Here is a 57,671-nt window from a genome sequence, read left to right as displayed (position 1 = left end):
GCGGTGGCTTTCGCCGTTTGCAATGCACCATTGGTGTTGTTTTTAACGCTATCCAATAGCAGAATGCTGCCATTCGCCACTTCGTTGTTATTCACCATTTTCGCCACCAACGGCTCGACACTGATAGCCCAATCGATAGATTGCACTTTCGGTGGCTGCGGCACGGTGTCTACCGGCGGAGGTGTCTCAACGACAGGGGGGGTTACCGGTTCAATGGTGACGGGCGGTGTCGTTGGTGCAACAGGCGTCCGGGACGGACAACCGGTCAGCACTAGCGCTGCTAAAACCACAAATAAATACCTTTTCATTGCCCTACTCCAATGGTGAAAATCAATCGGTTATAAAAATAAATGAAGGCGTGCACTGCGCGCATTAAAATTATTATTAACTGACTGAATAGTGACATCGTCCCCTGGTGCTATCATCATAAAACGCGGCGCTTCCAGCGGCGGCACATCTAAGCCCTGGGTATCATACCAATAAAAACGGTAGTTGATTCTTACCGGCTTATTCTGGCTATTCGTGATAACTGAACGCGCAACATTATTGCCAGAAGAGAGTGATACTGTGGGTTGAGAAGCCAAAATACCTGCCGTCAGAACCGACGAATCCATTACCACGGTTTGCTGTTTATTTACTGCAATCCCTTTCGGGTTGCTGCACCCCAATAATGTCGCGATACACGCCGACACCATCACCGGTAATAAAAACGCCTTAACACGGCGCATAGGCTTACCTCATTTAGACTCAATCATTATGCCGCTATTGATGCAGCATCATTATTTATGTGACAACAATGAACCCAGATAGCGACCACCAACCAGGTGCATATGAATATGATAGACCACTTGCCCGGCATGTTGGTTACAGTTGATGATCAGGCGATAACCCTCTTCGGCAATGCCTTCTTGTTGTGCAAGTTTAGCTGCCACGGTAATCATACGACCCAGTGTGGCTTCATGTTCTGCGGTGACATCATTCACAGTTGGAATAAGAATGTTGGGAATGATTAAGATATGGGTGGGTGCCTGTGGGGCAATATCACGAAACGCCGTCACCAACTCATCCTGGTAGACCACGTCGGCAGGAATTTCACGGCGGATAATTTTGCTAAAAATCGTTTCTTCGGCCATTACGCATTTCCTTTATCATTATAAAACGGAGAATGCGTAGTATGAGCGACAAATTCTATTGATTTCAACCTCAATAATCAGCCTCTGGCATAAGCCGCCGCTTTTTCAAACAAAGCGGGCTCTGGGCGAATCCCCGTATACAGCACAAATTGCTCAACCGCCTGAATAGCAAATACTTCTGCGCCAGTAATAACGGTTTTCTGCTGTGCTTTGGCGTAACGGATAAGTGGGGTGACTGCCGGCAGTGCCACCACATCAAAAATGATATCCGCACTATCTATTTCACCCTGAGTAAATGCCAAAGCATCAGCATCCTTCCCCCCCGACATCCCCACCGGCGTAGCATTAATCAACACATTAGCCCGAACATCCTGCATATCAGGGCGATAAATATAACCTGATTGATCCGCTAACTGCTTACCTGTCACTTCATTTGTCGCAATGATATAACCCTGCTTAAAACCTGCATTTTTTAATGCAAAAGCCACTGCTTTTGCCATGCCACCACTGCCACGTAAAGCAAAAACCTGCTTTGATGACACCTGATATGTCGCAAGCAACATGGCGATGGCGATATAGTCGGTGTTGTACGCCTTAAGGTAGCCTGCGGTATTGACCAGAGTATTTACTGAGTTAATGGCTTTAGCTGATGGGTCCATCTCATCCACCAGCGGAATCACCGTCTCTTTAAAGGGCATTGAGATGGCACAACCACGAAATCCCAGCGCCCGCACACCACCGATGGCGGCAACAAGATCAGTGGTGGTAAAAGCCTTATACAGATAATCGAGGTCTAAGGCATCGTACAAAAAGTTGTGAAAACGGGTACCAAAGTTACTGGGCCTGGCCGCCAGAGAAATACACACTTGGGTGTCTTTATTTAAATACCGGGTCATCTTCTCACCTTAAATAGTCATTACGCCCTGCCCGTACAAGCTTTTCATACCGAAGGACGGTGGGCGATAAGCCCTTGCTGTACTAAAAATTATCGGCTAAAAAGGTGATATTAAAAACTGCTGAGATTCATTCAATAGAGATCCTCTTTTATGGTCAGTCGACGTCTTGAGCAACAATATTTACGCTTATTGGGCGTGGTTGGAGTGCAACAGGTTACGATTACACTGCAAGAATTAGCCGACAAGCTTAGCTGCACTAAGCGCCATATGCGGACATTGCTGGTTAAAATGCAACAGGCTGGCTGGTTAATATGGCAGTCAGAAGCTGGCCGTGGTCGCCGTTCACATTTACAACTATTGCGGAACACTCATCAACTATTGATTGAAAAAGCGGAACAGTTATTGGATTCAGGCGATTTCAACGAGGCCATTGCGCTACTGGGAGAAGATAAGCAGCTTATTACCCCGTTGCTCCGAACCAAGTTGGGGTACCGGATACGTGATGACTATCAAGCCTTGCGAATTCCCTACTACCGCGCCATGGCTAACCTTTATCCTGGAACCCCACTGCGCCGATCTGAATTACATTTAGTTCGGCAGATCTTTAATGGCCTGACGCGGATAAATGAGGAAAACGGCTAAGTTGCCACCGATTTAGCCCATCAATGGCGCATGTTGGACCCATTACACTGGCGCTTTCACTTACGCCCTGGCGTACAGTTTCATGATGGTCGCGAGCTTTCCAGCCATGATGTGGTCAACTCATTGATGCGTTGTACTGACTTGCCGCTATTTTCACATATTCAATACGTCAGCGCATATGGGCCACTGAGTGTCATTATCGAACTGAATCAACCCGACCCGCATCTTGCGCTATTGCTGACTCACCACGCAGCACTGATTTTGCCGAGCGACCACGCCTCACGACCCGATTTTGCGTCTCATCCGGTAGGCACCGGCCCTTATCGGGTCGCCGAAAATGATGATTGGCATTTGCAGATAAAATCCTTTGACCACTATTTTGGTTTTCGTGGCCTGCTGGATGAAGTTGAAGTCCTTATCTTCCCTGATCTGGCCCGTCAGCATACGCAAACGCCAACTGTACTCGCTGAGCAACTGAGTATTGATCATATTCAGAGTGCAACGTGGCTAAGCTCCAGTATCAGTGATATTGATTATGTCGCTGGATTCGCTGCCAGCCTGACGGGTAAACCTTCAGATTCAACCCAAGAGATGTTTTTGGAACGGGGTGGATATTTTCTGTTATGTGACAGCCGCTCACCCCATTGGCACCACATAGAGCAACGCCGTTGGCTGCGAGAGGTACTCAATCCATATAACGTTACCCAACGGTTGATTGAGCCAATTCGCCCGTTCTGGGTACCCGCCAGCAGTGTTTTACCGACATGGTTCCACTCGATGCATTCAGGAGATAAAAGTTCTCCTTTCGCCGCGACGACAATGGCTGATGACAGCCCGGTGTTAACCTTGGCCTATCATGCCCAACACCCAGAATATACGATGCTGGTTACGGAAATGTCGCATATTTTGGCGGCACAGGGGATTAGGCTAGTGGTATCAGAGCTTGATTACACCACCTGGGCCAAGGGCGATGCCGATGTTGATTTGTGGCTGGGGACGGTGAATTTTGCAGTTCCAGAAGAGTGGAATATCGGGGCATGGTTACTGGGTATGCCGCTATTGCGCCAATCTATTGTAGGTGGTGATGAGATGCGTTTGCAGACATACCTGCACAACTGGCGTAACCAGTCCCTCAGTACCGAGCAATTAGTCAGAGAGGTTATAGCTGACGGCTGGTTACAGCCATTATTCCATCACTGGATGCGCCTGAAAGCCCCACCGCAGGCTCAGGGCGCACATCTGAATAACCTTGGTTGGTTTGATTTCCAGACGACATGGTTAGAACCACAGTAACGTTTTTCCAACAAAAAAAGGGAGGCTTTCGCCTCCCCTTTGCACTCCCCAAACCTGAATTAATGGTTACGAATATACTCGTCCATATCTGTTTTCAGGTTATCTGATTTAGTCCCGAAGATAGCCTGAACACCAGACCCTGCCACCACTACACCCGCAGCACCCAGTCGCTTCAGACCAGGTTGGTCAACCTTGGAGACATCCGCCACGCTGACACGCAGACGGGTAATACAAGCATCCAGGTTAGTGATGTTCTCTTTACCACCAAACGCATTTACCAGTGCCGCTGACATTTCTGTGCCGCCCTGGACAGTTTGCTCAGTGGTTGTCTCTTCACGACCCGGTGTTTTCAGGTCCAGTTTGGTAATCAGCACACGGAAGATGGTGTAGTACACCAGACCGTAGCAAATACCCACCAGAGGGAACAGCCAGATACGGCTACTGTTACCACTGAGAACAATGAAGTCAATCAAACCATGGGAGAAGCTGGTACCGTCACGCATTCCAAGCAGAATACAGATTGGGAACGCCAGACCAGCCAAAATTGCATGGATAACATACAAAATTGGTGCCACGAACATGAAGGAGAATTCAATTGGTTCGGTGATACCCGTCAGGAATGAGGTCAGTGCTGCGGAGATCATGATCCCGCCCACTTTAGCGCGGTTTTCCGGCTTGGCTGAATGCCAAATCGCAATCGCAGCGGCTGGCAGACCGTACATTTTGAACAGGAAGCCACCAGACAGTTTACCGGCAGTTGGGTCACCCGCCATGTAACGTGGAATGTCACCGTGGAACACCTGACCTGCTGCGTTGGTGTATTCACCAATTTGCATTTGGAATGGTACGTTCCAGATATGGTGCAGACCGAATGGTACCAGCGCACGTTCAACTACGCCGTAGATACCAAAAGCAACGACTGAGTTCTGGTAAGCCGCCCATTGGGAGAAGGTCTGGATCGCAGTACCGATAGGTGGCCATACGAAGGACAGGATCACACCAACGAAAATAGCGGTGAAACCAGAAATAATCGGAACAAAGCGTTTGCCCGCAAAGAAACCGAGATATTCAGGTAACTGAATACGGTAGAAGCGGTTGAACATGTAGGCGGCTATAGCACCTGCAATAATCCCGCCCAGTACCCCAGTATCGGCTAAATGTTTGGCCGCAATTTCTTCTGCTGGCAGATGCAAGACCAGAGGCGCTACCACAGCCATGGTTTTCACCATGATGCCGTAAGCAACAACTGCCGCCAACGCGGATACACCGTCGTTATTGGTAAAGCCGAGTGCAACGCCAATAGCAAAGATTAATGCCATGTTAGCAAAGACGGAACCGCCCGCTTCTGCCATTACGTGAGAGACTACTGTTGGTAGCCAGCTAAAATTCGCGGAACCGACACCCAGCAGAATACCTGCGATGGGTAAGACGGATACCGGTAGCATTAGCGATTTACCTACCTTTTGCAGGTTTGCAAATGCGTTCTTAAACATAGTTGAGTGTGCTCCTGAGTAATAGTGCTTTTCTGCTGTTTCTCGCGTTTATTGGCATTACAAAGGGGGGAGTAAGCCTTTGCGAATAAGGGTGTCTAAAGCACCCTTTTAATTTTTACGAAGAGTAAAATAAATAGCCTGCTTAATGTTTGATGGCAGTCACGTTTCTTTCAAGAAAGCGCTTAATTTGCATCAAATCGCGCATTTTTTGTAAAAAAACGTCAACAAGACCTGCCCTCACCCAATAAATCGGGTGAGAACATTACTCGTTCCGGGGATTAATTACGAGCTTAAAAAAAAGTATTATGAAGGAGGCTAACTATTTTCACTGGCGAGCCGGGAAGGGTCCAGATGAAATAACCGGCAGAAGTTGTCAGTCGTCGCCTGCGCCAGTGATTCAAGACTCACGCCTTTCAGCACTGCCATATACTCTGCAACATCACGGACATAGGCTGGTTGATTCTCTTTGCCACGGTGGGGAACCGGGGCCAGATAAGGTGAATCGGTTTCTACTAATATCCGATCCAGCGGAACATAACGGGCCACATCACGCAGTTGTTCCGCATTACGAAAAGTGAGAATCCCCGAGAATGAGATATAAAAACCGAGGTCTAATAGCGTTGCTGCCGTGGCTTTGTCTTCTGTAAAGCAATGTAAAACACCACCACACTCCTGCGCCTGCTCTTCCTGCAAAATTGCGAGTGTATCTTCACGCGCATCGCGGGTATGCACAATCACCGGTTTGTTTAATTCGCGACCAATACGAATATGTTCACGGAAAGAGGCTTGTTGCAGCGGGATATTATCTTGCTGATAAAAATAATCCAGCCCGGTCTCGCCCATCGCCACCACATTATCTGCCGCAGCCAGGCTTCTGAGTTGCTGGAAATCATAGCCACCATCGAGATTCAACGGATGAACACCACATGAAAATGCCACATTTTGGCGTTCGCCAATAAGGGATGTCATGGCAGAAAAGCCCGGTAACGTAGTGGCTACCGCCAGGACGAAACCGACATCTCGCGCATTTGCTTTGGCTAATACATCATCGACGCTGCTGTGCAACGTCTGGTAATCAAGGCTATCAAGATGGCAGTGTGAATCTACTAACAACATAATATTAAACTCTTCCATACTTTTCATAATTGAAGCCGCAGGGGCGCTCGCTATATTCGTTACTCGGCCCATCCTTCGGCCAGCCGCTGCAACGCCAATTACGTTGAGTGTACAATCAAGGTGAGGTGGAATAGGTGCCGGTGGATAACGCGGTTTCCCAGTTAAGTAACAACTCAGTGAGTAACAATTCACGGTTGACACCGACGACAGATAGTAATTGATGACGGCATTTTGCCAGTTGTTGCGTTGACTGAAGCAACACCAGTGTGGTGGCTACGCGTGCCAACTGTTGTACCAGCGACAATTGATCCTGATTAACAGCAAACTCGCCAGCACCTTGTTGCCATTTCAAAGCATCCAGCAGCAGCGAAGAGAGCCATTGGAGGCGTTCAGCTGCATCATCATGGTTCAACTGCACTAACAATGACAGTAGGTCCGAACTGTTCAATGCACTACTCAGCGCGCTACACAGCGCAGTTCGTAGAGTCCAGCGCTCCGGTTGCAACAACCGCTCGGCTGCCAAGGGTGCGCCCTCACTCAATTTAAGCGCGGCCAGCGCCGTCAACGGTTCTGCTTGAGTCTGGCGTTGCAGCCATTGCAAACTGAGTGCGGTATCTGGGCAGGCTAAATACCAGTAAAAACAGCGGCTACGCAGCGTAGCTAACAAACTGGCGGGTTGATGGCAGTCCAGCAGGAAATAGGTTTTCTCCGGTGGCTCTTCCAAGGTTTTCAATAAGGCATTTGCCGCCGCATCGGTCAACAGTTCGGCGTGTGGCAACCACACCACCTTAGCCCCACCTTGTTGTGCATGGGAATAGAGCTTATCTATCTGCTGACGCACCAATTCGACCCCAATACTGCTTTTACCTTTTTCCGGTGCCAGTACATACCAGTCCGGGTGGTTACCCGCCAGCATTAAACGGCAGCTATGGCATTCACCACAACTTTTCTCACCTTGCCGCTGCTGGCACATCAGCCAGCGACTGAGGCCATAAATCAACGCCTCTTCGCCATTACCGGGCAAGGAGTGGAGTAATAACGCGTGGTGCCCGCGCCCGGCAGTATGCTGCCCTATCAACTGGCGATAAGGGGCCGTAAGCCACGGATACCATTTCATTATGCGGTTTCCCGGCTGGCCAGCCATTGAGTCAGTACCCGGCTGATTGATGTGCTCACTTGCTCAAGAGATTGGGAGGCATCGATGGTTTTTATGCTGCTATCAGCGGCGGCCAGTTCGAGATAGCGTGCCCGCGTGCGTTCAAAAAAGGCCAGCGACTCTTGTTCAATACGATCCAACTCGCCACGGGCACGAGCGCGTGCTAAACCGACCACAGGCGGCAGATCAAGATACAGCGTTAGATCAGGGCGGAATTCACCCAATACGGTATCACGCAGTGACGTCATCAGTTGGCTATCAATGCCACGCCCTCCTCCCTGATACGCCTGAGATGAGAGATCATGGCGATCACCCACCACCCAACTGCCTCGAGCCAGCGCCGGTTTAATTACATTCTCAACTAATTGTACTCGCGCGGCATACAGCATCAGCACTTCGGCTTTATCTGTCAGGACTTCACCATCAATACCTTGTTTAATCAAATCACGCAGTTTTTCTGCCAATGGTGTCCCACCCGGCTCTCGGGTAAAAACAATATCGTTAATCCCTTGGGCGCGCAGCGTGGCAACCACGGTGTCTCTGGCGGTGGTTTTCCCTGCCCCTTCCAGCCCTTCAATAACGATAAATTTACTGTTCATTTTTATCCTTAAGCGATTGACGATAGACCCGTACCGCTTGGTTATGACTGGCTAAATTGGTGGTAAATGTATGCCCGCCCTTACCATCTGCCACAAAGTAGAGATAGGCGGTTTTGGCCGGATGCGCGGCAGCCGTCAGTGATGCCAGCCCCGGCATGGCTATTGGGGTGGGCGGCAAACCAGAAATCACATAGGTATTATAAGGTGTTGGTGTATCTAAGTCTTTACGACTAATGTTGCCATTATACTTGTCACCCATACCATAAATGACTGTAGGGTCAGTTTGCAGGCGCATACCAATCCGCAGACGGTTAATAAACACCGATGCGACTTTAGTGCGTTCTTCATTTACTGCGGTTTCTTTTTCGATGATAGATGCCATGGTGACCAGCTCACCCGGTGTCTTATAGGGTAAAGATTCCTCTCGCCCTTGCCAAATTTCATCAACCGTCTTTTCCATCTTCGCATGGGCACGTTTGAGTAAGGCCAGATCAGTCGTCCCGGCGGTATAGGAGTAGGTATCAGGATAGAGCCAACCCTCAGGGTGATCACTGTCTTTTAACCCCAGTAACACCGCAATCTCACTATCACTTTTGCCGGCCAAAACATGTTTTACGTATTTCGACTGCTGCAACTCATCCAGCCAGTCACGTAGCCGCTTGCCCTCAATAAAGCGCACGGTAAATTGTGCTTCTTTACCACTGGCGAGTAATTCCAGCATGCCGCGCACCGTCATGCCAGGGGTAAAACGGTAAGTCCCCGCCTTAAATTTTGCCAACTCAGGCTCTATACGTAACAGCCAGGGGAACAAACGGGTGTTTTTAATCACGTGGTCACGTTGCAGTAAATTCTCCAATGCGACCCGCCCCGTACCGGCGGGGAGTTTAAAGATGGTTTCTTGCTGGATAGCCAGCGGCTGGTCCGCAAAGTGTTGTATTTTCTGATAACCCAACAGCACTAATCCCAAACAGATAGCGGCAAAAAGGATTACAACTCGGGTGCTTTTTATTTTCATCGGGTGGCCATCTTCAAATTAAAGGTAGTCATCTACGCTATACATTAAAACCAACATGCTGCTGAGACCATCAGTTATGCATCGCAACAATACTGATTCAGGAAATCAAACAACTGACGCGAGTGATAAAGCCATTTATCGGCGCGGTTCACAGACAGTAGCGGCATCAGCGCGTTGCACACGATAATTTCATCCGCATCAGCCAGTGCCTCCAGTGGCTGCGCCACAATCGCTACCTGCTGCCCATGCCCGGCCAGACAGGTAATAATCATCTGGCGCATGATGCCATCAACACCCGACTGGCTTAAGTCCGGGGTAAATATTGCGCCACCTTTACGCCAGAATAAATTAGCCGCACAGCATTCCACCAGCAGGCCCGCAGTGTCAAGCACCAGTGCCTCATCAGCCTCTGTCTGCTCAAGATGCGCACGAATCAACACTTGTTCAAGGCGATTCAGGTGCTTAACACCCGCCAGCAATGGGCTGCGAGCTAATGTCACCGGGCTTAATGCCAATGAAATACCCCGCTCACGCCAACTATGATAATGCGCCGGATAATCACTAAGCGAAATAATGCGCGTAGGGTGCTGACAAGCAGTACCGCTGTAGCCGCGCCCACCGCTACCCCGGCTAATAATCACTTTCAGTACCCCATCTTCAGTATGGTTTGCCGCCTCGACCATTTCCTTAGTCAAGGCATTCCAGTTTACTGTCGGCATCAACAAGCGTTCGGTTGCCTGTTGCAGGCGCAGTATATGTTTATCAAGCCACACTACCCGACCATGAGATACCCTTGCCGTCGTAAAGCAGCCATCACCAAACTGCACTGAGCGGTCTGACGCTGAAATCAAATTTTGCTCTATACCATTAATCCAGAACATTCAGACTCTCTTTAAATGGGAGGGGTATTGTTTGCCATACATTCAGTTGCTAAATATACCTTGCCAGTAAATATATACTGTACATAAATAAAAATTGTACATGGCGACAGTAGCAGATTTAGTCAATGGCTGTTTTCAGATTTATCTCTTATTAAGACAGTGATTATGGCGGGATGTTATCTCTTTCTTACTTGGCACTGTGGCGCGACGTTAGCGGTGACAGCACTCACGTTGAGCCATTAAGTGATGCGGGGTTAACCTAATAAAAGACCCGGAAAACCGGGCCTTTTTAGCAGCAGAAGCTTAACAGCAGAAGTTAGACCTTGCGGAAAACTAAAGAACCGTTAGTGCCACCGAAGCCGAAGGAGTTACACAAGGTGTACTCCATATCTTTTACCTGACGGGCTTCATGCGGAACAAAATCCAAATCACAACCTTCATCCGGGTTATCCAGATTAATGGTTGGCGGAATAGCTTGATCACGCAACGCCAGCACAGTGAAGATAGACTCAACCGCACCGGCTGCACCTAACAAGTGCCCAGTCATGGATTTGGTGGAACTGACCATCACTTTGCGGGCATCTTCACCAAATACAGACTTAACTGCCTGCGTTTCGGCTTTGTCGCCAGCAGGAGTCGATGTGCCATGGGCATTGATATAGCCGATTTGAGATGGGGTCACACCCGCATCACGTAATGCATTCACCATTGCCAGCGCTGCTCCTGAACCGTCTTCCGGTGGAGAGGTCATGTGATAGGCATCGCTGCTCATCCCAAACCCAACAACTTCAGCATAGATTTTTGCACCACGTTTCTTCGCGTGCTCGTACTCTTCCAGCACCATCATGCCTGCGCCGTCACCCAGAACGAAACCATCACGGTCTTTATCCCACGGGCGGCTTGCGGCTTGCGGATTATCGTTACGAGTAGACAATGCACGAGCGGCACCAAAACCACCGACACCCAGTGGAGTACTGGCTTTTTCAGCGCCACCTGCCAGCATGACATCCGCATCATTGTAAGCAATGATACGTGCCGCTTGACCGATGTTATGCACACCAGAAGTACAGGCAGTCGCGATAGAAATACTTGGCCCACGCATACCACACATAATGGTCAGATGGCCGGCAATCATGTTAACAATGGTTGATGGCACGAAGAACGGGCTAATTTTACGTGGCCCACCATTCACCAGCGCGGTGTGGTTCTCTTCAATCAGACCCAACCCACCAATACCAGAACCAATAGCGGCACCGATACGAGGAGCATTGGCTTCGGTTATTTCAAGCCCTGAGTCTTGCATGGCTTGCATGCCAGCAACAATGCCGTACTGTATGAATGCATCCATTTTGCGTGCATCTTTACGCGAAATGAACTCTTCACAATTAAAATCTTTTACTAAGCCAGCAAATTTCGTTGCATAGGCACTAGTATCGAAATGGTCGATCAGGCTGATGCCACTCTGCCCGGCAAGAACAGCGTTCCATGTGGATTCTACTGTATTACCGACAGGAGACAACATGCCCAGTCCAGTCACAACAACTCGACGCTTAGACACGGTTGTCCTCCAAGGAGGGAAAATAACACTTAGGACAAAAAAAACTTAGGCGGTCGAGTGACCGCCTAACTATCTAAACTTAAAGCATGTTCGCTTACTGCTGGTTAGCGTTGATAAAATCAATAGCTGCCTGAACAGTAGTGATTTTCTCTGCTTCTTCGTCTGGAATCTCAGTATCAAATTCTTCTTCCAGAGCCATTACCAGCTCAACGGTGTCCAGAGAATCCGCGCCAAGATCTTCAACGAAAGAAGCACTGTTCTTCACTTCGTCTTCTTTAACACCCAGTTGTTCAACGATGATTTTCTTAACGCGTTCTTCGATAGTGCTCATACTCTTAAATTTCCTATCAAAACTCGCTTTCGCGATGGTTTTCGTAGTGTATAAAATGTTGAAAAAGATGCAACTAAATCTCGGCTGGTCAAACCACGATTTTACGCTATTTTGCGGTTTTCACCTCAAATAATGCAAATACTTTCGTGATTTTTAAATCATATACATGCCGCCATTGACATGTAACGTTTCACCAGAGATGTAGCTGGCCTCGTCAGAGGCTAAAAATGCAACAGCGCTGGCGATTTCTTTAGCTTGCCCAAGCCGGTTAGCTGGTACTTGGGCTAAAATGCCTGCGCGTTGTTCATCTGTCAACGCCGTCGTCATGTCCGTCTCAATAAAGCCAGGTGCCACAACGTTGACAGTAATGCCACGTGAAGCAACCTCACGCGCCAAAGACTTGCTAAAACCGATCAGACCCGCTTTAGCTGCCGCGTAGTTAACCTGCCCCGCATTGCCCATTGTCCCAACCACAGACCCGATGGTTATGATACGCCCAAACCGCTTTTTCATCATAGCGCGCATTACCGCTTTTGACAGGCGGAATACAGAAGTCAGATCGGTGTCAATAATATCTTGCCACTCTTCATCCTTCATACGCATCAGCAGGTTATCACGCGTAATACCTGCATTATTCACTAAAATATCAACTTCGCCAAATTCCGCACGAATCGCTGTCAAAACAGCATCGATTGACGCGGGTTCCACGACGTTCAACATATAGCCTTTGCCATTGCTACCCAGATAGGCACTAATCGCTTCTGCACCCTTCTCACTGGTCGCAGTGCCAATAACCCGGGCACCACGTTCGACCAATAATTCTGCAATCGCACGGCCAATCCCACGGCTCGCGCCGGTTACCAGCGCAATTTTTCCTTCGAAGCTCATGTTATCCTCTTTCTTAGTTTTCAAGCGCGCTGGTCAATGTAGCAACATCGTTTACCGGTGCTGCGGTTAAAGTATCCACGATACGCTTGGTCAAGCCAGTCAAGACTTTACCTGGCCCAACTTCTAACAGCAGCTCAATACCTTCTGCTGCCATAAATTCAACACTCTCAGTCCAACGTACCGGGTTGTAGAGTTGGCGCACCAGCGCACTACGGATAGCGTCTGGTGAAACTTCCGTTTTCACATCAACATTATTGACAACCGGGAACAATGGCGCCTGGAATTCAATGTTTTCCAGTGCTTCGGCTAACTTATCAGCCGCCGGCTTCATTAACGCACAATGAGATGGCACACTGACCGGTAAAGGCAAGGCGCGCTTGGCTCCGGCCGCTTTACAAGCAACCCCTGCGCGTTCTACTGCTTCTTTGTTGCCGGCAATCACGACCTGGCCTGGCGAGTTAAAATTGACAGGCGAAACAACCTGACCTTGTGCTGATTCTTCACAGGCTTTAGCAATGGATTCATTATCCAGACCTATGATGGCGTACATTGCGCCGGTGCCTGCTGGTACCGCTTCTTGCATCAGTTTGCCGCGCAATTCAACCAGAGTGATCGCCTGTTTGAAATCAATCACACCCGCGCAAACCAGCGCTGAGTATTCACCCAAGCTATGACCTGCCATCATTGTCGGCAGCTTGCCGCCTTGATGTTGCCAGACACGCCAAATTGCAACAGATGCCGCCAGCAATGCCGGTTGTGTCTGCCACGTTTTATTCAATTCGTCTGCCGGGCCTTGCTGCACTAGCTGCCAAAGGGAGTAACCCAGTACCGACGACGCTTCACTGAAAGTCGCTTCAACTATCGGAAATTGTGCCGCCAAATCGGCCAGCATGCCAAGGGATTGAGAACCCTGGCCTGGAAATACCATTGCAAATTTCGACATTCTGCTTTCCTGTTAAATCAAAAAAGGTACTGTTAAATCAAAAGCGAACCAGCGCAGAGCCCCAGGTAAAGCCACCGCCAAACGCTTCCAGCAGCACTAACTGCCCACGTTGAATACGCCCATCTCGCACCGCTTCATCCAGCGCCGCAGGGACAGATGCCGCAGAGGTGTTGCCATGACGATCAAGAGTTATCACCACTCTATCCATCCCCATGCCTAACTTCTTCGCCGTTGCGGTAATAATACGCAGGTTAGCCTGATGCGGCACTAACCAATCCAGCGCACTGCGCTCCAGATTGTTGGCCTGCAATGTCTCATCCACAATGTGGGCAAGCTCAGTCACCGCGACTTTAAATACTTCATTACCGGCCATGGTGACATAGGCTGGTTGCTCTTGTTTTTGGCGATCTTGGTACGGCAGTGCCAGCAACTGACCATAGCTGCCGTCGGCATGCAAATGGGTTGACAGTATGCCAGGCTGTTCAGATGCGCCTAATACCACAGCACCTGCACCATCACCAAACAGAATAATCGTACCGCGGTCTTCTGGGTCCAGTGCGCGCGATAACATATCGGAGCCAATCACGATGGCATGCTTAACCGCACCACTTTTCACATATTGGTCAGCCACACTCAGCGCATAGGTAAAGCCCGCACAGGCTGCTGCCAAATCGAAAGAGGCTGCATCTTTAATACCCAGCATTTGCTGTACCTGACAGGCCGAGCTTGGGAAAGCATGGCTTGAAGAGGTGGTAGCAACAATAATCAGCCCAATCTGGTCCTTACTAACGCCAGACATCTCCAGTGCTTTTTCAGCCGCATGGAAACCCATGGTTGCGACTGTTTCATCCAGGCCGGCAATACGCCGCTCACGAATACCTGTACGGGTGACAATCCACTCGTCCGAAGTATCCACCATTTTTTCTAAATCAGCATTGCTGCGCACTTGTACGGGCAGATAACTCCCCGTACCGAGAATCTTAGTATACATGTACGATCAGTCACTCTTGGGTAATACCGCTTCAAGGCGCGCGGCTATCCGTTGAGGGACTTGCCGCTGCACCGCCTGCACCGCCTGTTCGATTGCGACTGCGAATGCACGTTGATTCGCCGCGCCATGACTCTTGATTACAATGCCCCGCAATCCTAACAGACATGCACCATTATACTGGTCGGGGTTCAAATGACCGAACCGTTTTGCCACACGTTTTTGCAGCCAGCGCCCAATGAGTTTAAGCCACCAGGACTGTTTACTGCCTTCGCCCGATGATTTGAGCAGTGACAAGAACATTCTTATCACACCTTCCATGGTCTTTAGAGTGACGTTACCCACGAAGCCGTCACAAACCATCACATCGGTCTTACCCGTAAGCAAATCATTGCCTTCCAGATAACCAATATAGTTGATCGCCGGTGTATTTCTTAATACTGCGGCGGCTTCGCGGATATTATCTAACCCCTTGGTTTCTTCTTCGCCGATATTGAGCAAAGCAACACGCGGGTTGGTAATACCGACAACTTCTTCTGCCATCACCGAACCCATGACAGCAAACTGCACCAACATTGTACTATCACATTCAACGTTAGCCCCTAAATCCAGCACCACCGTCTTGCTGCGTTGCTGGTTTGGGATGACAGTCATTAACGCCGGGCGCTCTATTCCATCTAATGGCTTAATCATCATCTTCGCCAGCCCCATCAAGGCTCCTGTATTCCCTGCACTCACACAGGCTGCCGCGTCCCCGTTTTTGACCAACTCCAGCGCTATGCGCATCGAGGTACCACGACTGGCACGAATAGCTTGTGAGGGTTTAGCATCGCTGGCAATAACATGCTCAGCAGGGATGACCTGTAACCTCACCAGCAACAAAGGATCGGCATTAACAAGTAACGGAGTGATGGTGTCGGGATTCCCGACCAGCAGGAGTTTAAGCCGTGGATTAGAGGCCAGTGCCTGCAATGAAGCAGGCACTGTGACGTGGGGACCGAAATCCCCACCCATTGCATCTAACGCTAGGGTTAGACAAGTCAAGGTATCGCCTTGCTAAAGATTAGCAAGTACTACTCAGCCGATAACCTTGCGGCCACGGTAGAAACCGTCGGCTGTGATGTGGTGACGCAGGTGAGTTTCACCGGAAGTTTTGTCCACAGACAGAGTGGCAGTGGTCAGCGCATCGTGTGAACGGCGCATGCCACGTTTGGAACGAGTTGGTTTGTTCTGTTGTACGGCCATTGACCTTACTCCTTAATTACTTTCTTTAAACTGGCTAATACGGCAAATGGATTCGGTTTCTCCACCTCTTCAGGCAGTTTACCAAATACCATGTCCGCCTCGGACACTTCACAGTGTTCAGAATCATGTACCGGAACGACAGGCAGTGAAAGAATAATTTCGTCTTCAATCATAGCCAGCAGATCAACTTCGCCAAATTCGTCGACTTCGATCGGCTCGTACGCTTCCGGTAATGCTTCAGCCTGCTCATCATTGACGACCGGGCTAAAACAATACGTTGTATGAACATGTTGTGCAAACGTGTTACTACAGCGCTGACACATCAATGTTACATCGACGTCCGCGTGACCTGTAATAACCGCCAGGCGCTGATTATCGATATTAAACGATAATGAGGCCACGACATCGCTGTCCACACTTACCACTGAATCGGCTACACGTGTAACCTGCTCAGGAGAATAGATACCTGCGTAATCTAAACGTTTCTGAGCGGTACGAACCGCATCAATGGTCAGGGGTAATTTTACCTTTTGCATAGGGCGCGCATATTAACTTTGTAACGACATAGAGTCAAAGAAAAAGGCCTTTTTACTGCACCTTTCACCAATATTCGCTTCCGAAGCGGCAGACAGTTTAAAATGCCTGATTAAATTACGCTACGGTTTATGGAAAATATTATGCTGCAACTGGTTCTTGCTTCAACCTCATCATATCGTCGGACTTTGCTGGAAAAGCTGCAATTACCTTTTGTTACTGCGGCACCACAGACCGATGAAAGCCCACAGGCAGGTGAAGAAGCCAGCGCGCTAGTGCAGCGGTTGGCGAGTGCAAAAGCACAGGCACTGGCACTGGCGGGGAGTTTTCCACAACATCTGATAATCGGCTCTGATCAGGTCTGTGTCATTGACGGATTAATCGTCGGGAAACCCCACAATTATGCAAACGCAATGAAGCAATTGCAGCAGGCCAGTGGACAATGTGTCACTTTTTATACCGGTCTGGCCCTATTGAATACAGCAACCAACAGCATTAACTGCCTGTGCGAAACTTTTGACGTTTATTTCCGAACGCTAAGTGAAGCAGAAATAGACGGTTATTTGACGCGAGAGCAACCATGGGATTGTGCCGGCAGTTTTAAAAGTGAGGGATTGGGTATTACCCTATTTGATAGATTATCAGGCCGCGACCCAAATACACTTATCGGTCTGCCGTTAATCGCCCTCACCGAGATGCTGATTGAGCAAGGAGTAAATCCGCTCCTGTAAATACTGCATAACAAAACAGGGCGCAATTGATACTTGCACCCTGTTACTTCAATTATTTATTACGGCAATTTATTTTTCTGCTGCTTTCTTTCGTAATATCAACAAACAGTGGCGTAACTGATTATCCAGTGGCGCTTCAATGCGCATGGTTTCACCGCTATTGGGATGCTCAAAACGTAATGCCGCAGCATGCAAGAATAAACGATGCAGCCCGGTTCCTTGCAATTGTTGATCAAATTCACGGTCGCCATAGCGATCATCAAAAGCAATTGGGTGACCCGCATGGAGCGCATGTACGCGGATCTGGTGAGTACGACCAGTAATCGGGCTGGCCTTGACCAAGGTTGCATGCTCAAAGCGCTCTTCAACTTTAAAACGCGTTTCTGACGGTTTGCCCTCGCTGCTGACTTTCACCACTCGCTCGCCACTTTGTATAATATTCTTCAACAAAGGTGCCTGCACCGCTTTACAGTGAGATTGCCATTGACCACGAACCAATGCCAAATAGTCTTTCTGCATCCCTTTTAACCGCAGTTGCTCATGCAAAGAACGCAGCGCAGAGCGTTTTTTCGCTACCAATAAGACACCGGAGGTATCACGGTCAAGGCGATGAACCAATTCAAGGAAGCGGGCTTCGGGGCGCAATGCACGCAAGGCTTCAATAACACCAAAACTCAAACCACTGCCACCATGAACCGCCGTGCCAGAAGGCTTGTTCAACACCAACAGATAGTCATCTTCAAATAAAATACAGTCGGCCAACGCCGCAACTTTATCAAGTTTGGCAGAGACCTGAACCTCTTCGCGCTCAGCGACGCGCACTGGCGGTATCCGGACCACATCCCCGTCAACCAGTTTATATTCTGGCTTAATGCGCCCTTTATTAACGCGAACCTCACCTTTGCGCACGATGCGGTAGATCATACTCTTTGGCACACCTTTCAATTTAGTGAGCAAAAAGTTATCGATCCGCTGACCAGCTTCGTCGGCAGAAATGGTGATTAATTGTACTACTGGATTATTCGTTTTCATGGTGCGCGATTCTAAATACACCGAGGAATTAGCGCCACCCCTTTTTCTGTGCTTAACTGTCAGTCTGGCTATTTAAAGATAACGTTTGCGCGCATTTATTGTTTAATAAGACAACGATAGCCGCCAACGCTGTGAAAACAGTAAAAGAATCTTTACGTAGACAGGTAAAGTCATCTTGCTATATCAGTGTCAGCAATGGAATAATGTCACTAATTCTGCGTTGATTCTCGTTAGACCAAGAGACTTGTGGAATAATAAACTTTGCCTGATCACACAAAAACGCAGCAATGGCGTAAGACGTAATGTGAAATCAAGCAATTAGCGGGCTGCGGGTTGCAGCTTGGCCGGCAAGTGGGTCTGCTCTGTTGTCTTATATTCAGAAGCACCCCTTTATATAAAAGCGCTGTTTTTCAGAAAGAAACACAGGCTTACCGAAATAATGCGCCCCTATGCAGGCGACAACCGTGAGGTTGACGGCTTTGCTAGAAGACTCGGGGTCATCGGTTTACCCGGCCATAGAGGTTATTTTGCCCGCAGTTCTAACGCCAATGTAAAAATAACGAGTAAGTTAAAGATGAAAAGAATGTTGATTAACGCAACTCAGCAAGAAGAGTTGCGTGTTGCCCTTGTAGATGGACAGCGGCTGTATGATTTGGATATTGAAAGCCCAGGTCATGAACAGAAAAAAGCGAATATTTACAAAGGCAAAATCACCCGAATAGAACCCAGTCTGGAAGCCGCTTTTGTTGATTACGGCGCTGAACGTCATGGTTTCCTCCCACTAAAAGAAATTTCTCGCGAATATTTCCCTAGTAATTATTCCTCTCATGGCCGCCCAAACATCAAAGATGTGCTGCGCGAAGGCCAAGAAGTTATCGTTCAGGTTGATAAAGAAGAACGTGGCAATAAAGGTGCCGCACTAACAACTTTCATCAGCCTGGCTGGCAGTTATTTGGTTCTGATGCCGAACAACCCACGTGCCGGTGGTATCTCCCGTCGCATTGAGGGTGATGACCGCACCGAACTGAAAGAAGCCCTATCCTCCCTGCAATTGCCTGATGGCATGGGTCTGATTGTCCGTACTGCCGGTGTTGGCAAATCTGCTGATGCACTGCAATGGGACTTGTCATTCCGCCTCAAGCATTGGGATGCGATTAAAAAAGCCGCTGAAGGTCGCCCTGCGCCATTCTTAATCCATCAGGAAAGTAACGTAATTGTCCGCGCTTTCCGTGATTATTTGCGCCCGGATATCGGCGAGATCCTGATCGATAACCCTAAAGTTCTCGAACTGGCAAAAGAGCATATCGCCGCTCTGGGTCGCCCGGATTTCAGTAGCAAAATCAAATTGTATAGTGGTGAAATCCCCTTATTCAGCCACTACCAAATTGAGTCTCAGATTGAGTCAGCGTTCCAGCGTGAAGTACGTCTGCCTTCCGGCGGTTCTATCGTTATTGATACCACCGAAGCCCTGACGGCAATTGATATCAACTCCGCGCGTGCAACACGTGGTGGCGATATCGAAGAAACCGCGTTTAACACCAACCTTGAAGCCGCTGATGAAATTGCCCGCCAGTTACGTTTACGTGACCTCGGTGGCCTGATTGTTATCGACTTCATCGATATGACACCAGTGCGCCATCAGCGTGAAGTTGAAAACCGCCTGCGTGATGCCGTTCGCCAAGACCGTGCCCGCATCCAGATTGGCCGAATCTCTCGCTTCGGCTTGCTGGAGATGTCCCGTCAGCGTCTTAGCCCGTCACTGGGTGAGTCAAGCCACCACGTGTGCCCACGCTGTAGCGGTACCGGTACCGTTCGTGACAACGAATCACTGTCACTTTCTATTCTGCGTCTGATTGAAGAAGAAGCGCTGAAAGAAAATACCCATGAAGTTCACGCCATTGTACCGGTACAGATTGCGTCGTATCTGCTTAACGAAAAACGTGAATCCGTCAATGCCATTGAAAAACGTCAAGGTGGTGTACGTGCGGTGATCGTGCCAAACGATCAGATGCAAACACCGCACTACTCTGTTCTTCGGGTACGTAAAGGCGAAGAGGTTCCTTCTCTCAGCTACCTGCTACCACAACTGCATGAAGCAGAAATGGCGCAGCCGTTAGAAGAAGCAACAATTGAGCGTAAACGCCCAGAACAACCAGCGTTGGCGACTTTCTCTCTGCCAACCGAAGTACCACCGGAAGCTGCACCTGCTAGCGTCAGTGCTAAACCAAGCGTTGCGCCACAAGTAACCGCATCTGCTGCTACCTCAGAACAGCCTGGCTTCTTTAGCCGTTTGTTCAGTGGCCTAAAAGGTATATTCGGCACATCAGCAGAAGAAGTTAAACCGGTAGAGGTCGAGAAAACCGAAACCACCGAAAACCGCCGTAATGATCGTCGTAATCCTCGTCGCCAGAACAATGGCCGCAAAGAGAGAGGCGACCGTACACCACGTGAAGGCCGTGATAACAGCACACGTGACAACAGTGGCCGTGATAGCAATAGCCGTGACAACAGTGGTCGTGACAATGCGAACCGCGAAGGTCGTGAAGATCAGCGTCGCAACAAGCGTCCAGTGGCGCAAACTACTGCGCCGCAAGCACAAACTGACGTTGTTGAAACGGATAAAGCGCCACGTGACGAGCAGCAACCACAGCGTCGCGGTGATCGTCAGCGCCGTCGTCAGGAAGATAAACGTCAGGCACCACAGGAAGTCAAAGCAGAAGTAGAAGTGGCAGCAGTCAGTGTGGTCGAAGAGGTGCAACCTGAGCAAGAAGAACGTCAACAGGTTATGCAGCGTCGTCAACGCCGCCAATTGAATCAGAAAGTCCGTATTCAATCTGCCAATGATGAGCTGAATGTGCTGGAAAATGCAGCCCAGGAAAATCCTGTTAGTGCACCGCTAGCAAGCATTGCAGCGCCAGTTGTGCAGGAAGAAGTGAAATTACTGCCACAAACGACTGTTCAAGCGGATGATGAAGCTACTCACGATCGCAATGCCAATAATGAAAATGGTATGCCACGTCGTTCACGCCGCTCACCTCGTCATCTGCGCGTCAGTGGCCAGCGTCGTCGTCGCTATCGTGATGAGCGTTACCCGACACAATCTGCTATGCCACTGGCCGGCGCTTTCGCCTCACCAGAAATGGCTTCAGGCAAAGTGTGGGTCCGTTATCCAGTAGCTCAAACAGTTGAACCTGCTTTTGTAGAAAACCCGGTTGAACAACCATTGCCAATAGCAGTTGCAGCAGTAGAGACCCCGGTTAATATTCCGGCCGTGATTGTAGCAGCCCCAGTCGTTGCCGCACCTGTCGTCGTCGCCGTGACTGAAACTGTCACTCCGACACCTGCTGCGCAACATAAACCAGGTGGTTCTTCATCTTCAGCCGCAGCCGTTCCTGGCCGTGCTCCTGTTGTCGTGCCAGTGGTTGTAGAACCTGTTGCCGTTGAGCCAACTGCTGTAGAACCAACCGTTGAAGCTGTCGCTGAGGTGGTGCAAGCTGAAACTACCGCAGCGGTTGAAGCAGTATCCGACGTTGAAGAAACTGGCGTTGCGGAAGCTACCGCTGAACCTGTGGTTCAGGAAACGGTAATTGAGGATACAACTGCTGAAGAAGCGGTGGTGGAAGAAACCATTGTTGCTGAAACTGCTGTTGTTGAAACAACTATTGTTGAAACACCGGCGGAAGATGCGGTTGTAGCTGAAACTGTGGTGGAAGACGCTGTAGCTGAAGCACAGGCAGTGACCGAAGTCGTTGTTGAAACATCGACAATTGAAGAACCGCTAATTGAAGAAACCGCTGTCGAAGCCAGTGTCAGTGACACGGTTGTGGTTGAGGCTCCTGTTGCTGTTGTGCCACAACAGTCGACTATCGCTCACCCTGAAGGTGTGGTGTTCAAACATTACGCTTCAGCACCGATGACCAAAGCACCGGCACCGGATTACGCGCCAGAGTCACCGACTAAAGGTCAGTGGGAACGTCCAGCCTTTGATTTTGCAGGTAAAGGTTCTGCTGGTGGCCATGCGGCGGCAACTCAGGCAACCGCGCCGGCAACAAAACCGCAATCTGTCGAATAAATGTAATATTATTCCGACCAGACATTGCAAAGACAAAACCCGCCATCAGGCGGGTTTTTTTATATTGGTGATATCTTTAACCAGAGATCACTCTCAGGCTATCTGTTTCAGTTTCTTTATTTCGAGGTTTTCCAGTTTGCCTTCAATAGCTTTGACAAACGCTTTGAAGTGCTCGGTTTTATTATGTTTTTCCAATGCATCATCAGATGCCCAGCGTTCGAAAAACACAAAAGAACCTTTCTGGTCGCTTTCGGCATGGAGATCATATTGCAGATTCCCCTTCTCCTCACGACTCGGTTCTATTACCAAATGAACCGCTTCTTTTACTGCATCAATAAATTCAGGTTTTGCCACTAAACTGGCGATGACACGGACTTCCATAGTTATTCTCCCATGCTGTACATTCAATTAGCGTATTTTACTGCTAATCAATAGCTCACCCTAACGGGCAATTTTATCCCGAGCCCCTCTATAAGATGCCCTTTTTGCCTTGTTTTCAACTTAACCCTAACAATCAGATGCATCCTGCGCACTTTCCGCTTATCCTTAGACCCCGCCGGAAACAGTATAAAAACCCCAATATCTCATCATGACTGCGGAGCTAGTTGAATGACTGCACAACCCCAAACCCTGAAAATTCGCCGCCCGGATGACTGGCATATTCACTTACGTGATGACGAAATGCTCAGTACCGTGCTGCCCTATACCTCCGAGGTGTTCGCCCGGGCCATTGTCATGCCCAATCTGGCTCCACCAATTACGACTGTTGCCAGTGCTATCGCTTATCGGGAACGAATTTTAGCCGCAGTACCTGCCGGGCATAACTTCACGCCGTTGATGACCTGTTATCTGACCAATACACTTGATGTCAAAGAACTGACCACCGGCTTTGAACAAGGCGTATTTACTGCGGCAAAACTGTATCCAGCGAATGCTACGACCAACTCAAATCATGGTGTATCCGATATCCCGGCGATATACCCGTTGTTTGAGCAAATGCAAAAGATAGGTATGCCGCTGCTGATCCACGGTGAAGTAACAGAAGCTGCCGTTGATATTTTTGATCGCGAAGCGCGCTTTATTGAACAGATTCTGGAACCGATACGTCGCCAATTCCCTGAATTGAAAATTGTCTTCGAGCACATAACCACCAAAGATGCGGCCGATTACGTGCTGGCAGGCAATCGTTTCCTTGGTGCAACTATCACCCCGCAGCATCTGATGTTTAACCGCAATCACATGCTGGTCGGTGGTATTCGCCCCCACTTGTTCTGTCTGCCAATATTGAAACGCAGCACGCATCAAGAAGCATTGCGCCAGGCCGTTGCTAGTGGTTCAGACCGTTTCTTCCTCGGAACCGATTCCGCTCCCCATACCAAACATCGTAAGGAGTCATCCTGTGGCTGTGCTGGCGTGTTCAACGCACCATCAGCGCTGCCAGCTTATGCTACTGTGTTTGAAGAGATGAATGCGCTACAGCATCTTGAAGCATTCTGTTCATTAAATGGTCCACGCTTCTATGGCTTGCCGATTAACGAAGAGGTTGTTGAATTGGTTAAGGCCCCCTTCCAACAACCAGAAGAGATCCCATTAGGGGATGAATCTGTGATTCCTTTCCTGGCCGGTCAGACTATCAATTGGTCAGTTAAAAGCTGATAACCGCCGCTGTAGGGGCTAACCCTTTACAGCGACGATTTTTATATCAGTCACTTGCAACCTGAATATTTGTACTGTATAAATAACCAGTATAAATATTCGGAGGGCCAAATATGCGTGTTGAAGTGAGTATTGATAAAAAAAACCCGTTACCCGCAGGTGCTATCGAAGCACTAACCCATGAATTGAGTAAAAGACTCAACACCAAATTCCCGGACACCACCACCGCAGTACAAATACGTTATGCCGGAGCAAATAATCTTTCCGTTTTAGGTGGTGCCAAAACAGATAAAGATTTGATCTCTGAAATATTACAAGAAATATGGGAAAGCGCTGACGACTGGTTCGACGCGGAGTAACCCAATGTAATGCTGTTTTGCCGGGGAGTCGCTCCTCGGCTTTTTTATATAAGCGTCTAAACTTTCTTTACTCACCGACTTCTTTTAACCCATTTATTGTTGATTAAGAAATCATCATAAAATAAATAATTTGTAAAGATCTTGCGATAATCTCCAAATTTATCGGCGGTTGCGTATACTGAAAAAGCTCACTTGATAATGAGCCGCATTGATCCTCATTAGTCACTCCAGTCAGTAACTACTATATAAGGGGTCTTTATGGACAGAAATGATGAAGTTATTCAGACTCACCCGCTTGTAGGCTGGGATATCAGCACTGTAGATGTATACGACGCTATGATGATACGTCTTCATTACCTGTCTTCCATGGATCAACCGCCAGAAGATGCGCTGGTTGATAGAACGCTCTGGTTAACCACCGATGTTGCACGCCAATTAATAAATATCTTAGAAGCAGGCATTGCTAAAATTGAGTCATCGGAATATCAAGATCGCGATCACCGTAAACATTAATTTTTTTCCACCAGAAAACGAGTTTAATGTTCGCCAAAAAAGGCACGAGTGAATATCACTTAGTGCCTTTTTATTAACCATTCCCACCACTCTATGGCTAACAGCGCTTTTTCTCCTCTCAGTCCCGTGCTATTACTATCGTTTTAATTTTTATCAGCACTGTTGCTACCTTTAATTCAAATCGTTCGGGTTATTGCCGCGATAAATACACATTGCTAGCACAAACCCTATTGAAAAAGCCAGGTGGCGATATTCCCCGGGATGCAAAATATGGATTATGATCTAATTGTCATTGGTAGCGGTTCGGTCGGCTCTGCCGCAGGCTACTATGCGTCACAAGCTGGTTTAAACGTACTGATGATTGACAGTGCCATGCCGCCTCATCAAGCAGGCAGTCACCATGGTGATACACGGATCATTCGCCATGCCTATGGCGAAGGTGAGAAATATGTTCCCTTAGTTTTGCGTGCCCAAACATTGTGGGACCAGTTATCAGCTCAAACAGGTGAATCATTATTTCAGGCCAGTGGCGTGCTTAATCTTGGGCCAGATGACTCTATTTTCCTGCAAAATGCGCAGCACAGCGCTCAACAATATAACTTGCCGGTTGAAACCTTAAACGCGGCCCAGATCCGTGAAAAGTGGCCGGTATTTACCGTACCAGATAATTATATTGGTGTGTTCGAACCACAATCAGGTTATCTACGTTCTGAATTGGCGATTAAAACGCTGATTAAAGCCGTCACAGAAGCAGGCTGCGGTATTTTATTCAATTGTCCGGTTACCGCTATCGAACCGCTGGATGGTGGTGTAGATGTCGTGACTATAGATGGTACCTACAGTGCTAAGAAAGTGATTGTCACTGCCGGAACCTGGGTCAAAGAGCTGTTACCCGAATTACCGGTGACCGCCATACGTAAAGTGTTTTCATGGCACCATGCCGATGGCCGCTATAGCGAAGGAAATCATTTCCCGGCATTCACCGTCGAGACACCGGATAATATCCATTATTACGGCTTCCCCTCGCAAAATGACGAGTTAAAACTAGGCAAACATAATGGTGGTCAGCCTATTGAAACAGCGGCACAACGTAAGCCCTTTGGCAGTTATGCCGAGGATGGAACCGAAGTATTTGGTTTTTTACGTAACTTCTTACCGGGAGTGGGTGTCTGTCTGCACGGCGCGGCATGCAGTTATGACATGAGCCCTGATGAAGATTTTATCATCGATACATTACCCGATAACAAAAATATCATGGTGGTAACAGGCTTAAGCGGCCATGGATTTAAGTTTGCAACTGCATTGGGGGAAGTCGCTGCACTCTTCGCACAAGATAAACCCTCACCTATTGATATTTCAGCCTTTTCGCTATCCCGCTTCGCCAAATCGTAATGCTGTAACCCGCGAGTTCAGCACTTGATTGTTACCGATGACTGTTTCTTTTTATTTCAGTCATCGGTATATCTCGCTCTCATTTTCACCTCATTATTAATATAAAACGCCGCAAATTTAATAATTAGCAGAGTCTTATATTCGTAAAAGCCGCTAAAAACAATCGTGAATCCCGAATTGACGTTTTAGGCATCAGGGGATTACTTTATCCTTGTATGCGGCCAGGTATGGTTGCTGTTAGACAAGGATGTATGCCACATGAAAATATTAATTATCGATGAATGTTTTTATACCCGATCAGGGGTAAATACTTATTTAAATAACGCTTCATATCTCGATTTAATGGATGTTCCTACGGTGGAACAGGCTACATTAGCTGTTCATGAGTTTGATCCTGAGGTAATTATTGTTAACCTTACCCAATATTGTCGCTATGGTGGACATTGCCCGTTATTAGCACAATTTTTGAGTTGTTGCCTGCGGGCTAAAGTTTATATTTATCTGGATGCGTCATATCCGTTTAGTGAAACGCCGATACCCCTGACAGATTCTGTCTCTATTTTGGCTAAAAAACGCTTACCGGAGTTGTTACAAAGACTATCGGACTTTTCAAGTGAGGGTATCGGTAAGCCACATCCCCCCTGTCCAGCATCCCTATTCAGTCCACAAGAGCATAAAGTCATGTGCTACTGGATGATGGAGATGCCCAATTACCGCATTGCCAGGAAGTTAAATATCAGTGACAGTACAGTTTATTCGCATAAACGGCATATTACCGAAAAAATAAAAGTCAGAAACCGTTTGGAATTATGCTTTATTTACAATGTATTTAAATATTTATACTAAGGCGTTGGTGTATAGAGAGTCGCAATAAAGGGAGTATTCCCTTTCAGTAAATTTTCTGTATATGTGATTTTTGTTCTTAACAAATAATGTAACCGGATTAATATAGTGAGTTATCGCTTGCAGTTAAAGAATCGGTTACATTTCACTTAATATCACCAATACATATCAATCTTTTCCATTCGTACCACAATGCCCATATTATCCAAAGAAATGACTTATTTCATCATGCTGTAACTCAGGAATTTAGCCTGCCAGCTTATTGTTTATAAAAGTTAAAATCCTTATAATGGGCGATAATTCTAGCCTCAGGCACCCTGCATGTTAAATAAATTGCTATCGATGGTTATCAATAATGTACGGGAACATCTACTGCTCTATATCTGCTTGTGGCTGATTCTGTTAGCACTGGATATTTATTTCTTTTTCTATTAACGCGTTTTCTCTACCTTTTCTAGCCGGGCCACCAGATAGCTTCCCACCTGTGGCCCAGCAATAAATACGATATCCGCAGTTTGCACTACTCTACCTTGGCCGGTTTGCCATCACTCAATAACACGGCGATTTTATAACCGGCTGGTGTTAACTCTAATACTATTTTGGCAATAATGGTTAACGGAACGGAAAGCAGCATACCAATTGGCCCGAGTAGCCACCCCCAAAAAATCAAGGATAAGAACACCACCAAGGTTGATAGACCCAAACCACGCCCCATCATCCGTGGATCAATAATATTGCCACCAATCAGGTTAATCAAAATATACCCGCAGGTAACGGCAAAAGCATCAGCAAAACCATTAAACAACAGTGCCTGAACGATGGGTGGGATAGCCGCCAATACGGAGCCGATATTAGGAATGTAATTGAGGACGAAAGCCAGTAGCCCCCAAAGGAAAGCGAATCTGACTCCCATCGCTGCCAGGAATAACCAAATAACAATCCCCGTCGCAATGCTAATAATCGTCTTGATCACCAGATAATGAGTTACACCATTTAGTGCACGCTTGAGAATCGCATTCCCTTGCTCTGGGTTATCAAACATCAACTGCATTTTATAAGGCAGTCGTTCCACTTCAAACAACATAAAGACCACCGTCATCAGCAGCAAGAACATACTAGCCATGGCACCAGAAAGGTGGCTCAGTAGACGGGTCACAAAGTTCATCGCGGTGCTAGGATCGACATGCTTCATAATGTCATCCACCGAGAACTCAATATTAAAGCGCATTGCAAACTCTTGCAGGTCGCGCATTTTTTCCAGCATCATGCCACGATATTGCGGCAACGAGCGGGCAAACTCATTTAATGAAGAACCCAGGCGGCCAAAGAGCAATGCCATGAGTAAAATAATAATGCTAACCAATAAGACAATAGCTAAGGTGCGGGGAATTCTTATTTTCTCCAACAGTTTCACTAAAGGATTTAATACGATAGCAAGAAATATAGCCAACAAGAATGGAACCACGATCGGCGATGCCGCTTTAATTCCCGCCATAATCACCACCAGCATAGCCAGCATCGTGACTAACCGTAGCCCTTGGCTACTCACTCCAGGTATTGTCATTATCAATCCTTGTATTGGAATCGCCATTGCTCTAAAAATGGCATAAAAAAGACGCTATCGAATAAAATAACCGACAACGTCTAACTTTAATAGTACATCCAGTAGGTTAACCCTACGACTATTTTTTATCTGTGCTCTTTTCTGGTATCGGAATGTGCATGGTAGTTTGCAACAATCCTTTCGATTTATTAAAAATCTTGATGCCGTTTTCGCGCCCAGCACGCCGGGAGCGTTGCTCTTCCTGCGGCAACTTCAGCTCTTCCTGACAGATATCACTACAGCAACCAGCAAACTTTGCCGCACAGGTCGGACACTGAATAAATAGTAAGTGGCAGCCATCATTCTTACAGTTGGTATGCGTGTCGCAAGGTGTACCGCACTGATGGCAGTGGGCTATCACATCATCAGAGATCCGCTCCCCCATCCGCTCATCAAAAACAAAGTTTTTACCGATAAATTTCAGCGGCAACCCCTGTTCTTTTGCTTTACGGGCATATTCGATAATACCGCCCTCAACGTGATAAACGTTTTTGAAGCCATTGTGCAGCATATAGGCGCTGGCTTTCTCACAGCGAATCCCACCAGTGCAATACATAACAATATTTTTCTCTTTGTCATGTTGCAGCATATCAACCGCCATTGGCAATTGCTCACGGAAAGTATCAGAAGGGACTTCAATGGCATTTTCGAAATGGCCTACTTCGTACTCATAGTGATTGCGCATATCAACAAACAAAGTATCGGGATCATCAATCATCTGATTAACCTGATCGGCCTTCAGATAATGCCCTATATTACTGGGATCGAAACTCTCGTCATCAATACCGTCCGCCACAATGCGTTCGCGAACTTTCATGCGCAGCACCCAGAATGACTTCCCATCATCTTCATGAGCCACATTCAGCCGCACCTGATCTAGTGCAGAATGTGCGGCAAACAACACGGTTTTGAACTCATCATAACGATTAGCGGGCACACTGATTTGTGCATTGATCCCCTCTTTAGCCACATAAACCCGACCAAACACGCCGAGTTTAACAAATTGACTATAGAGGTCGTCACGGAAGGTTTTGGCATCTTCCAGAGTGAAATATTTATAAAAAGAAACTGTGGTGCGCGGTTCGGTTTCAGCCAACATGCGCGCTTTAAGTTCCTCATTAGAAATTCGGTTATGTAACACTGGCATGGTGTACGTTCCTGTCTTTCGAAGAGGTTACTGATAAAAATTTAATTATTGCTCAATGGGTTAGGTAATTCATTAGACGGCTAATCACGTTAATTCATTGTACAATAGAACTGATGTTTCACCACGGGACAGCCGTGCGGCGCATATAATACCTGAAACATTACTGCGGAACATCTTTAGCGGTAATCACTATCAGTAAAAGCGGAAAGAACGATCCCAGTGAGTAAGGCAATTCCGGCAGCAATCAGCAAAGAGAGGGTTTGCCAGTAAGCCCCCATATAACCCAATATGCCACCGACGACCAATAAACCCGCACTGAGTCTTGCTACTGCCATCGACGGCTCTCCGATAAGAATGAATGAAACTCATTTATACATCGGGAATATCATAACGTAGAAATAAAAATCCCTCTTCAATTGAGAGGGATTTAAGTCAAAATTGATAGCCTGCTAGCTAATCACTTCCAATCTGGCTGGTAGCCCTTGCCGAACCGCGGCACCACTGACCCAATCTAGCCAGGTATTGGGGACTTCTCGCGTTGGATCAGTAAACCCCAAGTCATTCAGATTGCTCCCCTGACCGATACGCGGGTCTGACGCCATGATCACACCATCCAACGAATGTGTTCTGGCACCCATCTCGCGATGTCCATAACCATGTTCAATAGCAACCACACCAGGCATAACACCATCCAATAAACTTACCTGTACCTTCATCTGACCACCGGGGGTCATCAGGCGTACACTGTCACCGTGCTGTATCCCGTAGCGCTGAGCATCGGTTGGATTAATCGCCACCAAATTGGTGGGTTTGACCGCGCGTAAGCGCTCAATCATCGCAGTAGAACTGCTCATGAGATGAGACTTGAAGGACATCAAGCGCAAAGGCCAGTCAGTTGCCGGATAATGGGTAAAGACATCGGAACCATCGGCCAGACGAGGTGGATACCAAGTCGGACAGCCGCTATAACGCTCGCCGGTTATCGCATGGTGATGTTGCGCGACATTTTCGTTCCAGATTTGCAGTGGCTTTTTCCACTGCGGCCCGGTGGCATCGCCATTCCAACTTTTCTCATAAGGCGCAAAACGCCCACCACGCGCCAACAGGTAAGCCACTCGGCGCTGCTCATCAATATGCAGACTGCGTTGTAAGTCGGGCCATAAGCGATCGACGCCGGTTAATTTCAGTTCTTCATCCGAGGCTGGTGGCAGTGGTTTTTCACCGCCATAAGCAATATTGGCCGCGGCCCGTAAATAGTAATCCTCGGCCCGCTCCAGCGACAAATTGTTTCCCTGGCTGTCCTGCATCGCATTGGCACCGAACCCCGGTAATTGCAATGCCTTGGCCACTGCAATCAGGAAGCTCTCCATGGCCACAGGCTCGCCTTGAGCCGTGCGGACAGTACGTGATGTCACCACGGGCCAGCGGGCAGTGCTGGCTTTGACCAGTACCCCGGCCCAGGGCGCACTGAATCCCCAACTCTCAAAATTATGGGTATCCGGTACGATATAATCCGCCAATGCGGTGGTTTCATTCATAAAAGCATCAATGGCAATAAACAGCGGCAATTGACGTGGATCTTGTAGTTTCGCCTCAATCAAGTTGCGCAGCCCCGCGACCCCGTACAGCGGATTAGTCATATGGCTAATCCATGCCTTAAGCGGATAGGGATAACCCGCCAATGCCGGTGCCAATTGTTCGGTCAATTGCCCACCGACAAAGGGATACCATGGGCCACGGGCCGGATAGCCAGGCTGACCCTGCTGAATCTTTTGCTGATACTCTTGCGATTGTTCATAGGGCTGCTTGCTGCGCGATAGCGGTAAGCCTTTTGGTTTTATCATTCCAGCGAAAGTAGCTAACTGATAGCGAGGACCATCAGCAAAACCATCAAACTTACCCCCCCCAACCGAAACTCCACCCTTAAGATTCAAATTACCAATCAGGGCATTGAGCATCATGACCGCCCAGGTGGTATAAAAACCGTTACCCCCCATCATGCCGCCATGGGAGATAACCGCAGCCTGACGCTGGTAAGCCGTAAACTCTTTCGCCAAACCAACCATCGTCTCTGCTGGGACGCCGCATTGCTGGCTGTATTCTTCCAGAGTAAAACGCTCTGCCGCTTGCCGCAAACACGCCATACCTGATTGCACCTGCACAATTTGACCATCATGTAAGGTGACATCGCGCGTGACAAACAATTGAGCGTGTAATGCTAATGCAGCAGGCTGCAATGTACCGTCAACCACTTGCACTAATACCGGACTCTCTTCAGCTTCGGCCACTGACTCACCACTTAGCTGGCTGGCACGTAGGAACTGGCCTGCCAAGGGATGGGTTTCAGTGGTTATCACCAGATGGCTGGCATTGGTCCAACTGCGCTCACCCGCCGCTTGCATGGCAACCTCACCAGGAACGGACAAATAAGCGTGGTTAAAACGATTCTGTTCGATAATCCAACGAATCATCCCCATTGCCAGTGCCGCATCCGTCCCCGGCAACACCGGAACCCAGCGGTTATGCTGATTAGCCAATGTGGTTGTCAGTGGCAGCGCGGGGGCGACCACCACATAATTGAAATCATCACGCTGGCGAGCATTGGCTAGCTGACGCCCTTGCCGCTTAAATGGGTTGCCAGATTGCGCAGGCGACGTCCCCAAAAATAGGGCAAAACGGACGTTATCCCAATCAGGCTTAACATGGGCATTTTTATCTAAATCCCCCATCAACGCACCTGAACCGGCACGATACGCCAAACCACAATATGCCCCGTGGCTACCGAGATTTTTAGTGCCGAACGCTTGATGAGCAAAACGTCGGATAAAAGCATCGCGCCCATCATCACCGGCGTTAGTCACTAGTAACTGATTGGCTTTCGGCCCCAATGAGGGCTGCTGAGTATCAATGGGGGTAATCAGATCACGGATAGCCCGCAACCCTTCAACCGGCCCCTCGCCAAAGAGATCACCGCCTTCGGTCACTTCCGCCACCAATTGCTCAAAGCTGATACGCTGCCATTTGCCACTGCCCCGTGGCCCGGTGCGCTTCATTGGCTCGGTAATACGATAAGGGCTATCGACCCCTTCTAATAGCGTCGCGCCGCGCGCGCAAGCCGTTGAACGCCCGGCCATGCCTGACTCTCCACCTAAACGTTGCAGCGCTTCACTTAGTGGTAACTGATACGGAAAATGGTGGTCATGAGACAACGGATGATAAGGGTTACCGGCGATGCGCAGGATTTTATTGTGCTGGGTATCGACTCGCACCCGTAAGCCACACAAGGTCCAACAACCAAAACATTGTGTCATTGAAACCGCTTGTTGCGGATTGGCCTGCCACTGCTGCCCAATACGTCCTTCTGGTGCTAATGCGTTGGCACTAACAGGATCGAGTGTAAGCTTTCCGGCACTACCATCAATCAGGCCAGCCAATGTTTTGCGTGCCACAGCATGATAACTGGCAGCAAATGCAACCACGCCCCCCAAGGCTAAACTGCCTTTTAACCATTGACGCCGTGTAGACTTAGCCATGATGCATTTCTCCTTTCACTGTTTTCTCGCCTGAAACTGTTTTTTCACTTGAGACTATTTTTTCACTTGAGAATTGTTGTTCAAGCCATCTGACACCTTCACGGATAGCAATAATCACCGCTATCCATAATCCGCATGTACCCACCACGGCCAGCAATCCTTCACTCCCCAGCGGCAACGAATAGGGATTGGTTAACACATTGTATTTAGGCAACGTTTGAGTATGCATCAGCAATAGCCAACGTACCGACCAACACAACGTCAGGGCTGCCAGTGCCTGAGCCACTACCATCCCGCTTGATAAGGTTTTTTTCCTGTTGAACAGCGCCATTGCCAAAAGCAATAGCCACAGCACCACAGGAAATGCTGCCAAAGTCTGGGCATGCATAGCCCAGTAGCGCAGAGCCTGTGCCGAGGCATTATCACCACTGGCCCACAGCACAGTAACCAACGCCAGCATCATTAAATTGATGGGTTGCCAGCGCGCCAATGACACCTGATAGTGCGGCTCACGCCATAGCCAGGTAGCCAGTAAAGGCGGGATCGTCTGCCAGGCAGTCAGGAAGATAAACAGTGGCAACCATAAACTAAACCACAGGGGTTGGGCGCGCAGGATTGACACCTCGCGGCCGGTATAGAGCAAAATAGTGATAGCAGAAAACGCACAGAGTCCGGCTAATCCTGTCAATAATCGCGCTAATGGTTTTGCCCGCAATCGGCTGTAGGTCAGCGCCAGAAAATAGGACAACACCAGCAGGGTAAACAAGGGTAAGAAAAGAGATCCCCATGACATCCACGACCACGGCGTAAAGTGGGCATAGAAGTGCCAGACGCGGGCCGGTTGATGTAGGTCCGCATTGAGCGCCAATGGCGCAACCACCACCGCAGTCACCGCCAACATCAGTGCAGCAAACTCCAATGGATTCTGCTGATGGCGAGAGAACATCCGTTGCCAGCAGGCAAACAACACGCCACTACAAGCCAGCCCGATAAAAAAGAAATACTGCACCGCCCAAGGCAACCAGGCGATATCTTGTGGGCGAGCTAAAATTTCACGGATCATGGGTGTACCTCCTGCCAGAGCGCGGGTTGGCCCTGCAATGGTCGGGTGAAAATGTCATTTAGCCCGAGGTAAAACACTTGAGGGTGAGTGCCTTGCTCCGGTTTCAGCACTTTAATGTCAGCGGCATGTTCTAGCAGCATTTGGCGCAATATACTGTTGCCATCGCGTAAATCACCGATAATCCGCGCCCCGCCGACACAAGACTCCACACAGGCAGGCAGCAATCCAACATCCAGACGATGAACACAAAAAGTACACTTGTCCGCAGTTTGGGTACTGTGATTGATAAAACGAGCTTCATACGGGCAGGCCTGAACACAGTATGCACAACCAACACAACGGGTATTATCGACCACCACAATGCCATCTTGACGCTGATAAGTGGCCTGTACCGGACAGACTGGCACGCAAGGCGGGTTATCGCAGTGGTTACACAGGCGGGGTAGCAATACATTGGTGACACTTTCTGCCCCAGACAGGGCAATTTGATACTGATTAACTGTGGTACGGAACTGGCCTTGTGGCAGTTGGTTTTCAATCGCGCAACTGACAGTACATGCCTGGCAACCAATACAGCGGCGCAAATCAATCAACATGGCGTAGCGCCGTTTGATATCACCTTGTTTGCGTGCCGGTTCCATCCGCCAGCCCGCATCCGCCAATGGTACCAATGCTGCGCCAGCAGTTAAGCCCCCGAGCCGCTGTAGAAATGCTCTTTTTCCTTGATCCATTTTTCTTCTCATCTGCTTAATAACAATGCTCTTAATTCAAGGATTGTAGAAATCGACGAGCAGAAGCCCTATTGTGGTTTTCCACATTCCCTTTAAGGACTTGATCCAGGACAATTGCGCACTGCGACGGGGATCATAAAAAGGAACATGCATGAGTTTCAGAGGGCTGGTGATAGTGCTGTTTTGGTGGTTTTCAACCGCCCATGCCAATGATTGGACCATTGGCGTGCTGGCATTACGCGGTGATGCTCAGGCGCAAGCACATTGGCAACCGTTGGCCGATCGCCTTAATCAGCACTTGCCTGGGCAGCACTTTCAGTTATTACCCTTGGATTTAAATGCGATGAAAAGTGCGGTGCAGCAGAACCGAGTTGATTTTCTGCTGACCAATCCAGCGCAATATGTGCAAATTGATAACCACTATCCTCTGCGTTGGTTGGTCTCTTTGCGCTCCAATCATGAGCCAGACAGCACCAGCCGCAATGTGATCGGTAGTGTTATTCTGGTACGCGCTGACAGTGATATCCATAATCCCCAAGGATTGATTGGCAAACGTGTTGGTGCCGTCTCTCCCGATGCCTTTGGCGGTTACTTGTTGGGATACAAAGTGCTACGCGATGCGGGGCTGCAACCAGAACGGGATTTTCAATTGCATTTTTCTGGCTTCCCGGTGGATGCGTTAATTTATCTACTGCGTGATCGCGCTATCTCCGCGGCTATTGTGCCCACCTGCCTGCTGGAAGATATGCAGGCAGAAGGATTAGCGCATACCGCTGACTTTAAGCCGCTATTGGCGAAGAGAACCGCCATTCCATGCCTGAGCAGCAGCGAGTTATACCCAAATTGGTCGTTTGCCGCGTTATCACAGGTACCGGATGAATTAGCCGATAATGTTACGCGGATTTTGCTCAGCCCCGATGGGGACAAAACACCACAATGGGGTGCCCCCTCCTCCACCAGTCAGGTCGAAAGTTTATTACGTTCAATTAATCAACATCCCCAACAGCCGCAGTTCTGGCAACAGACTCTTGATTGGGCACAACAACATCGGCTGTTGATCGTCGCCATCGCGGTGATTCTGTTATTGCTCGCGGCCAATCATATCTGGGTGGCGTTTCTGGTGCGTCGTCGCAGCCAGCAATTGGAGCAACTTCACCAGCAACTTAGGGCTAGGGAAAGTGCGTTGGAACAAGCTCAGCGCCTGAGTATTCTCGGTGAGATGGCCGCGGGATTTGCTCATGAACTAAATCAGCCGCTCAGCGCTATTCAGCATTACGCCGATGGCTGCGCTATTCGCCTGCAACGGGAACAGGCTGATCACTCATTACTGCCCATTTTGAGTCAAATCAGTCATCAGGCCCAACGCGGGGCTGATACCATTGCTAACTTACGGCTGTGGGCAGGAAAACAGCCGGCCATGAACAGCTCTGCCGCCTGCCAACCATTACCTGCCTTGGTTAATCACCTCTGGCAGTTACTGGCAGCCACCAATCCAGCGCCGTGTTGCACGTTGCACACTGATATCGAGGCATCATTAGCGCTGCATTTACCGCCCACGCTGCTCGATCAGGTCTTGTGTAATCTGATCACTAACAGTTTGCAGGCCGGTGCCCACCAGTTATGGTTCAGTGCTTATCAGCAAGCCGATGTGGCAATATTAATTTTGCAAGATGATGCCGGTGGCCTGACGGCCGAACAGCTCAACCAGCCTTTGACCCCATTCCGTTCCACCAAAAGTGATGGCCTCGGTCTCGGCCTGGTCATTTGCCAGCGATTAATCTGTCGCCAGGGCGGAAATCTGGCACTACTTAACCACATGGCCGCCAATGATAAGATTGGACTACGCGTTACCCTGACACTGCCACTTAACCCAAGCGAGGAGCTTACTCTTGTCACTGATTCATCTACTTGATGACGATATTGCCGTCACCGACGCTTGCCGTTTTTTGCTGGAAAGCTTGGATTACAAAGTGAAGGTATGGCATGACGGTGAGCGTTTCCTGGCCCAGGCTGATTTATATCAATCTGGTGTATTACTGCTCGATATTCGTATGCCGCTGCTAGATGGTACGCAAGTCTATAACCAGATGCGCCAGCGAGGCAGCACGCTGGCCGTCATATTCCTTACCGCCCATGGAGAAGTGCCGCAGGCGGTTGAGCAGATGAAACTGGGGGCGGTTGATTTCTTACAAAAACCAGTCGCGACTGCGCCGCTGATTACCGCCTTACAACAGGGCTTCCAGCACACAGAGCAGTTGACAGCCCGCCGACAGGTACAACTGCGTTATGCCTCGCTGACGCCACGGGAACAGATGATTGCGCAATGGGTTATGCAGGGTTTGATTAATCGGGATATCGCCGACAAAGCTTGTGTGTCTGTCAGAACCGTAGAAGTGCATCGGGCTAAAGTGATGGAAAAGATGGCAGTTAACAGTCTGGCTGAGTTAGTCAGCTTACTGAATCCGTTCAAATAGCCAAATTCAATCATGGTTATTTAACCATCAGATAGGTGATTTAATCGGCGGGAACTTCAACCGAAAGGCATAAAAATGGCTTTTTGGTGCGGTCTGTTTTCCTGTAAGCCACTAAAAATGTCACAATAGGCTACCTTAAATGACAGATGAATACGTTGGTATGGATGACCGGCAACTGCCTATTGAGGTTCGCTAAAGAACCACATATCCGCTATCAAGAGTAAATAGTTAACTGTCCGACTGAATTACAATAACGCAGAGAACAGATATGCAAGTTCCTTCTTTTGAACGCTCACTGCTACACCCTCGTTATTGGCTGACCTGGCTTGGCCTCGGTATCCTCTACCTATTGGTGTTGCTCCCCTACCCAGTTATCTATGTCCTGGGCACCTCCCTTGGCCGCTTTTCTATGCGTTTTCTCAAACGGCGTAAACGGATAACACAGCGTAATCTCGAGTTGTGCTTTCCTGATATGCCACAGGCTGAACGCGATGAACTGCTGGTTAAGAACTTTGAATCAGTAGGGATGGGGTTATTTGAAACAGGCATGGCTTGGTTTTGGCCGAACTGGCGCATTGAGCGCTGGTGTAGCGTTAGTGGTCTAGAACACATTCAACAAGCGCGAGAGGAAGGCAAAGGGGTTTTATTGATCGGCTTGCATTTTCTTACGCTGGAACTGGGTGCCCGCATCTTCGGTATCTACAATCCGGGCATCGGTGTCTATCGCCCGCATGATAATAAAGCCATGGACTGGATGCAGACTTGGGGCCGGATGCGTTCAAATAAAGCCATGTTAGACCGCAAAGATCTGAAAGGAATGATCCGCAGCCTAAAACAAGGCGAAATTATCTGGTATGCGCCGGATCATGATTACGGTCCGCGCAGCAGCGTATTTGTGCCCTTGTTCGCTGTCGATCAAGCGGCAACCACCACTGGGACTTACCTGCTGGTACGTATGGGTAAACCGGCAATTATTCCTTTCACGCCGCGTCGTTTACCTAATGGCAAAGGTTATCAACTGCTGTTGCAACCCGCGGTAGAGAACTTCCCGTTAGATAATGAAGTGGCGGCGGCCGCGTTTATGAATAAAGTGATCGAAAAAGAGATTGCCCAAGCCACAGACCAATATATGTGGCTACACCGGCGTTTTAAGACCCGGCCAGAAGGCGCGCCTTCATTGTATGAATAGCATGACTTATTCAGAAATAGAATATTGCTAATGGTAATGAGAATTAATTTATATCAATTTTTTTGATACACTTCGTCAGATTTATCCGCTAGGCAAATAAGATTTATCTGACGATACTGAGAGTAATTAATCTTAGTTATTATCCGGTTATTTTCTTTTTTAATAAGGATATATATGCTCGCAACACTTAATCTCTGGTTCACTCGATTAACAGACCATCCTAACGGCGGCAAACTATTATTACGCCTAACGTTCGGTGTCTTGATGTTATTTCATGGTGTCGCCAAAATTCAGCATGGCACAAGTTGGATAGCCGCGTCTTTACAGGCGCAAGGCATCCCCAGTTTTGTCGCCTATGGCGTTTACATCGGCGAAATTGTCACCCCGATCCTGATTATTCTTGGTCTGTTTACCCGCCCTGCGGCGTTCGTTTACGCCGTTAACCTGCTGGTTGCAGTATTAATGGTCGGTACGGGGAAATTCTTTACCCTGACCCAAGTCGGTGCTTGGGGTTTGGAAAACGAAGCTATGTATTTCCTCGGTGGTGTCGCTATCATGCTACTGGGTAGTGGCCGTTATTCCGTGACTAAAAATGAAGCTTACCGCTAATCACTGGCGCTAAATAACAAATATCAGACTAACCACTTCGCCTTTGGCGGGGTGGTTTTTCCTGTTTTCTGTGCCAGCTGTAACATCATGCTAATGCCACAACTTCTGTGTTATTACCAAATAGAATAAGCATATCCATCCATTTCAAACCACCTTTCCATTTTATAAAAACTAATATTTATCTCATTGATGTCGCTGCACTATGAGCGCATACTTATCAGGCTAAGTATCTGCTTCTCGTGCTTTGCCGCCCCTTCAAACGCCCTACTGACGAATAAAGAGACGCAAAGCAATCACTTGCTTAATCGGTAATTTATGACCTCGGCGCCACAACCTGTTAACTGGAAAAGAAACCTATTTGTCACCTGGTTAGGCTGTTTTCTAACCGGTGCTGCATTTAGTTTGATCATGCCATTCTTGCCATTGTATGTGGAGGAGTTAGGCGTGAGCGGTCACCAGTCATTGAATATGTGGTCCGGTCTGGTATTCAGTATTACTTTTCTGTTTTCTGCCATTGCCGCCCCCTTCTGGGGGAGCCTGGCTGATCGTAAAGGGCGGAAAATCATGCTATTACGCTCAGCGTTAGGCATGGGGATCGTGATGGTTTTAATGGGTATGGCACAGAATATCTGGCAGTTTCTGGCATTACGTGCACTGCTGGGACTACTGGGTGGTTTTATTCCAAATGCCAATGCACTGATCGCCACTCAAGTACCGCGCAACAAGAGTGGCTGGGCTTTGGGGACGCTCTCAACCGGTGGAGTGAGCGGTGCATTAATCGGGCCACTGATCGGCGGGTTGTTAGCGGATAACTATGGCCTGAGACCGGTATTCTTTATTACCGCGGCGGTGTTGTTGCTCTGTTTTACTCTAACCTGGCTGTATGTCAGGGAGCAGTTTGCACCGGTACTGAAAAAAGACATGCTTAACGGGCGGCAAGTATTTAACTCCCTGAAGAACCCGAAGTTAATCCTGAGCCTGTTTGTCACCACCATGATAATCCAGATTGCTACTGGCTCAATTGCGCCGATCTTGACGCTGTATGTGCGCGAACTGGCCGGTGATATTCATAATTTGGCTTTCGTCAGCGGCATGATTGCGTCAGTCCCAGGGGTTGCTGCATTGATGAGCGCGCCGAGATTAGGAAAACTGGGTGATAGAATCGGCCCAGAGCGCATTCTGATTGCCATGCTGGCTCTGTCAGTGCTTATCCTGATCCCGATGGCTTTCGTGCAGACTCCATTGCAATTGGGTATTTTGCGCTTCTTGCTGGGGGCAACGGATGGTGCATTGCTCCCTGCGGTACAGACGTTACTGATTTATAACTGCACCAATCAAGTGGCTGGCCGGATTTTCAGTTATAACCAATCGTTTCGTGATGTCGGTAATGTCAGCGGCCCGCTACTCGGGGCTGCGGTTTCTGCCAGCTATGGTTTCCGCGCTGTATTCTGTGTAACTGCCTTGGTGGTGCTATTTAACGCGATCTATTCTTACTGGTGTTTACAGCGCCAGCCCTTAAAAGCACGGCAGCGTGAGGTTCAACAACAGCAAGATAGCTAAAGATTAGAGGGGTAACCCAACCGCCGGATACCAGCATAAACCATCCTAAGTCCCTAAACAAAAGCACGTATATTCCTGCTCTTTTCTGCCCGAATCCTCCTGAGATGCACTGACAAAGACCCCATCAAACGTTAATCCCTCGCCAAGTTGCTGTTTATTGTGTTTTTATGCGAAAATTTTTTATTTCAGCACTCTCTCATGTCAAAATAGCCATAACCTATTGATTTAACTTATTGATAAATAATATTAATAATAAGATTAAATAATGAAACTTAGTCCCTATCTTTTGTAGTGAAATGCACTCAAAGTCAGAAAGATAACCCTGATAAATGCGATGTGTATCGACTTTTCATCTAAAAATACGATATAACCCCGATAGGCAGCAAAAAATGACGTTATTATTGCGTTAAATTCTACTGTAACGAGTGTTAACCCTGATAACTGGCCGTAGTGCCAAAGGGGTGAACATTCGATGATGGCTTATTCGCCCGACTTTAACGGCGATTCTATGGGAAGACTTTATGCAAACCTCTGTTAACTCCGAAGGTGGCCGCACGTTCTTTGGCCATCCTTATCCGCTCAGCGGCCTGTTTCTTTCTGAAATGTGGGAGCGTTTCTCGTTCTACGGCATCCGCCCACTGTTAATTCTGTTTATGGCCGCCACTGTATTTGACGGTGGTATGGGCCTGCCTCGTGAGCAAGCCTCCGCTATCGTCGGGATTTTTGCCGGTAGCATGTATCTGGCAGCATTACCCGGTGGCTGGCTGGCTGATAACTGGCTCGGCCAGCAACGTGCAGTCTGGTATGGTTCTATCCTGATTGCACTGGGTCATCTGTCGATTGCGCTATCAGCGTTCTTCGGCAATGACATGTTCTTTATCGGTTTAGTGTTTATCGTGCTGGGTACCGGTCTGTTCAAGACCTGTATCTCAGTCATGGTCGGCACCCTGTATAAGCCAGGTGATGCCCGCCGCGACGGTGGTTTCTCTCTGTTCTATATGGGTATCAATATGGGGTCATTTATCGCGCCGCTACTGTCAGGTTGGTTGCTGCGATCCCACGGCTGGCACTGGGGTTTTGGTATCGGCGGTATTGGTATGCTGGTCGCACTGGTTATTTTCCGTGGTTTTGCTATCCCAGCGATGAAACGCTATGACGCAGAGGTCGGGCTAGACTCAAGCTGGAATAAACCGACCAATCAGCGTCAAGGGGTTGGCAAGTGGGTTGCAGGTATTATGGTGCTAGTGGCGGTGCTGATTACCCTGATATCACAAGGGGTTATCCCGATAAACCCAGTATTGATTGCCAGCTTATTGGTCTATGTTATTGCGGCCTCAGTAACACTCTATTTCGTTTATCTGTTTGCCTTTGCCAATATGAGCCGTAAAGATCGCGCTCGCCTATTGGTGTGCTTCATTCTGTTAGTGTCTGCGGCGTTCTTCTGGTCAGCCTTCGAGCAGAAACCAACCTCATTCAATCTGTTTGCCAATGATTACACTAACCGTATGGTTATGGGCTTTGAGATCCCAACAGTCTGGTTCCAATCAATCAATGCGCTGTTTATTATTCTGTTGGCACCGGTATTCAGTTGGGCTTGGCCTGCCCTGGCGAAGAAGAAAATTCAGCCCAGCAGTATCACCAAATTTGTCATTGGTATCTTATGCGCGGCGGCTGGTTTCGCCGTGATGATGTATGCCGCGCAGCATGTGCTTAGCAGTGGTGGTGCCGGTGTTTCGCCGCTGTGGCTGGTGATGAGTATCTTACTGCTGACGTTGGGTGAACTGTGCCTTAGCCCGATCGGTTTGGCCACCATGACCCTACTGGCACCAGACAGAATGCGCGGCCAGGTGATGGGCTTGTGGTTCTGCGCCAGTTCTCTGGGTAATCTGGCAGCAGGCCTGATTGGCGGACATGTTAAAGCTGACCAGCTTGATATGCTGCCGACACTGTTCGCCCGTTGCTCAATTGCATTGGTTATCTGTGCGGCAGTGTTAATATTGCTTATCGTACCGATTCGTCGGCTGATGAATAATACTCAGGGCCAACAAGCGGCCTGATGCATATACTGCAACCACTGTTCACGCAAACCCGCCCTTGTGGCGGGTTTTGTTTTACAACTGCCATTCCTGTTGCTGTAACACCACACGATAACCATCGCTATCTTCGAACGTTTTGCCGCTGACATCCCAATAAGGATTATAAGACGTGACCTCGCGAAAACCTGCCGCCGCCATCTGCTGGCACTGCACAACCCATTGCGCTTGATCCGGTATATAAAATACTAATAAGTTGTCCTGCGTCGGTGCCGCCCCTACCCGAACACCGCGATGATGAGTAAACTCTAAATGGTAAGTGTGATGTGGATGTCCGAGAATAACACCATCAAATCCCTGATGATCAGCAAAATGGCCCAGTTGGCTAAAGCCTAGCCCACGGCAGTACATCTCACTGATTAATTTAAGATTATCTGTGGGTCTGGCAACACGCATTATCGAGGTTTTCGGTAATACTGACGGCGGTTTACTTACGTGGGTATCGGGTAACCTCACTGCTTTTGATGGCATCGACTCTCTCCTGATAACACATTTGAACCTAGAGATTAAACATGAAAATAAGACCTGCGCAACCTGCAGACTACCTGACTATATTAGAGTTGCAGCGACAAAACACCCCAGAAAACTTAAGTCCAGAGCAGCGAAAGCAGGGTTTTATTGTGTCACAAATGGATGAAAAGCAACTGGATTCGATTAATCAGGATTTGGGGGTTCTGGTTGCAGTTGATGATGGGCTAGTCGCCGGCTTTGTCTGTTTGGCCCACACGCATAAACAACCACGACCACCGGTGGTTGATGCCATGCTGGAAGCCATAAGCCATAAGCCATCAACAGTATCAAGGCCAACCATTAGCACAATTGCGGGTATTTCTTTACGGGCCGGTGTGTATCGATAGCCGCTGGCGCGGCAAAGGGGTGCTTAAACAGCTGTTTAGCGCCGTTAAAAACCATACCTGTCATCAATTTGATGTAGGGGCCGCGTTTGTTAACAACAATAATCCACACTCATTGGCAGCCCATGTCAAAGGGTTACATATGACACCGATCAGTGAATTCGTTTGTCAGCAACAACACTACCAACTGCTGATTTTTGCTACCAACGAATGATGTTACTCATAAGGACCATGACGAGCATCGATTGGCAGCATAAAAGTATCAACTATCATTGACAGCGGAACGTCTATCACCGTGACATATTTCCATGGTCCCTCACGCATATCCCATTGCACGCCAGGATAGTATTGATGCCCATGGCCCTGCCCCGGCACCGTGCGGCTGATAATGCTGCCACAGCCGGACAACAACATAATACCGATCACCAGCATAACAATGCGGGCCATGCTGGTAGGGCAATGGGTCAGTTTAACGATGGGATTCACACAGTTACTCTTCAGGTTTAGCGCGATACACAGCTTATCATAGCGCCATGTAAACAACGGTTAAGACTCAATCTGGCTAATGTAAAACATAGAAAGTGTTAAAGCGTTAGTCCGTATTCACTAATACGCTATCACCGCTCAGACCGAATTATCACTAATAAAAAAACGGGCTATACATAATGTACGCCCGTTTTTACTCAATATTACCGTTACTTCATATCAGCGTTACTTCGCTGCTGGAAACGCCTTTATATTATGCGCGAGTTGGCGATAATACCCGTTCCAAATCTGATACTGCTCCGGCTGCTGCCAGACTTGCTGGTGCAAACGCGAAATCAATACCGGGTCACTGAGTAATTCCAGACGCTGTAATTTAGCCAATTTATCCGGCCCAGCCTCCAGCGCGAGTGTCAGCCGCTCGCCACGCACCTGCTCGATAATCGCACGGGTATGGTGGCGAGCTGTCGCCATCGCACTGGCCAGCGCGTTATACGATGGGTTCATCACCGCATGCAAGAAACCATTACTGAGCGCCCGCTGATGGTTAAGCTTCAGGTACTCTTCCGTCGCCAGCAATTCTCGTGGTGGATTATACTCTTCCGGGATCAAAAATAATTTAGCCCGTTTACTGGCCATCCCCAATGTCCGACGGCTGGAAACCACAGAGACTAGCGGTGACAGAATCAACGAAAATACAATCGGCGATAACCACCACAAGAAGCGCAGATCCAGCCAGGCCACGCCACCGGCCCAAACCAGACCCAGTAACAATTGCGAGCCGTGACGAACCATAGCTTCACTCCACGGCGTGGCATCATCATCACGTTGTGGTGAGTTCCATTGCACTGACCAACCGAGGAAGGCGCTGACCACAAACACGGTATGGAACAGCATCCGCACAGGGGCCAGTAACACGGAGAACAACATTTCAGCCAGCATCGACAGCAATAGACGCAGCGCCCCACCGTACTCTTTCGCCCCTTTTGCCCAGATCAAAATGATGCTGAGTAATTTTGGCAAGAACAGTAATACCAAAGTGGTGGAGAACAAGCCAATTGCCAGCTCGGGCCGCCACTGGGGCCAGACTGGGAACAGTTGACGCGGTTGCAGGAAATACTGCGGTTCCATCAAGGTATGCACCGCTTGCAAAGCAGTACACAGCACCAGGAACATAAACCACAACGGCGCAGACAGATATGACATCACACCGGTGAGGAACACAGCCCGGTGAACCGGATGCATGCCCTTAACCAGGAACAACCTGAAATTCATCAGATTACCGTGGCACCAACGGCGGTCTCGTTTTAGTTCATCAAGCAAATTAGGTGGCAGTTCTTCATAGCTACCCGGCAAATCATAAGCAATCCACACTCCCCAGCCGGCACGACGCATTAATGCCGCTTCCACAAAGTCATGCGACAAAATGGAACCTGCGAACGAACCTTCACCCGGCAATGGTGCCAGTGCACAATGCTCGATAAAAGGCTTAACCCGAATAATGGCATTGTGGCCCCAGTAATGGGATTCGCCTAACTGCCAGTAATGTAAACCAGCCGTAAACAGCGGACCATAGACTCGCGTGGCAAATTGCTGGATACGGGCATACAGCGTGTCCATACCTGAGGCTTTCGGCGCAGATTGGATAATCCCGGCATTTGGATTGGCTTCCATCAGCCGCACCAGCCCGGTCAAACACTCACCGCTCATCACGCTATCGGCATCCAGAATCACCATATAGCTGTACTGACTGCCCCAACGGCGGCAGAAGTCATCGATATTACCGCTTTTGCGTTTAACCCGACGGCGGCGGCGGCGGTAGAAAATGCGCCCATGCCCATCGACATCACGACACAGCTCCAGCCAGGCTTTCTGCTCTGCCACACAGATATCGGGGTCATAACTGTCACTCAGCACATAAATATCGAAGTGCTCAAGCTGACCCGTGGCGGCGACTGACTCATAAGTAGCACGTAGCCCCGCAAATACCCGCTCCACGTCCTCATTACAAATTGGCATAATCAGCGCGGTCCGGTGAGCTGGATTGAGCGCCTCATCTCCTTTGATAGTAGAGGATATGCTGTATTTATCTTTGCCAATCAGCAATTGCAGGAAGCCCATCAGCGCGGTCCAGAATCCGGCAGAGACCCAACAAAACAGCACGGCAAACAGAATCAGGATGCCGGTTTGTAGCAGGTAAGGCAGCAATTGCATTACCGAAACCTGCCAGTTTTGTTGCCAGATCTCAAAAGGATCGATTAACGCCCACCCCTGGTAGGGCAGAATGGTCTTCATATAACTGGTCGCAATGGTAGTTTGCAACACAATGAGTATCAGCAAAATATAGCGGCGCAGAGAACCTACGCTACGCCATTTCTTCTCGGCGATGGCCTGCTCATGGGTTTGTGCCCGTGACACCGGGTTACGACCCAATAATGAATCCCAAAAACGCCCCACCGGATTGGTCCGCCATGCCTGCGGTGCCATACTGGTGCGTTTGATGGGCGGCATCGCATTAATGATCGTGCGCCCTTCGCAATCTGACTCCAGTTGTTTCCCTTGCGCCAAGGCCTCCGGCCACGCCGCACGCAGACGGGCATTGACTGATGCTAACGCACTGTCTTCCTGGCTAAAAACTCCCGTTGGTGGCGCACTGGCCGCCAGTTGCTGATGCAAATGCTGCATCGCTTCAGGGGGGCTATCGAGTAATACATCTTCAGGTAGAGCATCACGCAGCGCCCCTTGCTGCTGAGCAGTCAGGGGCAAGTCCGCAATATAATCCTGTACAGGAGATTGATTTGACTTATTCATCGGCAGGTAGCTGATAGCTCCAGGTTTCAGTCAGGGTTTTATCACCGTTAACCAGCGCAGCACGCATTTCTATCGGTTTTTTTGCGTCCTTAACTTTCAGCCGCAATGTTAAACGCCAGCCCTTAGTAACCGGGTTGTAGCGCACACTGTTCTCGATCAATTCACCGTTGTCGTCGATACTGACCTGTGAAGCTAGCGGTGTATTTTCATCAAGTGATTTCAACACTGGACCGACAAAATCAACCAGGAATGCCACACTGCCATCAGGCTGACGAATCAGATTCGACTGTTTCACATCACCGGTTGAACGTAAGGTCTGTTTGACATAGGCCACGTCCGGCGAATGCAATTTCTCTTCATCGCGCGTGAAGTGCAGGCGGTAATTCAGATCAAGTGATGTTTTTGCATCCGGCAACACGTCTGGTGACCAGAAGGCCACGATATTGTCGTTGGTTTCATCCGCCGTTGGAATTTCCACCAGCTCAACTTTACCTTTGCCCCAATCACCACGCGGTTCAACCCAGGCACTCGGACGCAAATCGTAGCGGTCGTCTAAATCTTCATACTGCGAGAATTCACGACCCCGTTGTAGCAAACCAAACCCTTTTGGATTTTCCACCGTATAGGTGCTGACCGACAGGTGTTTTGGATTATTCAGTGGTCGCCAAATCCATTCACCATTACCCGCATGAATAGAAAGACCATTGGAATCATGTAATGCCGGACGATAGTTCAACACTGCTGACGGCTGGCTTGGCCCAAACAGGAACATGCTGGTTAATGGTGCAATACCCAGCTTCTCAACCTTGTCGCGCAGGAAGACTTTGGCCTGTACATCAATAGTGGTGTCGCGCCCCGGATAAATGACGAAACGGTAAGCACCGGTGGCACGAGGTGAGTCCAGCAGAGCATAGATAACCAGATGTTTGTCATTTGGTTTAGGCCGCTCAATCCAGAACTCACGAAAACGTGGGAACTCCTCGCCAGAGGCCAATGCAGTATCAATGGCCAGCCCGCGTGCAGAAAGGCCATAAACCTGACCTTTACCAATCACACGAAAATAGCTGGCACCAAGCATACTTACGATTTCGTCTTTCTTATCCGCTTTATTGATCGGATAAAGCACTTTAAAACCAGCAAAACCTAAGTTCTTCACTGACTCGGCATCATGCTTGACCGAACCAAAGTTAAAATAGTCAGGGCTATAATTGATGGGTTTAACACTGGTCGCAGTAACTTCGTTGATCTGCACTGGTGTGTCGAAGTACATGCCTTGGTGATAGAACTCTAACTTAAATGGCGTATCCAGTTTGGTCCAATACGATTTGTCATGGTTAAACTGAATCTGCTGATAGTCGGCAAATTTCATTTCGCGAAATTGCGATGGAAGGTTACTTTTTGGTGCCTCGAAGCTTTTACCCGCCAATGTCTGTGCCTGTTTAGCCACATCATCTAACGAGAAAGCCATTGCCTGAGAAGTGAATAATGACAGCAAGAGAGTTACCCCCAGCCATCTGACGCTGTTCGCGCGTGACCCTTTAGACATTCTATTAACGTTTGAAAAAATATTAACTCGCACATCTCCCCCTGTTCGGGTGCTTAAATCATCACAGCCAAATTATTGACGGTTTATCCCACATACCGTACAGATAAATTCAGGTTAGCGTAAATGCCTGAGTTATGCTGACGGTTGATTGTTTAAACCCGTGGCTAAGCCACAAGACTATCTTGCCCAGCTAAAATACGCTATGGAAAATTATTAGCCCTTATAGTAGTGTTTCTCGCCTTACTGATCCATTGAATAACGTATATTGTTATCAATAAACGTTTACTATAAAAACAACTCCGTGGGTAAAACCGGCGCGTTATTCTAATTCCGATAACAAATAGTGAATAAGTATGAAAAAAAATACTAACCAACGGGAGTACTTTCTAGACGCTATCCGCGCCTATTTGATGTTACTCGGCATTCCTTTTCATCTTTCTCTTATATACTCCAACCATCATTGGGCAGTGAATAGTACGCATCCTTCACATCTATTTACCTTACTTAACGATTTCATTCACGCCTTTCGCATGCAGGTATTCTTTGTTATTTCCGGCTATTTTTCGTTCATGTTATATCAACGCTATGAGCGCCAGCGCTGGCTTAAGGTCCGCCTGGAGCGGGTGGTTATTCCGTTACTCACCGCCATCCCATTAATAACATTGCCACAATTTTACCTCCTTAAAAATTACACCACCAAATTACAAGATTGGAATTCATTTACAATTTATCAAAAAATAAATATTGCTATTTGGGAAATGGTTTCACACTTATGGTTTTTGTTAACCCTCGCATTGCTGACGACAATCTGTTTTTATCTGTTCAAAAAAATCAAGAATAACCAACAGTCATTTCCAGTGTTGATAAAGGAAATGAATAATATAGGAAAAATCTCACTATCATTGTTTGGCTTTGTATTAATCTACGCGGTCATTCGTAGAATAATATTTCTTCTTAACCCGGAAATACTCTTTAATAGTGTCTTCAATTTCTTTGTTATGGAGACTTTGTTTTATCTACCGTTCTTTCTATTGGGTGCTTACAGCTTTATCTATCCGCCACTCAAACGGGTATTTCTTACCTTTTCACCTGGTGCATTTTTGGCCTCAGTGTTGTTATTCATCGCCTATTCGATAAACCAACATATTAATACTGCTGAGTTTTTTGCCTTTGAGCTGGATCTTATCATCAAGGCATTGATGGGCGTGACCATGACCAATGTGGTCTACTCTATTGGGTACCGGTTATTAAACTACCCCTCACCACGTATCACCTATCTGGTTAATGCCTCACTTTTCATCTACCTGGTGCATCATCCGCTAACCTTGATTTATGGTGCCTTTATTACACCGCTAATTGACAATAATGGCCTTGGCTTTGTAGTGGGCATGGCCTTTGTTTGCCTGATTTCATTCATGTTATATGAGATTCATCGCCGTATTCCATTGCTGAAATTCTTATTTTCTGGCAAGCCGCAGCAGCAAACGGTGTAATCAAATTATTATTCAAACGAATAATGTTATTGCTAAGTGATATGAATATCGGCATACCGCTTAAGCGATAAAACGGCTACACTGTGAAACCATCATGTAGATGGCGGGATGGCTAATGCCTCACTGCTTGCTCTGCTTTCAGAGCAACTATCCTGTTGATTCCTTATCAGGATTTGTTTCACTTGCAGTGACAACAAAAAGAGGAATTGTGATGAAAAAGCAAGAATCTACTGAGAATAATCCCAAGTCTGATGCTGTTGCAGTCACCGAGTTCGCTACCCTGTTTGCCTTGGTTAGCCGCCTTAGCGGAGCGCTGGACAGCGCAATCACCGGAAAAGATCGCAGCGTATTAGTTAACGAACTGTCACAGCTTTCTGTCGATAATCTTCCTGAACAGGAAAAAGCACCGACAGCAGAAGCACTGAGAAGAGCGCTGGTAACACTCAAACGCGACTAGTTCTACTATCCAACGCTCACCCTTGATTCCCCGCTGGGCAATTAAAGGTGAGCGACCCCTCTTTTATCCTCATAATTTTAATCATTATATAGACTTAACGTCTTTTACATTTCAGCAAAGCTGCAAATGATTCCATTCCAAAGAACTGACAAAATCAGTGGTTCAAGTGAGTAAGTACCACAACGCTATGAACTAAAGAAATGCTGATTTAACACATTGAATTAGGTCATCTCTTCGCATTAGATGAGGTAAATCTGTGTATAATAATTTTTTATAACTTTGGCCTGTTATTCATTTATTTTCGCCTTAAATCAGGAGAACTCCCACCTTGGACGCCATCGCAATTAATAGCCTCTTTTTGATCGGCGCAGTGCTGGTGGGAGCCAGTATTTTACTGAGTTCACTCTCTTCCCGGCTGGGTATTCCGATTCTGGTTATCTTTCTGGCCATCGGTATGCTGGCAGGCGGCGACGGTATTGGCGGGATTGCTTTCGATAACTACCCAGTGGCGTATCTGGTCAGTAACCTTGCGTTGGCGGTTATCCTGCTAGATGGCGGGATGCGCACTCGAGCCTCATCATTCCGTGTTGCCCTATGGCCTGCGCTCTCTTTAGCAACCGTCGGTGTGGTGATTACTGCCGGTCTGACGGGCCTGGCTGCGGCCTGGCTGTTCGATTTAGATATTATTCAAGGGCTGCTCATTGGTGCGATTATTGGCTCGACCGATGCCGCTGCGGTATTCTCACTGCTTGGGGGTAAAGGCCTCAACGAGCGCGTCAGTGCCACTTTAGAGATAGAATCAGGCAGCAATGACCCCATGGCGGTGTTTTTAACCGTTACCTTGATTGCCATGATCTCCGCAGGTGAAACCAGCCTCAGTTGGATGTTCCTGGTGCACTTAATCCAACAGTTTGGTCTGGGAATTATCATCGGGTTAGGCGGTGGTGGTTTACTGCTGCTCTTTATAAACCGAATAGAGCTAGCGAATGGATTATATCCCCTGCTGGCAGTTAGTGGTGGGATTCTGGTTTTCTCATTGGCAACGGCCATGAACGGCAGTGGTATTCTGGCAGTATATCTCTGCGGGCTATTACTGGGTAACCGCCCTATCCGTAACCGCTCCGGTATATTACAAACTTTCGATGGGCTGGCATGGCTGAGTCAGATCGGGATGTTCCTGGTGTTGGGGCTGTTGCTTAATCCAAGTGACCTATTGCCGATAGCGATCCCAGCGCTGCTCCTCTCATTGTGGATGATTTTGTTCGCCCGACCACTGTCGGTGTTCATTGGTTTACTGCCGTTCCCAAGCTTTAATCTGCGTGAACGGATCTTTATTTCCTGGGTGGGTTTACGCGGTGCAGTGCCGGTTATTCTAGCCGTATTCCCGATGATGGCCGGCATTCCCAACGCGAATTTATTTTTCAATGTGGCCTTTTTTGTCGTGCTGGTATCACTGCTGCTACAGGGTACCAGCCTGTCATTTGCCGCACGTAAAACTAAATTGGTGGTGCCTCCAGCACTAGCACCGGTCTCGCGCATTGGGTTAGATATTGATATGAATAACCAATGGGAACAGTTCATTTACCAGTTGAGTTGTGACAAGTGGTGTATCGGTGCTGCGCTGCGCGATTTGAAAATGCCTAAAGGGACACGTATTGCGGCGCTGTTTCGTGGTAAAGACTTATTGCACCCCACCGGCAGTACCCGTCTGAAAGAAGGTGACATCTTGTGTGTTATCGGTCAGGAACACGACCTGCCAGCATTGGGAAAACTGTTTAGTCAGTCGCCCAATATCCAACTGGATGAACGCTTCTTTGGTGACTTTATTCTTGATGCCGATGCCAAGCTCCACGATATCTCTCAGATTTATGGCCTTAATCTGGAACCCGGAATCGATAAACAGCAAACATTGGGCCAATTCGTCCTCTATTTATTTGGTGGAGAGCCGGTTATTGGCGATCAGATTGAGTGGGATGGCTTGACCTGGACGATTGCCGAAATGGAATCGGATCGGGTAAGTCGGGTCGGGGTGAAAATCGTTACCGATAAAGCCTGATGTTATGATGAATAAGTGATAGGGATACCGTACAGGGGAACGCAATGAAATTGTCTATTTATGACCATCTGACAGTATCAATTTTATGAACCTACCTCCTGCTGATTGGGATAACCAGCGTACATTTCTGGCCATTATGCGTGAAGGCAGTTTATCTGCCGCCGCACGGAGTCTGAATGTTTCGCAACCGACAGCCCGCCGGCATATTGAGTCGCTGGAACAATGTCTTGGGCAAAAATTGTTTAACCGCACGTCCACTGGATTAATCCCAACGGAAACAGCGCGGGCACTGTTACCCCATGCCTTGGAAATGGCCACCGCTGCCGACGCTTTTGTACGAGCCGCCTGCGCCGATATTGGGTCAGCTAAAGATACCGTGCGCATTGCCACCAGTGAGTTACTTGGCGTTGAAATCCTGCCGCAACGCTTAGAACCTCTGCGCTTACACTATCCTGAGCTGGTGCTGGAATTAAGTCTGGGTAGCAAGATAGAGGGGTTAACCCGCCAGGAAGCCGATATTGCAGTAAGAACCTTACGCCCCAAAGCGTTGCCAGTTATTGCGCAACGGGCGGGTTATTGCGAAGTTGGGCTGTTTGCTACTGAAGATTACATTGAGCGCCATGGTATGCCGCAGAGTCTCGGAGCATTAGCGTTTCACGCGTTAATCGGTCCGGATCGTAACACCTACGATGTCCAGGTTCTGCGTGAACAGGGAATCGATTTTAAACCGCACCAATACCGCCTACGTACTGATAGCCATTTGGCACAGTTGGCGGCAATACGCAGCGGTTTGGGCATTGGTGCCTGCCATGAACCCATAGCTCGTCAATCTGGGTTAGTGCGGGTGTTAGCACAAGAATTCTCGTATCCACTGGAGTTTTGGCTGGTGATGCATGAAGATCTACGCAATACCCAGCGAGTCCGCGTGGTATTCGATCATTTACTCAATACACTGCGCCAATATCTGGCTGAATAAGCGCTAAGTGCAACAGGGCCTATGCGACCCTGTTTTGATTAATTAAGACAATTTAAAGTGGATAACGCAATATAGCGCTCAACTGATTACCGGCTAAATCGCTTTCCCGCACCGCCAAAACTCGAGCTCCGGTTGCCAATGCACGTCTGGCAATCTCATCGATAACCCCATATGTCAGAGCATCATCTTCTGACGCAAAAGTAATAATACCCTGATCATTGATAGTTCCTGGGACTTGGCTTTCAATATCAACCAGTAATAAATCAATAGCACCGAACGTTGCCGCCCGTGCCGCATCCGACAAATCATGAGTGACTCGACGTTCTCCTGCGCGCTGTTCAAATAACGGCTTCAGCCCCTCTATTTGCGCCCGATAGAAATTATCCAATACCGGGCGCGCTAATGTGGCAAGTTCCGAAATATTAAGATGTTCTGCATTGGTAGATAACGTTTCATCCACCAGATTTGATAATGAATTTGTCGCCCGATAAATTGACGTCAAAGGTTCAGTACTGACTAAAATAAGCGGATAGTTATGACGGGCAAATAATGGCCGCAGGGCATTATCTATTTGCCGGGTATATTGTGCGAGCCTTACTTTTTCATGTACGCCATCATACTTACGTGCATTTAATGAAGCTTTACCTACTGCATTTAACACATTGTCAGGTAGGTTGGGAACAGAAACGATAGCGGGTGGTGCATCGGCAAAAAACTCAATCAAACGCACTTCATTTTCTGATAATGCCAGAATATAAGCGGAGTGTGGAAATGTCAGTGCGCGTAATAACGGTTTGAGGTGGAAACGCTCACTGATCTCTACTTGGTCTTGCAGTTTATTAGCCAAACGGTAGGTTCGCAAAGTATCAGGCGTCGCAAGTATTGCGAGGCTGTAAGCATGCAGATCCCAGAATGACTCATCCTCTAATACGGAATATAACTCTTCTTCCAATAAAGCCAGACGCCGTTTATCAAAGTTTACGGCATCAAGCTGTTGTAATGCCTCTTTTATTAAGTTCCCCAGCTGGATTTTACTGCCAGCTAACTGTTGATGTAACGGTGATGTTTCAAGATAGATGGAAACGCAGGCATCGGAGCGTACATCAGAAAGACTAAGAAATTCTTCACGACTTGGAATGTCAACATGTAGCATAGGTCACCTTCAAGAAATAATGGACACGATACTTATATCTTTATCAAGTGCATGTTTATTATAGCCAACCAATGCCACTTTGCTTTCTATCGACATCGAAAAAATCGTTGCACGCTAAAATTGTTAAAATACATTTAACTGCTGGTATTAGCCCTAATATCTCAAATTCAATTAAGGCTAGTACATCCCCCACATTGATAACTTTGCACTATTTATTCTTTATTCGTTATTCGTTATTCTGTCTTATTCTGTTTTATTCGATTAACCAAAATGATCCCCGCACAAACCAATACCAGCGCAAGGGCATTCTTCCATTCTAAAATGCTTTCATTGAGGAAAATGGCGGACAGAACCGCACCTGAAACCGGGATGAGAAAATTGAACGGTGCAACCATCCCTACCCGATTATATTTGAGTAGCAAGCTCCAGAGGGCTTTGTTGAATAATTCGGATTTAGATAAAAGCGCCTCTCGTCACTGACTTCCTCAGGCAATCCGCACACTTTCTGGCATCCCTGCACGCGTCATTTTGTTTAAGGCACGGATCATGGCCATAGTTTCTCCAACCTGCGCATCGTAATCCCTCAACGTAAGATGCCCACCAAACAGCTGTTTTACGCGGTACATCGCCGTTTCGGCCACTGAACGCCGGTTATAAGCCGTGTGCCATTTCCAGTACGCATTGCTCCCAGTAAGCCGTTGCCTCGCCACCGCCTGATTTCTGTCGGCATACTCCACCGGCCAGTAGCCGGCGCGCGTTCGCGGCGGGATAAGCGCCTTAATTTTCTTGCGCCGCAACTCGTCGTGGCACCGCTTTGTGTCATAAGCCCCGTCGGCACAGGCAGCCCTGATTTTCCTGTGCGTCTGACGGATAAGCCCCGGGAATGCCTCTGCATCAGTCACGTTGTTTAGGGACAGGTCAGCGCAGATAATCTCATGCGTATCAGCATCCACCGCCAGGTGCAGTTTCCGCCAGACGCGGCGCTTTTCCTGGCCGTGTTTTTTCACCTTCCACTCACCCTCACCGAAGACTTTTAAGCCGGTGGAATCGATAACCAGATGGGCAATTTCACCGCGTGTTGGGTTTTTGAAAGGGATGCTGACGGATTTAGCCCGCCTGCTGACGCAGGAATAATCCGGGCAACGGAGCGGGAGCTTCATTAGGGTAAAGATGGAGTCAATGAATCCCTGCGCAGCGCGAAGTGTGAGGCGAAAAACGCGTTTGAGCATCAGAACGGTTGAAATGGCCAGCTCAGAATAACGTTGCGGACGACCGCGTAAAGACGTGTTGGGCTCGTCATACCAGGCCTGAATGGCCGACTCATCAAGCCAGAATGTCAGTGAGCCCCGATTGACAAGCGCCTTGTTGTAGGTGGCCCAGTTGGTGATTTTGAACTTTTGTTTTGCCACGTGATATCGCTGCAGGATCAGGAGTGTGGTGATCTGATCCTAACTACGGCCAAAAGTTCGATTTATTCAACAACGCCGCTCCAGAGTGCAAAAGCGGCCGATGACAACAGCACCAGGTAGGCCAATAACAATAAAGCCCGCCAGCCAATGTCACTCAAATGGCCACCAAAGAGATAACCGCCAAGCGTCAACACCAACCCTCCGATGGCAAGTTGGTAGCCTGTCATCACCGTGGTATCCATGGTTTGTGAAATACGTTTGCCGTAAATACTGGCGGCAGAAAGGATGAAAGCAGCCAGTACCACACTTCCCTCACCTAACAGTGAAAAATTAAAATCCATCAAATCGGCGCCAAAATTCACCACCATCACGCCAGCAAAACCCAGTGCGCAGCCAATGATTTTATTAAATGATAATCGATCATTTTTATAAATATAATGCGCCAACAAGACACTGAAGAATGTCCCCGTTGCATTCATGATGGAACCTTTCACCCCGGTAGTATATGCCAGCCCAATATAGAAAAAGACATACTGTAACGTGGTCTGTGTTAGACCTAAAATGGCAATCTGCCTATATTGGCCCTTGTTAAGTCGGCCAATAGCTTTACCACTGGCAACAGCAAAAATGAGTAGCACTAACCCGGCCAATAAAAAGCGATAACCCGCAAACACCATCTTGCTCGGAATGTCATCTGGGGCGATATGAAACAGTGCATAACCATTTTTAATCGCAGGGTAGGCACTGCCCCAAAGAAGGCAACAGAAGGTTGCCACGAGGAAAACAAATTTTTTATTGGTAAAAAGCGCAGGACTGCGGTCCACGTGAACATCCTTTTCAATCAAAAAATGAAATGATGTTTCGTTATAACTATTTCCTGTTGAAAAGTCCCGTCTGATGTCACTTTTCTCTTAAAAAGATCCATCAACTCTCCGAGTACCGCACCTATAGCACGTGGCCATCAAAAATAGATTGTCTGTCTTTTTGCTATTTGTAGAATAATTGAACGACGATGCTGACATTCATTAGTTATTCATGGCGTTGTCTAACCTCGTTCAATGTTTGCACTAACGGACAGAGATCGTGTACGATGCTGGTTTAATTAAATAACTTTGGTTTTCA

At 48.2% G+C, this 57,671-nt stretch carries 50 protein-coding genes and 4 pseudogenes (1 of these 54 cut by a window edge); 20 read left to right on the top strand and 34 right to left on the bottom strand.

Annotated features, from left to right (window positions below; genetic code table 11):
• The 4 genes from lpoB to V2A84_RS05685 form a co-directional block, all read right to left on the bottom strand.
• Positions 1-308 carry the 5' portion of a penicillin-binding protein activator LpoB gene (lpoB, locus tag V2A84_RS05700; protein ID WP_083158533.1) on the bottom strand. The gene continues 271 nt to the left of window position 1, outside the view, so only the first 308 of its 579 coding nucleotides appear in the window; its start codon is at positions 306-308; its stop codon lies beyond the left edge, outside the window.
• 30 nt (positions 309-338) lie between these two features.
• Positions 339-728, bottom strand: coding sequence for a YcfL family protein (locus tag V2A84_RS05695; RefSeq protein WP_083158532.1), 390 nt, complete (start codon positions 726-728; stop codon positions 339-341).
• A gap of 51 nt (positions 729-779) precedes the next feature.
• On the bottom strand, positions 780-1,133 hold the full coding sequence (gene hinT / locus V2A84_RS05690; RefSeq protein WP_083158531.1) for a purine nucleoside phosphoramidase: 354 nt from the start codon (positions 1,131-1,133) through the stop codon (positions 780-782).
• A 77-nt stretch (positions 1,134-1,210) separates the two neighbouring features.
• Complete coding sequence (locus V2A84_RS05685) at positions 1,211-2,029, bottom strand: shikimate 5-dehydrogenase (RefSeq protein ID WP_083158530.1); 819 nt, start codon at positions 2,027-2,029, stop codon at positions 1,211-1,213.
• Positions 2,030-2,179: 150 nt separating this feature from the next.
• On the opposite strand from V2A84_RS05685, the pseudogene V2A84_RS05680 reads away from it, so the two are divergent.
• Positions 2,180-3,964: pseudogene (locus V2A84_RS05680) on the top strand (SgrR family transcriptional regulator).
• A 59-nt stretch (positions 3,965-4,023) separates the two neighbouring features.
• Here V2A84_RS05680 and ptsG read toward each other — a convergent pair.
• From ptsG to yceD, 14 genes are all read right to left on the bottom strand, one after another.
• Complete coding sequence (gene ptsG, locus V2A84_RS05675) at positions 4,024-5,457, bottom strand: PTS glucose transporter subunit IIBC (protein ID WP_083158528.1); 1,434 nt, start codon at positions 5,455-5,457, stop codon at positions 4,024-4,026.
• A gap of 315 nt (positions 5,458-5,772) precedes the next feature.
• Positions 5,773-6,573 (bottom strand): metal-dependent hydrolase, encoded by an 801-nt coding sequence (locus V2A84_RS05670; RefSeq protein ID WP_083163574.1) that lies wholly within the window; start codon positions 6,571-6,573, stop codon positions 5,773-5,775.
• Between the two features lie 115 nt (positions 6,574-6,688).
• On the bottom strand, positions 6,689-7,690 hold the full coding sequence (holB, locus tag V2A84_RS05665) for a DNA polymerase III subunit delta' (RefSeq protein ID WP_442848649.1): 1,002 nt from the start codon (positions 7,688-7,690) through the stop codon (positions 6,689-6,691).
• On the bottom strand, positions 7,690-8,328 hold the full coding sequence (gene tmk, locus V2A84_RS05660; RefSeq protein ID WP_083158526.1) for a dTMP kinase: 639 nt from the start codon (positions 8,326-8,328) through the stop codon (positions 7,690-7,692). The genes holB and tmk overlap by 1 nt, the downstream gene beginning before the upstream one ends.
• Positions 8,318-9,343 (bottom strand): endolytic transglycosylase MltG, encoded by a 1,026-nt coding sequence (gene mltG / locus V2A84_RS05655; protein ID WP_083158525.1) that lies wholly within the window; start codon positions 9,341-9,343, stop codon positions 8,318-8,320. Before mltG ends, tmk begins: the two co-directional genes overlap by 11 nt.
• A 74-nt stretch (positions 9,344-9,417) precedes the next feature.
• Positions 9,418-10,224 (bottom strand): aminodeoxychorismate lyase, encoded by an 807-nt coding sequence (pabC, locus tag V2A84_RS05650; RefSeq protein ID WP_372569287.1) that lies wholly within the window; start codon positions 10,222-10,224, stop codon positions 9,418-9,420.
• A 316-nt stretch (positions 10,225-10,540) separates the two neighbouring features.
• Positions 10,541-11,782, bottom strand: coding sequence for a beta-ketoacyl-ACP synthase II (gene fabF / locus V2A84_RS05645; protein WP_083158523.1), 1,242 nt, complete (start codon positions 11,780-11,782; stop codon positions 10,541-10,543).
• 94 nt (positions 11,783-11,876) lie between these two features.
• Positions 11,877-12,113 (bottom strand): acyl carrier protein, encoded by a 237-nt coding sequence (gene acpP, locus V2A84_RS05640; protein WP_002220787.1) that lies wholly within the window; start codon positions 12,111-12,113, stop codon positions 11,877-11,879.
• A 153-nt stretch (positions 12,114-12,266) separates the two neighbouring features.
• The gene (gene fabG, locus V2A84_RS05635; RefSeq protein WP_083158522.1) at positions 12,267-13,001 is read right to left on the bottom strand and encodes a 3-oxoacyl-ACP reductase FabG; all 735 of its coding nucleotides are present in this window, start codon (positions 12,999-13,001) and stop codon (positions 12,267-12,269) included.
• A gap of 13 nt (positions 13,002-13,014) precedes the next feature.
• Positions 13,015-13,944 (bottom strand): ACP S-malonyltransferase, encoded by a 930-nt coding sequence (gene fabD, locus V2A84_RS05630; RefSeq protein ID WP_083158521.1) that lies wholly within the window; start codon positions 13,942-13,944, stop codon positions 13,015-13,017.
• A 37-nt stretch (positions 13,945-13,981) separates the two neighbouring features.
• Positions 13,982-14,935: a beta-ketoacyl-ACP synthase III gene (locus V2A84_RS05625; RefSeq protein WP_083158520.1), complete on the bottom strand. Its 954-nt coding sequence runs from the start codon at positions 14,933-14,935 to the stop codon at positions 13,982-13,984.
• A 6-nt stretch (positions 14,936-14,941) separates the two neighbouring features.
• On the bottom strand, positions 14,942-15,976 hold the full coding sequence (gene plsX, locus V2A84_RS05620; protein ID WP_083158519.1) for a phosphate acyltransferase PlsX: 1,035 nt from the start codon (positions 15,974-15,976) through the stop codon (positions 14,942-14,944).
• A 33-nt stretch (positions 15,977-16,009) separates the two neighbouring features.
• Positions 16,010-16,177, bottom strand: a complete 168-nt coding sequence (rpmF, locus tag V2A84_RS05615; protein ID WP_002210931.1) for a 50S ribosomal protein L32 — start codon at positions 16,175-16,177, stop codon at positions 16,010-16,012.
• A gap of 5 nt (positions 16,178-16,182) precedes the next feature.
• The gene (gene yceD, locus V2A84_RS05610) at positions 16,183-16,713 is read right to left on the bottom strand and encodes a 23S rRNA accumulation protein YceD (protein WP_083158518.1); all 531 of its coding nucleotides are present in this window, start codon (positions 16,711-16,713) and stop codon (positions 16,183-16,185) included.
• 141 nt (positions 16,714-16,854) lie between these two features.
• Between yceD and V2A84_RS05605 the strand changes: the two genes are divergently transcribed.
• Positions 16,855-17,442, top strand: a complete 588-nt coding sequence (locus tag V2A84_RS05605; RefSeq protein ID WP_442848648.1) for a Maf family protein — start codon at positions 16,855-16,857, stop codon at positions 17,440-17,442.
• Between the two features lie 69 nt (positions 17,443-17,511).
• On the opposite strand, the gene rluC is transcribed toward V2A84_RS05605, so the two are convergent.
• Positions 17,512-18,474: a 23S rRNA pseudouridine(955/2504/2580) synthase RluC gene (gene rluC / locus V2A84_RS05600; protein WP_083163572.1), complete on the bottom strand. Its 963-nt coding sequence runs from the start codon at positions 18,472-18,474 to the stop codon at positions 17,512-17,514.
• Between the two features lie 574 nt (positions 18,475-19,048).
• Between rluC and rne the strand changes: the two genes are divergently transcribed.
• Positions 19,049-22,546 (top strand): ribonuclease E, encoded by a 3,498-nt coding sequence (gene rne, locus V2A84_RS05595; RefSeq protein WP_083163569.1) that lies wholly within the window; start codon positions 19,049-19,051, stop codon positions 22,544-22,546.
• A gap of 93 nt (positions 22,547-22,639) precedes the next feature.
• Here rne and V2A84_RS05590 read toward each other — a convergent pair whose 3' ends face one another.
• Entirely contained in the window at positions 22,640-22,927 is a 288-nt protein-coding gene (locus V2A84_RS05590; RefSeq protein WP_083158516.1) for a putative quinol monooxygenase, read from the bottom strand.
• Positions 22,928-23,155: 228 nt separating this feature from the next.
• On the opposite strand from V2A84_RS05590, the gene pyrC reads away from it, so the two are divergent.
• From pyrC to V2A84_RS05560, 6 genes are all read left to right on the top strand, one after another.
• Positions 23,156-24,202: a dihydroorotase gene (pyrC, locus tag V2A84_RS05585; RefSeq protein WP_083158515.1), complete on the top strand. Its 1,047-nt coding sequence runs from the start codon at positions 23,156-23,158 to the stop codon at positions 24,200-24,202.
• Positions 24,203-24,315: 113 nt separating this feature from the next.
• A complete protein-coding gene (gene dinI, locus V2A84_RS05580; protein ID WP_083158514.1) occupies positions 24,316-24,561 on the top strand; it encodes a DNA damage-inducible protein I in 246 nt (81 codons plus the stop codon).
• A 258-nt stretch (positions 24,562-24,819) separates the two neighbouring features.
• Positions 24,820-25,074, top strand: a complete 255-nt coding sequence (gene bssS, locus V2A84_RS05575) for a biofilm formation regulator BssS (protein WP_083158513.1) — start codon at positions 24,820-24,822, stop codon at positions 25,072-25,074.
• 270 nt (positions 25,075-25,344) lie between these two features.
• The gene (gene solA / locus V2A84_RS05570) at positions 25,345-26,466 is read left to right on the top strand and encodes an N-methyl-L-tryptophan oxidase (protein WP_083163567.1); all 1,122 of its coding nucleotides are present in this window, start codon (positions 25,345-25,347) and stop codon (positions 26,464-26,466) included.
• Positions 26,467-26,724: 258 nt separating this feature from the next.
• Positions 26,725-27,312: a helix-turn-helix transcriptional regulator gene (locus tag V2A84_RS05565; protein ID WP_083158512.1), complete on the top strand. Its 588-nt coding sequence runs from the start codon at positions 26,725-26,727 to the stop codon at positions 27,310-27,312.
• A gap of 318 nt (positions 27,313-27,630) precedes the next feature.
• Entirely contained in the window at positions 27,631-27,744 is a 114-nt protein-coding gene (locus V2A84_RS05560) for a DUF2770 family protein (RefSeq protein ID WP_005183270.1), read from the top strand.
• Between the two features lie 85 nt (positions 27,745-27,829).
• Here the strand turns inward: V2A84_RS05560 and V2A84_RS05555 are convergent, their stop codons facing one another.
• The 6 genes from V2A84_RS05555 to ttrB all read right to left on the bottom strand — a co-directional run bounded on the left by V2A84_RS05555 (position 27,830) and on the right by ttrB (position 35,386).
• Positions 27,830-28,873 (bottom strand): AI-2E family transporter, encoded by a 1,044-nt coding sequence (locus V2A84_RS05555; protein ID WP_083158511.1) that lies wholly within the window; start codon positions 28,871-28,873, stop codon positions 27,830-27,832.
• A gap of 118 nt (positions 28,874-28,991) precedes the next feature.
• Entirely contained in the window at positions 28,992-30,059 is a 1,068-nt protein-coding gene (gene trhO, locus V2A84_RS05550; RefSeq protein WP_083158510.1) for an oxygen-dependent tRNA uridine(34) hydroxylase TrhO, read from the bottom strand.
• 176 nt (positions 30,060-30,235) lie between these two features.
• Positions 30,236-30,394, bottom strand: a complete 159-nt coding sequence (locus V2A84_RS05545; RefSeq protein ID WP_193784639.1) for a hypothetical protein — start codon at positions 30,392-30,394, stop codon at positions 30,236-30,238.
• 114 nt (positions 30,395-30,508) lie between these two features.
• Positions 30,509-33,592, bottom strand: a complete 3,084-nt coding sequence (ttrA, locus tag V2A84_RS05540; protein ID WP_083158509.1) for a tetrathionate reductase subunit TtrA — start codon at positions 33,590-33,592, stop codon at positions 30,509-30,511.
• The gene (ttrC, locus tag V2A84_RS05535; RefSeq protein WP_083158508.1) at positions 33,585-34,655 is read right to left on the bottom strand and encodes a tetrathionate reductase subunit TtrC; all 1,071 of its coding nucleotides are present in this window, start codon (positions 34,653-34,655) and stop codon (positions 33,585-33,587) included. Before ttrC ends, ttrA begins: the two co-directional genes overlap by 8 nt.
• Positions 34,652-35,386: a tetrathionate reductase subunit TtrB gene (gene ttrB, locus V2A84_RS05530; protein ID WP_083158507.1), complete on the bottom strand. Its 735-nt coding sequence runs from the start codon at positions 35,384-35,386 to the stop codon at positions 34,652-34,654. Before ttrB ends, ttrC begins: the two co-directional genes overlap by 4 nt.
• Positions 35,387-35,537: 151 nt before the next feature.
• Here ttrB and ttrS point away from each other — a divergent pair, with 151 nt between their 5' ends.
• The 6 genes from ttrS (at position 35,538) to V2A84_RS05500 (ending at position 43,275) form a co-directional block, all read left to right on the top strand.
• Positions 35,538-37,298 carry a tetrathionate respiration histidine kinase TtrS gene (gene ttrS, locus V2A84_RS05525; RefSeq protein WP_083158506.1) on the top strand — a complete coding sequence of 587 codons (1,761 nt, stop codon included), beginning with the start codon at positions 35,538-35,540 and terminating at the stop codon, positions 37,296-37,298.
• On the top strand, positions 37,276-37,860 hold the full coding sequence (gene ttrR / locus V2A84_RS05520; protein WP_083158505.1) for a tetrathionate respiration response regulator TtrR: 585 nt from the start codon (positions 37,276-37,278) through the stop codon (positions 37,858-37,860). The genes ttrS and ttrR overlap by 23 nt, the downstream gene beginning before the upstream one ends.
• 268 nt (positions 37,861-38,128) lie before the next feature.
• Entirely contained in the window at positions 38,129-39,049 is a 921-nt protein-coding gene (locus tag V2A84_RS05515) for a Kdo(2)-lipid IV(A) acyltransferase (protein WP_083158504.1), read from the top strand.
• 174 nt (positions 39,050-39,223) lie between these two features.
• A complete protein-coding gene (locus V2A84_RS05510) occupies positions 39,224-39,658 on the top strand; it encodes a DoxX family protein (RefSeq protein ID WP_083158503.1) in 435 nt (144 codons plus the stop codon).
• 315 nt (positions 39,659-39,973) lie between these two features.
• A complete protein-coding gene (mdtG, locus tag V2A84_RS05505) occupies positions 39,974-41,218 on the top strand; it encodes a multidrug efflux MFS transporter MdtG (RefSeq protein WP_442848647.1) in 1,245 nt (414 codons plus the stop codon).
• Positions 41,219-41,739: 521 nt separating this feature from the next.
• The gene (locus tag V2A84_RS05500; protein WP_083158501.1) at positions 41,740-43,275 is read left to right on the top strand and encodes a peptide MFS transporter; all 1,536 of its coding nucleotides are present in this window, start codon (positions 41,740-41,742) and stop codon (positions 43,273-43,275) included.
• Positions 43,276-43,329: 54 nt separating this feature from the next.
• Here the strand turns inward: V2A84_RS05500 and V2A84_RS05495 are convergent, their stop codons facing one another.
• Positions 43,330-43,707, bottom strand: a complete 378-nt coding sequence (locus V2A84_RS05495; protein WP_442849114.1) for a VOC family protein — start codon at positions 43,705-43,707, stop codon at positions 43,330-43,332.
• A 116-nt stretch (positions 43,708-43,823) separates the two neighbouring features.
• Here V2A84_RS05495 and V2A84_RS05490 point away from each other — a divergent pair.
• A pseudogene (locus tag V2A84_RS05490) lies at positions 43,824-44,379 on the top strand (GNAT family N-acetyltransferase).
• A gap of 2 nt (positions 44,380-44,381) precedes the next feature.
• Here V2A84_RS05490 and V2A84_RS05485 read toward each other — a convergent pair.
• The 3 genes from V2A84_RS05485 to V2A84_RS05475 all read right to left on the bottom strand — a co-directional run bounded on the left by V2A84_RS05485 (position 44,382) and on the right by V2A84_RS05475 (position 49,005).
• Complete coding sequence (locus tag V2A84_RS05485) at positions 44,382-44,612, bottom strand: YceK/YidQ family lipoprotein (protein WP_083163564.1); 231 nt, start codon at positions 44,610-44,612, stop codon at positions 44,382-44,384.
• 264 nt (positions 44,613-44,876) lie between these two features.
• Positions 44,877-47,459: a glucans biosynthesis glucosyltransferase MdoH gene (gene mdoH / locus V2A84_RS05480; RefSeq protein ID WP_372569299.1), complete on the bottom strand. Its 2,583-nt coding sequence runs from the start codon at positions 47,457-47,459 to the stop codon at positions 44,877-44,879.
• Positions 47,452-49,005: a glucan biosynthesis protein G gene (locus V2A84_RS05475; protein WP_083158497.1), complete on the bottom strand. Its 1,554-nt coding sequence runs from the start codon at positions 49,003-49,005 to the stop codon at positions 47,452-47,454. The genes mdoH and V2A84_RS05475 overlap by 8 nt, the downstream gene beginning before the upstream one ends.
• Before the next feature lie 353 nt (positions 49,006-49,358).
• Between V2A84_RS05475 and mdoC the strand changes: the two genes are divergently transcribed.
• From mdoC to V2A84_RS05455, 4 genes are all read left to right on the top strand, one after another.
• Positions 49,359-50,498, top strand: a complete 1,140-nt coding sequence (gene mdoC, locus V2A84_RS05470; protein ID WP_442820791.1) for a glucans biosynthesis protein MdoC — start codon at positions 49,359-49,361, stop codon at positions 50,496-50,498.
• Between the two features lie 211 nt (positions 50,499-50,709).
• The gene (locus V2A84_RS05465; RefSeq protein ID WP_193784638.1) at positions 50,710-50,955 is read left to right on the top strand and encodes a hypothetical protein; all 246 of its coding nucleotides are present in this window, start codon (positions 50,710-50,712) and stop codon (positions 50,953-50,955) included.
• A 328-nt stretch (positions 50,956-51,283) separates the two neighbouring features.
• The gene (locus V2A84_RS05460; protein ID WP_083158494.1) at positions 51,284-53,011 is read left to right on the top strand and encodes a potassium/proton antiporter; all 1,728 of its coding nucleotides are present in this window, start codon (positions 51,284-51,286) and stop codon (positions 53,009-53,011) included.
• 85 nt (positions 53,012-53,096) lie between these two features.
• Positions 53,097-53,987: a LysR family transcriptional regulator gene (locus V2A84_RS05455; RefSeq protein ID WP_372569301.1), complete on the top strand. Its 891-nt coding sequence runs from the start codon at positions 53,097-53,099 to the stop codon at positions 53,985-53,987.
• A gap of 52 nt (positions 53,988-54,039) precedes the next feature.
• Here the strand turns inward: V2A84_RS05455 and V2A84_RS05450 are convergent, their stop codons facing one another.
• From V2A84_RS05450 to V2A84_RS05435, 4 genes and pseudogenes are all read right to left on the bottom strand, one after another.
• A complete protein-coding gene (locus V2A84_RS05450) occupies positions 54,040-55,140 on the bottom strand; it encodes a baeRF11 domain-containing protein (protein WP_442848646.1) in 1,101 nt (366 codons plus the stop codon).
• Between the two features lie 233 nt (positions 55,141-55,373).
• A pseudogene (locus tag V2A84_RS05445) lies at positions 55,374-55,574 on the bottom strand (EamA family transporter); the annotation flags it as partial.
• Between the two features lie 51 nt (positions 55,575-55,625).
• Entirely contained in the window at positions 55,626-56,549 is a 924-nt protein-coding gene (locus V2A84_RS05440) for an IS5 family transposase (RefSeq protein ID WP_226717630.1), read from the bottom strand.
• 77 nt (positions 56,550-56,626) lie between these two features.
• Positions 56,627-57,373, bottom strand: a pseudogene (locus tag V2A84_RS05435) (DMT family transporter); the annotation flags it as partial.
• Positions 57,374-57,671: the final 298 nt, after the last annotated feature.

It is taken from the genome of Yersinia sp. 2553 StPb PI (assembly GCF_052217105.1).
GTDB classification, from domain to species: Bacteria; Pseudomonadota; Gammaproteobacteria; order Enterobacterales; family Enterobacteriaceae; genus Yersinia; species Yersinia enterocolitica_E.
This window is presented reverse-complemented; position numbering and strand designations above follow the sequence as displayed.

Coding starts and splice junctions, on each gene's coding strand:
- V2A84_RS05695 (WP_083158532.1), bottom strand. CDS start 728: ATGCGCCGTGTTAAGGCGTTTTTATTACCGGTGATGGTGTCGGCGTGT.
- hinT (WP_083158531.1), bottom strand. CDS start 1,133: ATGGCCGAAGAAACGATTTTTAGCAAAATTATCCGCCGTGAAATTCCT.
- V2A84_RS05685 (WP_083158530.1), bottom strand. CDS start 2,029: ATGACCCGGTATTTAAATAAAGACACCCAAGTGTGTATTTCTCTGGCG.
- ptsG (WP_083158528.1), bottom strand. CDS start 5,457: ATGTTTAAGAACGCATTTGCAAACCTGCAAAAGGTAGGTAAATCGCTA.
- V2A84_RS05670 (WP_083163574.1), bottom strand. CDS start 6,573: ATGTTGTTAGTAGATTCACACTGCCATCTTGATAGCCTTGATTACCAG.
- holB (WP_442848649.1), bottom strand. CDS start 7,690: ATGAAATGGTATCCGTGGCTTACGGCCCCTTATCGCCAGTTGATAGGG.
- tmk (WP_083158526.1), bottom strand. CDS start 8,328: ATGAACAGTAAATTTATCGTTATTGAAGGGCTGGAAGGGGCAGGGAAA.
- mltG (WP_083158525.1), bottom strand. CDS start 9,343: ATGAAAATAAAAAGCACCCGAGTTGTAATCCTTTTTGCCGCTATCTGT.
- pabC (WP_372569287.1), bottom strand. CDS start 10,224: ATGTTCTGGATTAATGGTATAGAGCAAAATTTGATTTCAGCGTCAGAC.
- acpP (WP_002220787.1), bottom strand. CDS start 12,113: ATGAGCACTATCGAAGAACGCGTTAAGAAAATCATCGTTGAACAACTG.
- fabG (WP_083158522.1), bottom strand. CDS start 13,001: ATGAGCTTCGAAGGAAAAATTGCGCTGGTAACCGGCGCGAGCCGTGGG.
- fabD (WP_083158521.1), bottom strand. CDS start 13,944: ATGTCGAAATTTGCAATGGTATTTCCAGGCCAGGGTTCTCAATCCCTT.
- V2A84_RS05625 (WP_083158520.1), bottom strand. CDS start 14,935: ATGTATACTAAGATTCTCGGTACGGGGAGTTATCTGCCCGTACAAGTG.
- rpmF (WP_002210931.1), bottom strand. CDS start 16,177: ATGGCCGTACAACAGAACAAACCAACTCGTTCCAAACGTGGCATGCGC.
- yceD (WP_083158518.1), bottom strand. CDS start 16,713: ATGCAAAAGGTAAAATTACCCCTGACCATTGATGCGGTTCGTACCGCT.
- V2A84_RS05605 (WP_442848648.1), top strand. CDS start 16,855: ATGCTGCAACTGGTTCTTGCTTCAACCTCATCATATCGTCGGACTTTG.
- rluC (WP_083163572.1), bottom strand. CDS start 18,474: ATGAAAACGAATAATCCAGTAGTACAATTAATCACCATTTCTGCCGAC.
- rne (WP_083163569.1), top strand. CDS start 19,049: ATGAAAAGAATGTTGATTAACGCAACTCAGCAAGAAGAGTTGCGTGTT.
- V2A84_RS05590 (WP_083158516.1), bottom strand. CDS start 22,927: ATGGAAGTCCGTGTCATCGCCAGTTTAGTGGCAAAACCTGAATTTATT.
- pyrC (WP_083158515.1), top strand. CDS start 23,156: ATGACTGCACAACCCCAAACCCTGAAAATTCGCCGCCCGGATGACTGG.
- dinI (WP_083158514.1), top strand. CDS start 24,316: ATGCGTGTTGAAGTGAGTATTGATAAAAAAAACCCGTTACCCGCAGGT.
- bssS (WP_083158513.1), top strand. CDS start 24,820: ATGGACAGAAATGATGAAGTTATTCAGACTCACCCGCTTGTAGGCTGG.
- solA (WP_083163567.1), top strand. CDS start 25,345: ATGGATTATGATCTAATTGTCATTGGTAGCGGTTCGGTCGGCTCTGCC.
- V2A84_RS05565 (WP_083158512.1), top strand. CDS start 26,725: ATGAAAATATTAATTATCGATGAATGTTTTTATACCCGATCAGGGGTA.
- V2A84_RS05560 (WP_005183270.1), top strand. CDS start 27,631: ATGTTAAATAAATTGCTATCGATGGTTATCAATAATGTACGGGAACAT.
- V2A84_RS05555 (WP_083158511.1), bottom strand. CDS start 28,873: ATGACAATACCTGGAGTGAGTAGCCAAGGGCTACGGTTAGTCACGATG.
- trhO (WP_083158510.1), bottom strand. CDS start 30,059: ATGCCAGTGTTACATAACCGAATTTCTAATGAGGAACTTAAAGCGCGC.
- V2A84_RS05545 (WP_193784639.1), bottom strand. CDS start 30,394: ATGGCAGTAGCAAGACTCAGTGCGGGTTTATTGGTCGTCGGTGGCATA.
- ttrA (WP_083158509.1), bottom strand. CDS start 33,592: ATGGCTAAGTCTACACGGCGTCAATGGTTAAAAGGCAGTTTAGCCTTG.
- ttrC (WP_083158508.1), bottom strand. CDS start 34,655: ATGATCCGTGAAATTTTAGCTCGCCCACAAGATATCGCCTGGTTGCCT.
- ttrB (WP_083158507.1), bottom strand. CDS start 35,386: ATGGATCAAGGAAAAAGAGCATTTCTACAGCGGCTCGGGGGCTTAACT.
- ttrS (WP_083158506.1), top strand. CDS start 35,538: ATGAGTTTCAGAGGGCTGGTGATAGTGCTGTTTTGGTGGTTTTCAACC.
- V2A84_RS05515 (WP_083158504.1), top strand. CDS start 38,129: ATGCAAGTTCCTTCTTTTGAACGCTCACTGCTACACCCTCGTTATTGG.
- V2A84_RS05510 (WP_083158503.1), top strand. CDS start 39,224: ATGCTCGCAACACTTAATCTCTGGTTCACTCGATTAACAGACCATCCT.
- mdtG (WP_442848647.1), top strand. CDS start 39,974: ATGACCTCGGCGCCACAACCTGTTAACTGGAAAAGAAACCTATTTGTC.
- V2A84_RS05500 (WP_083158501.1), top strand. CDS start 41,740: ATGCAAACCTCTGTTAACTCCGAAGGTGGCCGCACGTTCTTTGGCCAT.
- V2A84_RS05495 (WP_442849114.1), bottom strand. CDS start 43,707: ATGCGTGTTGCCAGACCCACAGATAATCTTAAATTAATCAGTGAGATG.
- V2A84_RS05485 (WP_083163564.1), bottom strand. CDS start 44,612: ATGGCCCGCATTGTTATGCTGGTGATCGGTATTATGTTGTTGTCCGGC.
- mdoH (WP_372569299.1), bottom strand. CDS start 47,459: ATGAATAAGTCAAATCAATCTCCTGTACAGGATTATATTGCGGACTTG.
- V2A84_RS05475 (WP_083158497.1), bottom strand. CDS start 49,005: ATGTCTAAAGGGTCACGCGCGAACAGCGTCAGATGGCTGGGGGTAACT.
- mdoC (WP_442820791.1), top strand. CDS start 49,359: ATGAAAAAAAATACTAACCAACGGGAGTACTTTCTAGACGCTATCCGC.
- V2A84_RS05465 (WP_193784638.1), top strand. CDS start 50,710: ATGAAAAAGCAAGAATCTACTGAGAATAATCCCAAGTCTGATGCTGTT.
- V2A84_RS05455 (WP_372569301.1), top strand. CDS start 53,097: ATGAACCTACCTCCTGCTGATTGGGATAACCAGCGTACATTTCTGGCC.
- V2A84_RS05450 (WP_442848646.1), bottom strand. CDS start 55,140: ATGCTACATGTTGACATTCCAAGTCGTGAAGAATTTCTTAGTCTTTCT.